Source organism: Streptomyces sp. NPDC093111, assembly GCF_040683955.1.
Taxonomy (GTDB): Bacteria; Actinomycetota; Actinomycetes; order Streptomycetales; family Streptomycetaceae; genus Streptomyces.
Map to the genome: position 1 here is coordinate 171,647 of NZ_JBFBNW010000009.1, position 55,997 is coordinate 227,643.

Consider the following 55,997-nt stretch of genomic DNA (forward strand, 5'->3'; position numbering starts at 1 on the left):
GACGAAGCCGAGGGTGAAGAGGTCGGTGTTGCCGGGCCGGTCCAGGTGGAAGACGGGAAGGGTCAGGAGCCCGATCGTCGCGGCGCCGAGCAGGGCGGTGGCCAACGGTCCGTAGGCCAGGACGGCCAGTGGGGGTACCGCGCCGAGCAGGAAGCCGATGTCCACGGGGACGGAGTCGGTGGCGGAGGCCACTCCGACCGCGACGAGCAGCAGTACGGGCAGGATCCGCACCCAACGGGGCGGCGGGGCCCCACGCAGCCAGCCCCGCCGGGACGCGCCGGCCGCCGCCTTCCTTGGCTTCACCACACCACCAGGCTCCTATGCCGGAGGGTGCCGCGCACGCCACGGGCGTGGGCGCCTCGTGTCCGTGGGATGCCCACGGTCTCTCGCGCCCACGGGGCTTCCGGAATTCTCGCGGTCAGACGGGTGGCATCAGGTCGCTCTCGCTGACGGTGTAGGTCAGCGGAGGGTAGACGAAGTCCGTTTCGTTGTTCTCGCGGCGCCTGAGTTCGTAGAATTCACGTCTCTGTTCGTCGTCGGCGGCCATGAGGCGCGGGCCGTGCGGGAGGTACGCCTGCCCGTCGCGGAACCTGACGCGTGTCCGTGACGTCCGAAACGTCACGCCCAGCCATTCGTTTTCCGCCCTCCGATCCGGTGCGTCCAGCACGATCCTGTGCTTGAGCCGCCGATTCGACTCCACCGAAAACGCGACGAATCCGTTGTGCGTCAACGGGATCTCGCACCTCTCTTCTCCCTCCCCCTTCGATTCGAAGATCAGCTTCCTCGGTGGGGTCGACTCCGGGCGCCGATAGCAGGAGAAGACGGCGATGAACGACTCGTCGGCCAGGTCGAGGGCCTGGTCGGAGTGGCTGCCCATCTTCTTGTAGTCGTCGGTGTACTTCTCGATGAGCGCGTTGTTGAAGCCGATCGGGAACGCCGCCCATTCCTGGATCCGCTGTGCCAGCCGTGCGTGCACGGCCCGGAAGCGTTGCGCCGGGTTCGCGTATCGAGTCGTCGTGCGTACGAGCGGCACGCCGTGCGTTTCGTCGACCTTGGAAAGGACGGCGCCTTTTCTGCCTTTCCCCACGTCTTCCCAGCGGGTCGCGGCGGACAGTTCCGCGAAGAGGTCCTCCTCCGTCGGCAACGCGTACGAGAGGACCTGTTCCGAGATTCTAGGGTCGCGGGGCAAGGTAGTCCCCCGTGTTCATGCTGAAGGTGAATCCGCTTCCGTAGTCGATGAAGGACGATGTTCTGTTCTCCTCGGCGTACAGCCTGCGCAGATCGTCCATGCCGGCCGACGTCGGCGGCTCAAGCCTCGTCAGACCTCCGGCCCCCTTGAGGTAGGTGGCACCGTCCTTGTGGACGGCTTCGGCGTTCGAGCAGCGCACCACGTACCCCAGGCGGGTGGGGAGCAGCTCGGCGTCCAGTGTCGAGGGCCGGATCTCGTGCGTGTACAGGCGGTTCGTGGACAGCGGCATGAAGAACACGGAGCCGGGATGGAGGGTCAGGGTGAAGTGGGGAGGGAGGGCGGCCGCGTCCTGGTCGCCGGTCGTCGGTTCCTTGAGGTGGAAGCGGAGCCGGGTCAGGCCGCTGGTGCGCTTCACGCCGTGATCGAAGGGGTCGTCCCTCAGGGGCCGCAGCTTGTCCAGCCCGTCGTAGAAGGTGCAGAAGGCCATGATCCCGTTGGTGGGCATGTCCTTGGTCTTGTCGGCGTGGGACGAGATCCTGGCCTTGGACTGCTTGCGCTCGGCTGTGGCACCGGTGTTGCGGTAGATCTGCGCCAGGACGTGGTTCAGCGGCGCCTGGTCCCGGAAGACGGCCGCTGCCTCACGGTTCAGTGCCTCGACGATGTGCGAGTCGGTCGGGCGGAAGCCCTCCGTGGGACCCGAGAGGTTCGTGGAGCAACGGAGCAGGCGGAAGTGCAGGTCGTCGCCTTCTCGCGTGACGGGCGTCAGGTAGATTCCGCTGCGATGGGCCGTTCCGGGCTTGGTGGACTCCGTCAGGGACTGGAACGCGTGCTCCGCGCGGATCCGCCCGAAGTAGTCGGCGTCGTCTCCGCAGTAGTCGGTGTCGTCTCCGAAGAAGCGCCGGTAGTACACGCCGACGCCGTGTACGCGGATCGGGACCCGCCCGACGCCGACCGTGGTCCACGGTTCGTCGCTGTTCTCGCGATGGCCGTGTGACCGTTCCCGGATCGCGAACACCCGTGCCGCCGCTCGCAGTCGGTGCCGGTCGATCGCGGACAGGTCGCCGCACAGGTAGACCGTCCTCCCCGCGAGGTCGAGTGGACCGGAAGCAAGGTCCTCCGGCGTGATCACGGACCCGAAGAAGTCCCTCACCAGGTCGTCATCCCGCGACAGTTGGGGCGCGACCAGGATGTTGCCCGCGTCCTCGACGCGGGCCTCCGTCGACTCCTTCGCGTGCGCCGAACGGCCGGAATCCGACATGCGCTGACCTCTCGATGTTCTCTCGTCCGCCCCACTCGGCGGGTCGGTGCCCCGGGGGCCGGGTACGCACCGAGAAGTGCGTACCCGGCCCCCGGGCTTCCTGCGGTCCGGTCGGTCAGGGGCTGTAGTAGCCCGCGACGTCGGCCAGCAGGTCGATGGTGCCGCCGCGGTTGTAGAACGTGACCTTGCCGTCCTTCACCGGCACCACCACCAGGTTCGGCACCGTCTGGCCCGCGACCACGTTCAGGTTCGACGCGCTCGTCCGGGTCGTCCCGTACGGGTAGACCGACACGAACGTCGACGCCGTCGCGTTGGTCGCCGTCACGTTCAGGACCACCGCCGTCACACCCTCGGCGGGCACACCGCCCTGACCTGTGACCGTCAGGGTGACCGTCTGGTCGGCGGCGACCTTCGCCTTGGGAACGCCGGTGCCGTTACGGGTGTCCATCAGCCGGGCCGGGGTCACCGGCTCGTAGAGGGAGCCCGTGGTGCCGCTGGTGAAGTAGCCGGCGACGTCGGCCAGCAGGTCGATGGTGCCGCCGCGGTTGTAGAAGGTGACCTTGCCGTCCTTCACCGGCACCACCACCAGGTTCGGCACCGTCTGGCCCGCCACCACGTTCAGGTTCGACGCACTCGTCCGGGTCGTCCCGTACGGGTAGACCGACACGAACGTCGACGCCGTCGCGTTGGTCGCCGTCACGTTCAGGACCACCGCCGTCACACCCTCGGCGGGCACACCGCCCTGACCCGCGACCGTCAGGGAGACCGTCTGGTCCGCGGCGACCTTCGCCTTCGGTACGCCGAGGCCCGAGCGGGTGTCCATCAGGCGCGTCGGCGTCACCGGCTCGTACAAGGAGCCCAGTTGCCCCTGCCAGTAGTAGCCGGCGACGTCGGCGAGGAGGTCGATGGTCCCGCCGCGGTTGTAGAACGTGACCTTGCCGTCCTTGACGGGAACCACGACGAGATTGGGAACCGTCTGGCCCGCCACCACGTTCAGGTTCGACGCACTGGTGCGGGTCGTCCCGTACGGGTAGACCGACACGAACGTCGACGCCGTCGCGTTGGTCGCCGTCACGTTCAGGGCCACGGCCGAGACGGCGCTCGACTCCGGGACTCCGCCGCGTCCGGTGACCTGGAGGGTGACCGTCCCGCCCGGGCCGATCTTCGCCTTGCCGACGCCGGTGCCGTTACGGGTGTCCATGACCCGAGCCGGGGTCACCGGCTGGTAGCGGCCGGAGGCCAGCGAGTTCAGGCGGGTCAGCGCCACTTCTCCGTACTGGTGGCTGGCCCAGCCGGAGACCTCGTACTCGGGCTCGGCGGTCAGCGTCCAGCGGTACAGGCCGTCGGGCATCGGCTGCCCGGCCGAGTCCGTGCCGTCCCAGTTCGCCTCCAGCGCGCCGCGGACCTGCTCCCAGCTCTGCAGGGTGCGCGTGTGGGCGCCCGATTCGTTCACGAAGGTGAGGCTCCAACGCCGTACGGGCTTGTTGAACCACCACTTCCCCGACCACTTCTGCGGCGTGTTCGCCTTGCGGTCCAGGAGCCCGGTGGGCTGCTCGGAGTCGAGGACGAGGAGGTCCGGCGTCCGGGTGCCGCTCGGGGTCACGTGCGTGCGCTGCAGCTCGTCCACCCAGGCCAGATGGCCGCCGAAGCGGTCCACGGCCCAGCCGAAGCCGGGCCGGGCGTCGGCCGGACGGCCGATGGTCCGGGTGGTCCTGTCCTCGCCCCGCAGCGGGGTCAGCGACAGGGTGCCGGCCTGGGCGTGGGCCACGTAACCGTCCCCGAGGACCGCGGTGTCGTGGCCGGGCAGGGCGATGGTGGTCTTCAGGCCGAGATCGGTGACACCGGAGGTGGTGTCGCACTTCCAGTACGCGGAGTCGCCCCGTACCTGAAGGTCCTTCAGGCGGCAGTCGGCCAGCTTCGCCGAGCGCACGAGCGTGCCGCTGCGGATGTCCACGGCTTCGACGGTGCCGAAGGTCGCGCCTTCGGACCAGAGGGTTCCGCCCTCCAGCGCGGTCGCCTGCCCGAGGAAGCCGGGGCGGGTGAGAACGATCTTGCCGGTGTCGAGGTCCAGGACCTTCTGCCGGCCGAGCAGCGAGCGGAACGAGACGTACCGGCCTGAGGCCTCGACGTCGCCGACGATGCCCTCCTCGGTGTCCAGGACGGTGGTTCCGGGCATCTTCTGGCCCGCGGCGAGGACGACCAGGTCCTCCCGGCGGTTCTGGTAGACGACCCGCCCGTCGCCCGTCGGAACGAGCGTGGAGCAGTCGGGCTCGCGCCCGCACAGGTCGCCCAGGTCGCTGCCGCCGCGGTCCTGTGCCGGCTCGGCCGTGAGGGGCTCGGATGTGGAGAGCCGGGTGCCCTTCAGGCGGGGCAGCTCCCACGGGACCTGGTCCACGGAGGTCAGTTCGCCCTGGGCGACCGAGACGCGGTGGCGGGCGGTGGGGACCTGGGGAATCTGGTGGACCGTGTCGACCCGGAGCGCTCCCCCGTTGATCTCGTTCCGCAGCGCGTGGACGGTACGGAGGTTCTCGGCACCGAAGCGGACGGCCAGCAGGCGCCCGTCCGGGGTGAGCCGGATGTCCCCGCGCACCTGGGCGAGGACCGCGCGCCCCAGCCCGCCGTCCGTGCCGTACGCGATCAGCGTGGCCTCGTCGGGGTCGTCGGCCGAGCGGGTGATGAGGTTGTTGCCGACCATGCCGACCGGGGGCAGGGCCTCCGGCCAGTCCAACTCGCGGAGGGGGCCCTGGCCGCCGAAGATGTCGGCACCCCAGACCTGGATCCGCTTCTCCGGAGTGATGACGAAGAGGTAGTCGCCCGCGGCGGTCACGCTCTGCGCGTTCTCCGGTGTCCACATGCCGAGGGATTCGGCCCGGACCCATGCCTTCCGCTTCGCCCCGTCCAGCTGGTACGTGAGGAAGAAGCCCTTGGGGTTGTCCCCGCTCATCACCTTGATGTCGGTGGTGCCGGGCCGGAAGCCCCAGACCGTGCGGTCCTTGGCGACTCCGCCGACGGCCGACAGCGCGTGGACGGCGACGACCGCGTCGTCCCGGTACTCCTGGGTGATGACCTCGTTCCCCATCACCGCCGCGAACCGCTGGCCCAAGGGGATGGTGACCGTCGTCGTGACCCCGCCCAGGACGTCGGTGAAGTCGACCCTGTCCTCCGCGGCGTTCAGGCGGGCGATCAGATCGCGCCCGGTGCCGAAGAGCCGGTCCCCGTCCGGGTTCGCGTACGGGACGGCCGTTCCGCCGTTGTACGGGACCCACTTGAGGCCCGTCTCGGAGCCGCCCCTGAGGAAGCCGGTGGCACCGGTCAGCACCAGGCTTCCGGCGTCCGGCGCCGCGTGACGCTCGGACGGGATCACCAGCTCCGCCGGAGCCGAGGGTGCCGCTGTCGCCGTGCCCGCGCCGAGCGGTGACACGGTGGCCAGCGCCGCGGTGAGCGCGACGGCGATCGCCGCGATCCGCGCGCGGTGGCGCGTTCTCATGTGTCGCAAGATGAAGAGTCCTCCCCGAACAAGTCCGTGCGGAGGTGGAGGCCGCGCCCACGCGGGGACCCCCCGGTCCATACCCCCACCTGCCTCAACTGCCCTGACAGTAACAGTGGTCCGGTCGCACGACGCAGGGTGTTTCCTCGCGGACGCGTCTGCGTCGGGCCGCGCGGAGTCCCGGCCGGACGGGCTCACGCGTTCCCTGACGGGCGGACATGTCCCCTGACGGGCGGACGCGTTCCCAGCGCAAGGGTGTGGCGGGGGCCGGGCAGCGCGCCCGGCCCCCGCCGCGACTCCCGGCTTCCCTACCCCGCCGCCAGCGCCAGCGTCGGCGACAGTCGGGACGCCCGTACGGCCGGGTAGAGACCCGCCACGGTGCCGATGGCCAGGGTCGCGGCGAAGCCGCCCGCCGCCGACCAGGGCGGCACCACCCACGGCAGCCCGCCGGCGGTGGCGTACGCGGCCACGGCCGCCGCTCCGAGGGCCACTCCGGCCAGGCCGCCGAGGCCCGAGAGCATCAGGGACTCGGTCACGAACTGGATCCTGATCTGGCCCCGGGTCGCGCCCAGCGAGCGGCGCAGGCCGATCTCGTGGCGCCGCTCCAGCACCGAGATGATCATGGTGTTGGCGACGCCGACGCCGCCGACGAGCAGCGCGATGCCGCCCAGGCCGAGCAGCAGCGTGGAGAAGGCGCCCTCCGTGGCGGCCTTCGCCTTGAGCGCCGAGGACGGGTCGCTCACCGCCACGTTCTGCGGGTTCCGGGGGTCGATCGTCGGGGCGAGCAGCCGCTGGACCTCGCGTACCGACGCGTCCGTGGAGCGCTCGTACACCGCCGTCGGATGCCCGTCGAAGCCGAGCAGCCGCTGGGCCGCGTCCCAGCCGACCAGCGCCGAGCGTTCGATCTCCGGGGCGAGCGGCAGCGGGTCGAGGATGCCGACGACGGTGAAGTAGCGGTCGTCGATCCAGACCTGACGGCCCGGCCGGTCGATGCCCAGGCGTTCGGCGGCGACGTGCCCCAGCACCACGGCCGGATAGCGGCCGTTCGCGGCGTTCAGCCAGGTGCCGGAGGCCGCCTTGCCGCGCAGTACGTCGAGCAGGCCCTCGGTGGCGGCCTTGACGGCGATGCCGCCGGTCTCGGCCTCCGGGATCTTCTCGGAACGGCGCACCGAACGCGCGAGCTCGCCGGTCGCGCCGGCCTTCTCGACGCCCTGGATGCGGGAGACGGTGCCCACCGCGTCCTTGGGCAGTTTGACCTCCTGCCCGCTGAACATGCCCTCGCCCGCCTTGGCGACCAGCATGTTCGTGCCGAGCGCGTCGAGCTGCCGCAGCAACTGGGCCTGGCTGGACGCCGAGATGCCCACCACCGCGATCATCGTCGCGATGCCGATGGCGATCCCGAGCGCGGACAGCACCACGCGGACGGGGCGGCTGCGGAGCCCGGCCGAGCCGACGTGCAGGACGTCGCGCGGACCGAGCCGGGCGGCCTTCAGGGCGGTGCGGCGGACGGTGGCGACGGCGGTTCTGGGGTGGGGTGCGCGCCTCATCCGACGACGACCTTTCCCTGTGCCGTGTCCGCGACGACCCGGCCGTCCCGGATCCGGACCTGCCGCGGCAGCCGTCCCGCGATCTCGGTGTCATGGGTGATGACGGCGATCGTGGCGCCTTCCGCGTTCAGCGTGCGCAGCAGTTCCATCACCGCCTCGCCGGACGCCGAGTCCAGCGCGCCGGTCGGCTCGTCCGCGAGCAGCAGCGCCGGTTCCCCGACGACCGCGCGGGCGATGGCCACGCGTTGCTTCTGCCCGCCGGACAGCTCGTGCGGGCGGTGTCGCATGCGGTCGGCGAGCCCCACCCTGGCCAGCGCGTCCGCGGCCATCCGGCGGCGGCGGGCGCGGGGCAGGCCGGAGTAGAGCAGCCCTTCGGCGACGTTCTCCAGGGCGGCGACGCCCGGCACCAGGTGGAAGGCCTGGAAGACGAAGCCGATGTGGCGGGCGCGCAGCGCGGAGACCTTCCGGTCGGTGAGCGCGGCGACGTCGTGTCCGGCGATCGCCACGGTCCCGGCGGTGGGCCGGTCGAGGGTCCCGACGATGTGCAGCAGGGTCGACTTGCCGGAGCCCGAGGGGCCGACGATGCCGACCAACTCGCCTTCGTCGACGCCGAGATCGACCCCGTCGAGGGCGCGGACCCCGCCCGCGTACTCCTTGACGACGCCCTTGAGGTCCACGACACGCTTCACCGGGTCGGGCCGGACGCCGCCGGCGGCGGCCGCGGCGGTGCGAGGGGCGTCGGTGTCGCCGCTCCCGGCGTCGTACGTCTCACCGGTCATCTCGCCGGTCATCTCACTGGTCATCTCGCCGCTCACGCGCTCGGCACCCCGACCTTCATGCCCTCGCGCAGTCCCCCGCCGGTGACCTCGACCCGGCCCTGGCCGAACAGGCCGAGCTCGACCCGGACGTCGCGCGTCGCGCCCTGCTCCACGACCTGGACGCCGAAGCCGCCGTCGGGGAGCGCGAGCAGCGCGTTGACGGGGACGGACAGCACGTCCTGGCGGGTGCGGCCGGTGAGTTCGACCGTGACCGGGGACTGGTCGACGCCCTTCACCTTGGCCGGCTCGTCGAAGGAGACGGTGATCTCGATCTTCGGGCTCTTGTCCTGCGGGTCGTCGCCCGCCGACGCGGTCCTGCCCACCGCGGACACCTTGCCCGGCAGTTCGGTGCCGTCCGGCAGCCGGACCTTCACACGGGTGCCGGTCTTCACCGACTCGGCTTCGGCGACGGGCAGTTCGAAGACGACCACCCGCTCGGACCCCGTCACGGTGAGCACCGGGCTCCCGGGGGTGATCCGGTCGCCGGGCGCGAGCCGGCCCTCGCCGGAGCCGCCTCCGCTCCCGGAACCGCCGCCCGAACCGGCGCCGGCGTCCTTGACGCGTATCGCGCTGCCCGCGAAGGCGATCCGGTCGGGACCGACCGTGCCGGTCTGCTTCATGTCGTGCGACTTCTGCCAGCGTGCGACGGCGGCGGCGGTCTTCGCCGTGAACTCCTCGTCGACGTCGAAGCCGGTGAAGCCGAGCGCGGCCAGGTTCTCCTCCAGCTGCCGTACGTCCTTGCCCTTGTCGCCGGTCTTGAGCGTGCGGTACATGGGCTCGTCCCCGTACATCAGCCGGACCGGCTCGCCGTCCACCTCGTAGAGCCGTCCGTCCCGCTCGACGACCGAGCCGGTCGGGGCGATCCAGGTGAGGGTGCCGCCGGCGCCGGCCGCGTTGATCTTCCGCTCGCCGAGGTGCCCGAGGGTGCCGTCCTGCTGTGAGCTGTCGCTCAGGTCCCCCCGGGTGACCGTGGCGGTCGCGGGCGGCACCCCGCGCGAGCCGGCGGCCCCGGCCCGCGGATCCTGGTCCCGGTCCGCGCTCAGGGCGGTGACGGCGGCTCCGGCGCCCGCGACGGCGACGATCGCCCCGAGGGCGACGAGCATCCGGCGCCGGCCGAGCGGGCGCTCGCCTTCGCGGCGTTCGCCGTGCTCGCCTTCGCGAACGTTCTTGCGCTCGCCTTCGCGGCGTTCGCTCCGCCCGCTCATCGGGCCACGCCTTCGCACGCCTTGGCGGCCTTCTCGAACTTCTGCATCTCCGCCCCCTTCGGGATGGGCACCGCCTTCTGGGCACCCCCGTCGAACTTCGGGTCCGGCATGTTGAAGCCGTTCTCCCGCATGCAGCGCGCGTAGGCGAGGGCCTTGTCCTTGTCGGCCTGTGTCGGCTCCTTGCCGAAGCCGGCGCCGCCCGCCTTGCCCTGGCAGGCCTTGAACGCCGCCTCCATCTTCTCCTTGGACATGCCGTCACCGCCGATGGTGATCCCGGCGCCGTTCTCGCCCGGCTTGGGCTCGGGCACGTCGAGGCCGTTCTCGCGCAGGCACTTGCGGTGCTCGAAGGCCTGGTCGGCCTTCTTGCCCTCCTCGCTCGCGCCGCTGTCCTTCCCTCCGCTCCCGGCGGAGCCCGAGCAGGCGGCGGTGAGCAGGGCGAAGGCCGTGGCCAGGGAACCGGCGGCGGCCACACGGGTCATACGTCGAATCGTCATGGCCCTGACGGTGCCGCGAAGGGATGTTTCGCTTCTCTCAGCGGTTTCGTTTACACCGGCGAAAGGTCCCTTTCGGATACACAGGGGGCATGCGTGTACTACTGGTGGAGGACGAGGCGTTTCTCGCCGAGATGATCGCCGAAGGGCTGCGCCGCGACGCGCTCGCCGTGGACGTCGCGGCCGACGGCCTCGAAGCGCTGCGGAAACTCCAGCTCGGGGAGTACGACGTCCTCGTCCTGGACCGTGACCTGCCCGGGATGCACGGCGACGACGTGTGCCGACGGGTGGTCGAGCAGCGTCTGATGACCCGGGTGCTGATGCTGACGGCGGCGGGCACGGTACGGGACCGGGTCGAGGGCCTCGGCCTGGGCGCCGACGACTACCTGACCAAGCCCTTCGCGTACGACGAGCTCCTCGCCCGCGTGCTGGCGCTGGGCCGGCGGGCCAGGCCGGCGCTGCCGCCCGTCCTGGAGCGGCGCGGGATCGTCCTGGACACCGCCCGCCGCCAGGCCAGCCGGGACGGCAGGCACCTGTACCTGTCGCGCAAGGAGTTCGGCGTCCTGGAGGCGCTGCTGCGGGCGGAGGGTGCGGTGGTCAGCGGCGAGGACCTGATCGAGCAGGTCTGGGAGGAGCACACCAGCTACCGGACCAATGCGGTACGGGTCACCCTGAGCAAGCTGCGGGCCAAGCTGGGCGAGCCCCCCGTGGTGGAGACGGTGCCGGGGTCCGGCTACCGGATCACGTCGTGAGCGGGCGTCGTTTCGCGCGCGTCGCGCTCGGCGGGGAACGCGCGCGGCTCACCGCCCTGTACGCCTGCCTCCTCATGCTGGCCGGTGCCCTGCTCACCGGGGTCGTGTACTGGCTCGTGCGGGAGGGCCTGTACTCGTCGATCAACAGGGCGGTCATCACCGCCGTGCCGGCCCAGCGGATGCAGCAGCTGCCGGACGCCTCGCAGAGCCTCCTGACCGCCACCGCGCTCCCGACCGCGGCCCTCACGAGCCCCGGCCCGAGCACGGGCCCGGACGGGATGCCGTCCCAAGGGATCGCGATCACCCGGACGGTCAGCGACGCCGCCGAGTCCGCCGCCCTGGACCGCCTCCTCACCGTGTCCGTGATCGTCCTGGCCTGTTACGCGGTCCTCTCGGTCGCGCTCGCCTGGTGGGCGGCCGGGCGGGTGCTCCGGCCGATCGCCGTGATCACCGACACGGCCCGCCGGCTGTCCGCCGCCAACCTGCACAAGCGGATCGCCCTCGACGCGCCGCCCGGGGAACTCAAGCGGCTCGCCGACACCTTCGACGGCATGCTGGGGCGGATGGAGCAGCTGGTCTCCGCCCAGCAGCGGTTCGCCGCGAACGCCGCCCACGAGCTGCGCACCCCGCTCGCCGTGCAGCGGGCGGCGGCGGAGATCGGGCTCGCCGGGGATCCCTCGCCGGAGCGGGTGGACCGGATCCGCTCCAAGCTCATCGAGGTCGCCGACGGCAGCGAGCGGATCATCGAGGGGCTGCTCCTGCTCGCCGCCTCCGACCAGGGGCTCCAGGAACGGCGTCGGGTCGCCCTGGACGAGGTCGCGCGGGAGACGGCGGCGGCCCTCGCGAGCGAGGCGGCCGAGCGCGGGGTGGCCGTCGTCGTGCGGTCCGGGCCGCTGACCGTCGAGGGGGACCCGGTGCTCCTGGAGCGCCTCCTCCACAACCTGGTCGCGAACGCGGTGCGCCACAACCTCCCCGAGGGCGGCCGGGTGGAGGTCCGGACCGGCCCGGACGGCGTCATGGTGACGAACACCGGCCCCGCCGTGCCGCCCGAGACCGTGCCGCTCCTCTTCGAACCGTTCCGCCGCTCGGCCGCCCGTACCCACGCGCCCGACGAGGGCGTCGGCCTCGGTCTGTCGATCGTCGACTCGATCGCCCGGGCCCACGGGGCGAGGGCGACGGCGACGGCGAACACCCGGGGTGGCGGGCTGACCGTCCGGGTCCGCTTCGACGGAGGCGTTTCCGGCCCCGCGTCCGGCTGACCTCGGCAGCGGCGGGTCCCGCTTCCCGGCCGGGCGGGGTGTCGTCCTGGCTCGCTGGACCAATCCGGCCGCTTGCAGGCATCGCTCCAGGAAGGGCCCGCACCGGCTGGATGTACCACGCAACGAACCGCGAAATTGGTCTAGTCCAAGTTTGGTCCAGGCCATTGACGTGCCCATGGCTACGGGGTTACTCCCTATCTCAACAGTCGTGCGTGACAAGGACGTTGACGCACTCCCCGCCTCCCCCACAGTCATTGGATCGCCATGAGACGACGTTCGCTCCGCTCGGCCCTCACCGCCGCCGTGACCGCCGTGGCCGCCTTCGGCCTGGCCACCCTCTCCTCCGCGCCCGCCCAGGCGGCGACCCCTCTCCCCGCCCGGGTCTTCGCCCCGTACTTCGAGTCCTGGACCGGCGAGAGCCCCGCCGCGCTCAGCGCGCAGTCGGGTGCCAAGCACCTGACCATGGCGTTCCTCCAGACCGCGACCAAGGGTTCCTGCACCGCGTACTGGAACGGGGACACGGGGCTGCCGATCGCCCCGTCCTCGTTCGGCGCCGACATCAAGACGATGCAGTCCCGCGGCGGCGACGTCATCCCGTCCTTCGGCGGCTACACCGCCGACACCACCGGCACCGAGATCGCCGACAGCTGCACCGACGTCAACCAGATCGCCGCCGTGTACGAGAAGGTCATCACGACCTACGACATCACCCGGCTCGACATGGACATCGAGGTCGACGCCCTCGACAACACCGCCGGCATCGACCGCCGCAACAAGGCGATCAAGCTGGTCCAGGACTGGGCCGCCGCCAACGGGCGTCAGATCCAGATCTCGTACACCCTGCCGACGACCACCCACGGCCTCGCCGCGAGCGGACTCGCGGTCCTCAAGAACGCCGTGACCAACGGCGCGCGCGTCGACGTCGTCAACCTGATGACCTTCGACTACTACGACAACGCCGCCCACGACATGGCCGCGGACACCAAGACCGCCGCCCAGGGCCTCTACGACCAGCTCGCCAAGCTCTACCCGACGAAGACGGCCGCACAGCTGTGGGGCATGGTCGGCATCATCGAGATGATCGGCGTCGACGACTTCGGCCCGGCCGAGACCTTCACCCTCGCCAACGCCCGTACGGTCTACGACTGGGCCGTCGCCAAGGGCATCAACACCCTCTCGTTCTGGGCGCTCCAGCGGGACAACGGCAGCTGCCCCGGCGGTGCGGCGGCCGACGGCTGCTCCGGCATCCAGCAGAACACCTGGGACTTCTCCCACATCTTCGCCCCCTTCACCAGCGGGACGACCAGCCCGTCCGACGACTTCTCGGTGACCACCACCCCGGCCGCCGCCACCGTCACCGCCGGCGCGTCCACCTCCACCACGGTGAAGACGGCTGTCACCGCCGGTACGGCGCAGACGGTGGACCTCACGGTCAGCGGCCTGCCCGCCGGCGTCAGCGCCACGCTCAGCCCCACCTCGGTGACGGCCGGTGGCTCCTCGACCCTCACCGTGAACACCACGGCGGCCGCGGTCTCCGGCACCTACCAGATCGTGGTCAACGGGGCGAGCCCCTCGGCCGGCCACGCCGCGGTCTTCTCCCTGACCGTCACGGGCGGTGCCACGCAGTGCACGGCCGCCCCGTGGGTCTCGTCCAGCGTGTACACCGGCGGCCAGCAGGTCTCGCACAAGGGCCACACCTGGAAGGCCAAGTGGTGGACGACCGGCGAGGAGCCGGGCACCACGGGCCAGTGGGGCGTCTGGCAGGACCTCGGCGCCTGCTGATCCCCGCCTCTGAACGGACTGGGGCCCGCCGGGAGGCGGGCCCCAGGGCCGTACCCGATCGCACCGACGGCACCCGCGTGCACCGCGCGGCAGTCGGCTACCTGGCGGCGGGGATGGGGGCGGGGGCGAGCGCGTCGAGGGACTCGGGCACGGTCTGGCCCCCGTCGACGGTGAGTGTCTGGCCGGTGATGAACGCCGCCTCGTCCGAGGCGAGGAAGCCCACGGCGTGGGCGATGTCCGAGGTCTCTCCCAGCCTGCCCAGGGGGATCGACGCCGCCATCCTGTTCAGGTAGTTCTCGCCCAGCTCCTCCAAGCCCTCGGTACGGACGTTGCCGGGCAGGACGGCGTTGACGGTGATGCCCGACGGGGCCAGTTCCAACGCGGCGCCGCGCAGGAAACCGAGCTGCCCGGCCTTGCTCGCCCCGTAGTGCGACCAGCCCGTGTAGCCGGTCGTGGGGCCGGTGATGGACGAGGTGAGGACGACACGGCCGCGGCCGGCGCGTTCCATGGCGGGCAGGCAGGCCCGGACACTGAGGATGCAGCCGCGCAGGTTGACCGCCAGGACCTCGTCGATGTCGGCCGCCGTCATCTCCCGCAGCGGCTTCTCGGGGAAGATCCCGGCGTTCGCGCACAGGACGTCGACGTGTCCGTGACGCCGTTCGGCCTCGGCCGCCATCGCCTCGACGGCGTCCGCGTCGCGCAGGTCCACGCCCGCTCCGGCGACGCGCCCGCCGGTGGCCCGGGAGAGTCGGTCGGCGACGTCACGGGCCACCCGCTCGTCCCGGCCGGTCAGCAGCACCGCCGCGCCGCGCCGGGCGAAGTACTCGGCGATGCCCAGCCCGATACCGCGCGTTCCGCCCGTCACCACGACGGACCTCTCCTGCCAGGGGGTGCTGGTCGACACGACCGTCCTCGTCTCTCGTGATCGTCGGAGGTCGGCGGGGCGCGCCTTCCGCTGGGAACCTAGTCCGCGAGCGGCCATGGCGTACGTCCCTCTGCCGACGGACCACCTGATGAGGTGAACGGGTCTGTACGCCCGTGGCGCCCGAGGCCGCCGGCCGTCTCCGACGAGACGGGTCCCAGCTCCTCCGGCCCCTGCTCAGAGGTGGCTGTCGAGGAGCTCCCGCAGCTCGGCGGAGGTCAGCGGTCCGGTTCCGTGCGCCACCGCTTCTCCTCCCTTCACCAGGACGTAGGAAGCGGCCGTGGTGATCCCGTATCGCTGGGTCGCGGCGGGGCAGCGCGTGATGTCGGTACGGACGGCCGTCAGGCGGCCGGTGTACTCGGCGGCGATGCCGGCCACGACGTCGTCCATCGCCCGGCAGGGCTCGATCGCCTTGGGCCACGTCCCCGTGAAGTACGCGAGGACCGGAACCTCGCTCATCCTGAGGATGAAATCGAACTCCGCGTCCTCACGGGGTTGGTGAACCCGCTTCGCCATGGATACTCCTGACCTCGCATTCCGTCACTTCACCCCCATCATCCCCCGCGCCGCGTGTCGCTCGCCCTGCCGGGCCCGCGGGGGTCGGCAGGGCGAGGTGTCCGGGGAAGCCGTCAGCTGTCGGAGCGGAAGGCTCCGTGGACGCGCAGGTCTCCTTGGACGGAGATCTGTCCGTCGTTGGTGTGCATGATCCAGGTGTCGTCGTTGCGGACGGACAGGTGCCCGTTGGCGTTCACCTTGCCCCGGAACCTCGACTCGCCGAAGACGCGGAGCATGCTCTTGGTGGTGAGGTCGCCGGCGACGACGGCCTCTCCGCCGGCCAGCACGTCGCCTTCGGCGTCGAGACGGCCGTGGACGATCAGCCGGGGCGGGCCGTCCTGCGTCTCCAGTACGTCGTCGACGGTCAGACCGCCCTCCAGGTTGAGCCGCTCCTTGACCCTGGCCCGGTGGGTGACCAGGTCGTTGAGGTCCGCGGTGCCGGCCGCGACGGTGCCCCACTGCCGGTCGCCGGCCCCCTGGAAGACGTTCAGCCCTGCGGCGGGGAACTCGATCCAGCCGTCCCCGGTCGTGCGGCCCTGCACCCATGAGGTGTTGATGCCGGTCAGGTCCGCCTTGTCGGCGGCGAGGGTGCCCCAGTCCTGGGTTCCGTCCTTGCGGACGTTCACCCCCGACTGCGGGAACTCGATCCAGCCCTTGCCGCCGTCGACGTCTCCCACCCAGGTGGTGTTCACACCGTTCACCCGGATCCGGTCCGCCGTGACGACGCCCAGGTCGCTGCCGGAGCCGTGGCCGACCGTGATCCCGTCGGCGGGGAAGCGAATCCACCCCGCGCCACCGTCACGCCCCCGTACCGACGGGGTGGAGACCCCGGCCGTCGCGGTGACGCCCTCGAACTCGGGGCTGCGCACGTGCACCGTGGTGGTGAGGTAGTACCCGGGCTGTTGCGGGCTCTTGGGGCTGGCGATCAGGATGTACGTGGCGTCCCTCTTGGGCTCCTCGCCCTGCTTCGGCGACCAGTGCCAGGGCCCGGAGGTCTGCTGGACGGGCTGCGGCCCGCCTTCGGGGCCTTGGATCGTGTACTGGAGGTCGTCGGGGCCGTCCCACCGCAGGGTGACCTGATCCGTCGCCCCCAGCAGGGTCTGGTCCGCACGGAAGTTGCGCGGGACGCGGGAGGCTCGTTTCAGCAGGCTCAGCGTGACGAGGTGGTCGTTCCTGGCGCCGCGGCCATGAGAGTCCTCCGCCATGGACAGGCGTACCAGCCCCTCCTCGGAGGAGACGGGAAAGCCGGTCAGCTCGATGACCAGGACCTCGCCCTTCCTCAGGCGCACCCCGGAGAGCGCCTCCAACCGGTAGATCCCGGTCGTGCTCTTCCAGTCCTCCGTGAGGCCGACCGAGGAGCTCAGGGTGCTCCCGGTGAGGTGGGCCTTGATCCTGTCGGGGTGCGCGGTGAGATGGGTGCTGCCGCTGCCGAAGGGAACGGTCAGTTCGAGTTCGTAGAGGGTGACGGACCAGGCGTTCGGATTCGAGACGATGATGTGCACCGCCCCCGGGGACTCCTCGTCCTTGCCGCTGCCGGACACCTGAAGCTGCCCGGGGTCGGTGAGTATCTCGTAGTGCAGGTTGGCCATGGCCACTTCCCCCTCGTCCACTGCGCGGGCGCTCCCCACGGGCGCGGTCCCCGCCGCCCCAGCCCTGTCCCGCGCAATAGGTCGAGAACCCCTGATCTTTCATGAACGTCCGAAACCGTGCAGCATTGACCGATTCATGACGAGAAAGCACATATCATCCTCGAAAGGATGATCGAACAGGGCAGCGGGGGCCGAGGGATCGGTCAGGCCCCGATGCCTACGGACGAGACGTAGCTGTACGCGTTGTAGTCGGAGTCGAGGTCGCTGATGACGTCGTCCCAGATCTCGTCCACGGTGGCCTGGTCCTGGGCGGCCCAGGCGTCGACGAGGTCGCCCCAGACGTAGCGGACCGTGATGGAACGCTGGGAGAGGCCGGGGCGCAGGCGTTCGGCGGGTACGTGGCTCTGGTCGACGGGGTAGATCTCCATCCGGCGGCCACGGCCGCCGTTGTCCAGGTGACGCTTGAGCCAGCCGGAGCGGATGAGGTTCTCTCGTCGGCGGAACCAGTAGGCGGAATCGATCCGCTCGCGGTTCGCCGCGGTAGGGGTGACCTTCCCCTTCGCCTTCATCCACGACCGGACCGTGCGCGCGGACACGCCCTGCCCCGCGAGCGCGGCGCGGCCCGCCGGGCTGTCGAGGTAGCGCAGGCGGGCGACGAGTCCACGTTTCGAGGTGATCGGCGAGGAGATTCCGGACGAGTAGACGATCCGGTTGAGCTCCAGGATCAGGGCTTCGCCGCCCTTCATTCCCTGCGCATTGAATTTGCGGAATTCGCCCCAGCGGGACCACAGGTCCGGAGATCCGACCATCAGCGCTTACCCCCGAGAATGTAGGTCTGCTTTTCCTTGACCTGATTCAGCTCCCGGCCTTCCGGGAACACCGCGTGCCAGTCGCCCGTGACGTGAAGTTCGTCCGTTCCGGAGATTTCCACGATCTGGAGTCCGGCCTTGTGGGCCTTGTGCGCCTTCATCCAGAGATTCGCGAACGCCTTCGAGCGGATAATGTGCATCCAGTCCGGGCGGCGGATTTCTCGGTTCGCGCTGGATTCGCCGATCGTCGACACGAACTTAGAGTACATGGCCTTCACGTAGGCCACGGCCAGTTCATCGCCATTCGCCAGGGCCGTTTTCCGGCTTTCTGCGAGAGCGCGGCGCATTTTCTCCAACAGCGCTTCCGAGGCTCCTGAGACGAGGGACCGGTGGATGACCGGGGCGTCGGTGAGGCCCTGGCGGGCGCAGTCGAGCAGGAGGCGGAGCGTGGACTCGGTGACCCACAGCTCGCCCGGTTCCATCCGGGCGCCGAGCGGGCTGGGCAGGTCGTCGTGCTGCCAGTCGGCCGGGGTGACGAGGTGGACGCCGGCCCTCTTCGGGTCGTGCACGCCGCTGGTGTCCTCGCGGAGCTGGCCGATCGGCAGCCAGCACTTGAGCGCCGAGAGGTAGGCCGCGTTCATGTCCAGCGCGGTCACCTCGATCCGCTCACCCTTCTTCGCCGCGGCGAAGAGCTGGGGGTTGCGCCACTTCGGGCGGCCTTCCCAGATGTCGTCCGCGCCCTTCTGCGACTTCTTCCGCAGGATCTCGGCGGTCGGCGGGAACTCCGAGTGCTCGTACCGGCCGCCGACCCGCGAGGCCTTCAGCAGCGTCATGACGTCCGGGATCGCCGCCTTGATCAGCTCCGCCTGCGCCATGTCGACATCACCGGAGCATGCGGCCAGGACCTCGTGTACCCGGTCCGTGATCTGCTCCACCAGGGTGCCTGAGGCGTACCCCGGAGTGTTGCGCTGCGGGCGCGCCTGGGCCCGCTCCGGCCCCGGCGGCCCGTCCGCCGGGGCGGGCTCGGGCATAGGGGTGGGGGTGGGAGTGGGGACGGGGACGGTCGCAGGGGCCGGCTCGGGCTCGGGGGCGGGAGCCGGCTCGGGCGCGGGGGCGGACTCGACTCCTGCGGCGCCGGCGACTGCCGCCGCGCATTCCTCCGCGGTCAGGTGCTGGGGGAAACCATCCAGTTCGAGGGAGGCCGGCTGCCCGCACAGGACGCACGGCTGCCCTGGCGCGTCGGGGGCGGGCGACTCGACGGCCGGGGGCTCGGGAGCGGGAGGCTCGGGAACGGCGGGCTCGGCAACTGGGGATTCGGGAGCGGGCGGCTCCGTGTCCGGCTGTTCCGAGGCCCCCGGCTCACCCGTCGGCGGCCCGCCGGTGAGCAGCTCCTTGGCCGGAGCCTCGGCGGGCTGCACCCGGGTCGGCGGCGGTGCCACGGCGAGTGCTTGCGCACCCGTCTGGAGGCTCGGCGTGGCGCCGTGCAGCACGCCCACCGCGTGTGTGGGACCGGCCAGCAGGTCGAGGGGGTGCAGCCCGTAGTGCGCGGCGAGCAGGTCCACGTCCTCCAAGGACCAGTGGGACTTGCCGCCCTGCTTGCGCGAGACCTGGGCCTGCGACTGCCCGAGGCCGGTGGCCAGGTCGCCTTGCCGTTGGCCGGTGCGCGTCATCAGCGCGGAGACCGTGAGCCTGAGGACGTCTTCCGTACCCATCATGGCGTGACACTAACAAAACCCGTATGCGACTTCCGCATTCAGGATCTGAAACACGCATCACTCCAGGGCAGCCTCCCCGCTCCCTGTGTCAGGAGACGAGTCGGGTCTCCACTTCGGTCAGTTTGACGGTGGACAGTCCGCCGCGTTCGGTCGTCACGTCCGTGACCTCCAGCTGGGTGCCGGGGGCGAGGATGTACTCCTCCTCCCCGGTGAACGCGGAGAAGCTGCGGATCCCCACCGCGCGGGCGGGGGTCACCTCGAACAGGGTGCGCTTGCCGCGGCTGCCGAGGAAGGCCCGGGCGACGCTCAGCTCCGAGGTGCAGGACGAGACGCCCCACCAGGTCACGGTCTCGCCGACCGGGTACTGCCGCCGCAGGTCCAGGCCGACGCCGCGCCACAGCGGGCGGTCGTGGGCGGGGAGCTCCGAGACCGCGGAGAACAGCAGGCGCAGATACGGCAGGTAGGGCAGGACGCGGCTGCGGTCCGGGGAGCGCAGGACCGCGTTGATGTTCCGGTAGAAGCCCGACTCGCAGGTGTAGAGGTAGAGCGCGGCGATGGTGTCGGCCGACAGGCCGGCCCCCGTCTGCTCGTCCGCCCGACGCTTGCCGAAGTCGCGCGAGCGGTCGATGTGCCGGGCGAGCCCGGACAGTACGCCGGTGACGGGGGCGACGGCGTCCTCGAAGGGCATCAGCGGGGTGTCGAACACTCCGGTGACCGGTGGCAGGACGTGGCCCTCGTCCTGGACGCTGGTGAGCCGCTCCAGGTACAGCTGGTGGAGCTCCATCGTCGAGGCGATGAAGGCGCCCATGCGCGCGGCCACTCCGGTGTCCGCCGCTCCCCCGCCCGCGCCGGCGGCGGCTGGGCCGGTCGGCTGCCGGTCCCAGCCCTTGCTCGGCAGCCAGTCGATCGCCTCGGCACCGAGCGACCGAAGTGCGTCGTTGACCGTGGTGAAGTGGTCGCCCTCGCAGAACAGGTCACCCTGTGCGGCCGGGTTGGCGTGGTCGATGTGCCGGACCTCGACGCCCGGATACTTCTTCTGGAGGCGCAGGACGGTCCGCTTCAGGCTGCGGGCGTGGGCGCCCCACCAGGCGAAGACGACGCCGCGGTCCTCCTCGTCCACGGCCTCCTGCTTGGCCCTGAGGATCTCCTCGACGATCCGCTCGGCCACCGGGCGCCAGAATCCGGTGTGCTGGTCGGTGCCCATGGCGCCGTCGGCGCTGGCGGTCAGCGAGGCGTTCAGCAGCAGTACGCCCTGCGTGAGCATCGCCTGGAACCACTCGGGCGGCTGGACCGTGTCCCGTTCCTTCAGCAGGGCGCGGACGTCGCCGACGGGGGTCTTCTTGGGGATGCCGTACTTCCACATGGCCGCTGCCTTGATGAGGCAGCGGATGCTGACGACCCGTCCGAACTGGCTGTCCTTCCAGTCGTTGAAGGTGTTGTCGAACATCGCGATGCCGGTGGCGCTCTCCGGCCGCGGGTAGGGGTTCTGTCCGAAGGCGACGACCTTCCACTTGTGCGGCGGATGCGGCTTGAGCGCCTGGAAGGTGAGCTCCCGTACGGGCACGACCTGGGAGCTGCGGCCCGGGCCGATGAACGTGGCGGCGTCCTGCCGTGCCTCGATGACCGGCTTGAGGACCGGGAGCCAGGGCTCTCCGCCGCCGGTGAACAGGCCGGTCAGGCCGAGCGGGTCGTTCGCGTCCGGCTCCGGCGCGGCGGGAGACGTGGCGGGCGTGGGCGGGGTGGCGTCGCTCATGGCGGAGGAACTCCCGGGGGTCGTCGGGTCTGCGAGGGGAGGCGGGCCCGCGGTCGGCGCGGCGGGCCCGGCGTCAGCGGCGAAAGGAATGCCCTTTGGGCGGCGTGATCCGCACCCTCGTCGTGGCCGGGGCCTGCTCGATGCCGGCGAGCTGGGCGGTGATGGTGGCGCGCAACTCGTCGTCGTCCTCGAACCAGTGGTCGTGGAAGAGGGTGTAGCCGGTCCACATCAGATTCGCGCAGACCCGGGCCGGCACGCCGCCGGTCCGCGCTCCCATCCCGACCAGCGCGACCGAGCGGATGCTGCCCGGCTCGCGCCGGTTCTGCCGGTGCACGGCCTGGAAGGCAGCCGCGCAGGCCATCGCCACGTTCAGGGTCTCGCTCACGTTCTGCGAGGAGGCCACCATCGTCGGCGTCGAGATCACGAAGTGCGGGACGGCCGCCCCCGACGGGACGCACACGGCGCTGCCCACCGGCATGCCCCCGGCGAACCGCTCCTTGATCGCCCGCTGTACCCGCAGCTGGATGCCCGCCCCGAGATGCCGCTTGATCACGGCGTCGACCCCGCCGTCCATCCTGCCCGCCGCGTTCGTCGGCGTGACCCACGCGTCCACGTGCTCGTCGAGGATCGAACCCCGGCGGATCTCGATGCCCGGCGTGTCGGCGAACGCCGCCCGCCACGCCTTCACCACGCCCTCGTTGACGTCCGTCAGAACCACCCTGAGCGTCGTCTGCGCGCAGCCCTCAGCCATCACTTATCCCCCTGTCAGGAACAGCTTCTTCCAACACCTCCGACGCTAGTGGGCACCACTGACAACGCCCCCGAGCCGAGGCGGAGCTGACCGGCCCTCACCCCTCTCGGGTCTCTCGGGGCGGTGGGATCCCGGAATCCGGGTACGCCGAAGGGCGCCCGGCACCGGCTTTCGCCGGGCCGGGCGCCCTCGGTCCCGCTCGGTCACCGCGCGTCGTCGCGACGCGTCCGGCTCAGCAGGTGACGGTGCCCTTGCGGATCGCGTGGCCGCCGGTGTTGCCGTCGTCGGCCCAGTAGACCGGCTTGACGCCGCCCACGCACTCGTCGGCGCCGGCGAGCGCGAAGCCCTCGTTGTTCAGGTCGGCCATGCCGCTCGGGCGGTTGTGGACGCCGGTCAGGGCGAAGCTGCCGGAGGCGCCGATCTTCATCGTCCGGTGCTGACCGGAGCACGTGTCGTCGCAGACCAGCCACAGGCGTGCGGCCTGCGGCTCCCACTGGAGCTCCATCACACCGGCCATGCCGCCGGCGATCGTGGCGACGCGGGTGGCGGTGCCGCCGTCCTCCAGAACGTACCCGTAGACCGATCCGGTGCCCTCGACACCGACGAAGAACACTCCGCCCGTGTGGGCGCCGAAGCGGCTGGGGTCGTAGGCCGCGCCCGTCGACTCGTCCTTGAAGCCCGCGGCGGTGAGGGTGGCGTCGGGGATCCAGGTGATGGCCTCGAAGCCCGCGTTGGAGCCCACGGACGGCAGGCCGGCGGTCAGGTTCCACTCCTTGGTGGCGGTGAGGCCGCTGCCGCTGCCGGTGGCGACGTCGTAGCGCAGCACGGAGAGGCGGCTGGTGCCGGACGCGTCGCCGTTCCGCTCGCTCGCGACGTACGCGCCGCCCGTGGCGCCCGCGCCGGTCAGGGTGACGGCCTCGCTGTCGGGCGTGCCGGAGCCGCCGGGGAACCGCAGGCTCTTGCCGGAGGTCCAGCCGTTCGCGGTGTCCGGGCGCCAGCCGCCGGAGCCGTCACGGACCAGGCGCCACAGCTTGCCCGAGTTCTGGGCGCCCCACAGCACGGAGCCCTCCTCGTACAGGCCGCTGAGGTCCGAACCGAACACGTTGGAGCCGTCGGCGGTCGCCACCGTGCTGCCACCGGGCCAGGCCTGGGGCCCCGTACCGCCGCCGGAACCGCAGTTGTTCGGCGCGCCGAGCGTCAGGGACGCCTGGCCGAAGGCGCCGGTGCCGTCCGGGCAGCGCGACCAGGACGGCGCGGAGTGGCTGCTCCAGGTGAAACTGTCGACCAGGGTGCTGCCACCCGGCAGGTACAGGCGGGCCTTGTCGCTGGAGCCGAGGCCGAACGACGCGGAGACGTCGAAGGCGCGGACCGCACCGGCCGCGAGCGTCGTACCGGACGGCACGGTGAACTTCGAGCTGTTGTTGTCGTCCTTGAGGATCCAGCCGGAGACGTCCACGGCGGCCGTGCCCTTGTTGAACAGCTCGATCGAGTCGTTGACGCTGCCGGTCGTCACCACCTCGTTGATGCGGATGTCGTCCGCCGGGGCAGCCTGGGCCGTGGGCGCCGTCATCGCCACGGCGGCGGCCATGACGGCGCCTGCGACGGCCAGACGCGACCGGACGCGCCGGATGGGAGCGGGGCGACGACGCCCGCCGGGAGCACGCACTTCGAGCACGATGTCCGTCCTGGTGGAAGGGGAGCGGTAGGAGGTCGAGCGAGACGAGGGTCCCGGCCGATGCCGAACTCCGGCCGGCATCGGCCCGCTCACCGTGTGAACGCGTGCCGAACGGAAGGACTGCGGGCGCCGGACATCCGGCCTTGAGAGGAAGCGGCTGACCGCCGTGCCGCCCGTTCAGAAGTCGACGGCGTCGCGGATCAGCGGGCAGGTCATGCAGTGGCCGCCGCCGCGCCCGCGGCCGAGTTCGGCGCCGACGATCGTGATGACCTCGACGCCCGCCTTGCGGAGCAGCGTGTTCGTCTGGGTGTTGCGGTCGTACGTGAAGACGACGCCCGGCTCCAGGGCGACGGCGTTGTTCCCGCTGTCCCATTGCTGCCGCTCGGAGGCGTACACGTCGCCGCCCGTCTCGATCACGCGGAGTCGTGGCAGGCCGAGGGACTCGGCGACGACGTCGACGAAGCGGGCGTCGCCCTCGTCGGTGATCTCGACGCCGGGCGCCTTGTCGCCGGGACGGAGCGAGAAGGTGTGGACGGCGTCCATGATCGTCGGGTAGAGGGTGACGATGTCGCGGTCGGCGAAGGTGAAGACGGTGTCCAGGTGCATGGCCGAGCGGAGCTTCGGCATGCCGGCCACGACGACCCGCTCGGCGGTCCCGTTCTCGAAGAGCGCGCGGGCGACCTGGGTGATGGCCTGGCGGGACGTGCGTTCGCTCATTCCCATGAGGACGACGCCGTTTCCGACGGGCATGATGTCGCCGCCCTCGAACGTCGCCTGGCCCCAGTCCCGCTCCGGGTCGCCCCACCAGACGGTCGAGCTCCGGTAGTCCGGGTGGAAGGTGTAGACGGCCTTCATCAGGAGGGTCTCGCCGTGCCGGGCTGGCCAGAACAGCGGGTTCAGCGTGAGCCCCCCGTACAGCCAGCAGGTGGTGTCGCGGGTGTACAGGGTGTTGGGCAGCGGCGGCATCAGGTACTCGCGGCCTCCGATGCCCTCCCGGGCGAGTGCCACGTACCCCGAGCGGAAGTCCTCCGGCAGGTCCGCGGTGGACAGTCCGCCGATGAGGAACTCGGCGAGGGCACGGGGTGCGAGGGAGTCGAGGTAGGCGCGGGTGTCGTCGACGAGCCCGAGGCCCACCTCGTTGGGCACGATCTTCCGGTCGAGGAGCCATGACCGGGCTTCGGGGATGGCCATGGTCTCGGCGAGGAGGTTGTGCAGTTCGACGACCTCGACGCCCCGCTGGGTGAGTTTGTTGACGAAGTCGGCATGGTCGCGCTGGGCGTTCTCCACCCACATCACGTCGTCGAAGAGGAGGTCGTCGGAGTTGGTCGGGGTGAGCCGGCGGTGGGCGAGTCCCGGGGAGCAGACCAGCACCTTGCGGAGCCGTCCGACCTCGGAGTGGACGCCGAGCGGGGCCTTGCCTGTGCCGGTCGCGGGGGTGGTCATGGGGAGCCTTTCCGGTGGAGTGGCGGCCGCGTGGCCGGACGGGTCAGAGTTCGATCCAGTCGGCGGCGAGGGCGACGACCCCGAGGACGGCCCCGACGACGGAGACGGCGCAGATGACGGCCTCCTTGGGCGAGAACAGCCGCCGGTTCTGCTCGCGGCGGGCCTTGACGAACAGGAACGTGGCGGGGGCGTAGATGATGAAGGAGACGAGGACGAACTTGAGCCCCGCGGCGTAGAGGAGGAAGGCCGTGTAGAGGGTGGCGACGGCAGCGACGACGAGTTCCCGGCGGGTGGTCCGCCCCTTCACCTTCTCCCGTTCCGGTCTCAGTGCGATCTTCACGGCGAACGCGGCGGCCAGCAGGAAGGGGATCAGGCTGAGTGCGCTGGTCAGGTCGAGGGCGAAGTTGAACGCGTCGTCCGAGAAGGCCGTGACGACGAGGACGATCTGGCTGAGGGCCGTGGTGAACAGCAGGGCGGGGACGGGCACGTCGTCACCGCTGGAGCGCCCGAGGAAGCGCGGCATGTCCTCGTCCTTGGCCGCCACGAACAGCACCTCCGCCGCCATCAGCGTCCAGGCCAGATAGGCGCCGAGGACGGAGATGATCAGGCCGACGCTGACGAACGCCTTCCCCCACGTGCCGACCGCCGCCTCCAGGACGCCGGCCATGGAGGGCTGCCGGAGCTGGGCAATCTCGCTCATCGGGAGGATGCCGTACGACACGATGGTGACGGAGGCGAAGATCGCAAAGACGCTCAGGAACCCCAGCACGGTCGCCCGCCCGACGTCCTCTCGGCGCTTGGCGTGGCGGGAATAGACACTGGCGCCCTCCACTCCGAGGAAGACGAAGACGGTCGCGAGCATGGTTCCGCGCACCTGGTTGAACAGGGACCCCGCGTAGTCCGCGCCGCCGAAGTTGTCGGCGAACACGGACGGTTCGAAGAAGACGAGCGCCAGGATGACGAAGACGATGATCGGCACCAGCTTGGCGACGGTCACGATCCGGTTGATCGCCGTCGCCTCCTTCACGCCGCGGCGGATGAGGAGGAAGAAACCCCACAGGCCGACGGAGGACAGGATGATCGCCAGGGCCGTGTCACCGTCGCCGAGGGCGGGTGCGATCGCGCCGATCGTGGACATGATCAGCACCCAGTACGTCACGTTGCCCACACAGGCGCTCGCCCAGTAGCCGAAGGCCGAGAAGAAGCCCAGGTACTCGCCGAAGCCGGCCTTGGCGTACGCGTAGACGCCGGCGTCCAGGTCCGGTCGCCGCACCGCGAGGGTCTGGAAGACGAAGGCGAGCATCAGCATGCCAACGCCCGCCACCGCCCAGGCGATCAGGGCGCCGGCGACGCCCGTCTCCTGGGCGAACCGGCGGGGAAGGGAGAAGACGCCGGCGCCCACCATGGATCCGACGACCATCGCCGTGAGCGTCAGCAGCGTGAGCTTGGCGGTCGGTGGGGACTCGCCCGGGACGGCGTCGGCATGCTGGTCGGCATGGGTCATGGCGCACCTCGTGGCGCCGCGGGGGCCGCAGCGGGTCCGCCGTCGGCCTTGCGCCCACGGCGGACCGACCGCCCTCATCACGCCCGTGTTCGAAGCTGACGGCAGGCGCCGGACCGGCCGCCTGCCCAATGGATCAAAAATCTATGCCGATGCACACCTTTTGTCCTGCCGAGTACTCCGTCTGACGGTCCCGGCGGCCCCTGCGCGTCACCGGTCCTCACGACCGGCGGCGGCCGCCAGGTGGTCGCGGAACCAGCGGTGCGCGGGGTCGGTCGCGTTGCGGGGGTGCCAGGCCATGGCGAGGTCGAGGGGCGGCAGGTCGAACGGGAGCGGGAACGTGCGCAGGCCCAGCGCCTCGGTGGTGCGGGGCAGCCAGTCGGCCAGGGTGAGCGCGACGAGGTCGGTGTCCCTGGCGAGCATCATCGCGCTGGTGTGGCTCGGTACGACCACGGCGACCCTGCGCCGCAGCCCTTGTTCCGCCAGGGCGTTGTCGATGGGGCCGTGGCGTTTGCCGAGCCGGGAGATGCCGATGTGGCCGACGGCCGCGAAGCGGTGGGCGTCGATCTTCCCGTCGAAGAGGGGGTGGCCGCTGCGGGCGATGCCGACCAGGGGGGTACGGGAGAGGGGGCGGGTCTGGATCTCGGGGTCCAGGTGGCCGAGGACGCCCAGTTCGACGTCGACCGCGCCTTGCCGGAGCGCGGGCCCGCCCTCCAGCGCCTCGGGCAGGAAGACCACGTCCACGTGAGGCGCTTCGGCGTGGATCCGGTCGCTCAGGGTGCCGGCCAGCCCCGCGAGGAGCAGGTCGGCGGCCTGGACGGTGAAGGTGCGCTGGAGGTGGACGGCGTCGAAGCCGGCGCCCGGGCGGAGGAGGCGGTCGCAGCCGCGCAGCAACACGGCAACCTCCTCGCGGAGTTCGAGGGCGCGCGGGGTCGGGACCATCTGCTGCCCGGCGCGTACGAGCAGGGGGTCGCCGACGGCGCGGCGGAGCCGGGCCAGGGTGCGGCTGGCCGCCGCGGGGGACGTGCCGAGCCGCTCGGCGGCGCGCGTCACGCTGTTCTCCTGGAGCAGGGCATCCAGGGCGCGCAGCAGGTTGAGATCCACGTGTCCACACTCCTGAGCCGCATTCTTGCGTTTGCGGCAATGATGGGATGCCGATCTTTGCATGGCCGTGGAGGGGGCTCCGGGCCGAGAGTGAGGGGGCATCCTTCCCCCCTTCCCTTCCTCCCTTCCTCACAGGAGTCCTCCATGCTGCAGTCCCCCCGCGCCGGCCGGGACGGCGATGTCCTGGCCGTGGTCAGCCAGAGCGGCCCGACCGTGTCGTTCTTCGACGCCGCCTCCGACCGCTTCCTCGGGGCGGTGGAAGTCCCCGCCGAACCGCACGAGTTGTGTTTCGACCCGACGGAGCGCCTGCTGTGGTGCACGACGGCGTACCGGTCGGGCTACTACCACGCCAACAGCGGCCGGCGCACGGAACTGACGGTCATCGACCCCGATGCGCGCCGGGTCGTCGAGGTCATCGACCTCGCCCCCGAACACGGCCCGCACGGCCTGGCCGTGGACACGTCTCGGCGCCGCCTCTACGTCAGCGTGGAGGGTTCGGCGGACCGGCCCGGCGGTGTGGTCGTGATCGACACGGCGACCCGCCGCCCCCTCGGCCGGATCGACACGGACGCGCCCGGCCCGCACTGGTTCGCCATCGATCCGGCGGGGACGACGGGCTACGCCACCAACAAGGAGGCGCCGTTCGTCTCGGTCGTCGACCTCGAACGGGGCGTCCTGACCGGGAAGGTCGAGGTGCCGGGCAGCGAGGGGCTCGCCGTCGCGGCCGACGGCGCTGAGGTCTTCGTCGCCGCGCCCTACGCCGGCTCCTTCTCCGCCGCCGAGGAGCGGCCGGCGGCGGGCATCCGGGTGATCGACGCCGAGGCGGCATCGGTCGTCGACGTCCTGCCGACGGAGAACGTCGTCCTGCCGGTGCATCTGACCTCGACGGGCAAGCTGCTCGCGGGAGAACTGCGCATGGAACCCGACCCCGCGTCTCCACTCGGGCGCCACGCGCCGGGACGCCTCACGGTGTTCCGCGCCGACACCCGCGAGCGGCTGGGTCAGGTCGAGGTGGGGCACTTCCCGCTGACGGTCACCTCGTCGCCCGACGGCCGGATCGCCTATGTGGCCTGCGTCGTCTCGTCCACCGTCGACGTCGTCGACCTGGAGACGCTGCGGCCCCTGGCCCGGCTGGACATCGCCAGGCTGGCGGAACCCGGCGCCCACGGCCTCGCCTACATCCCGGGCCCGGTCCCCCACTCGGCGTCAATAACTGTCAGGAAGCTTTACTAACGACTGCCGGCTCGGGCAGTATGGCGCGCGTCATCGACATCAGCCCCAACTCCCCCTCTGGAGGCGGTACATGACACGCCGACGCGCGTTCCCCGTAGCGATCGCGACCCTGGCGGCCCTCGCCCTGTCCCTGCTCGGCCTGCTCTCCCCGCTGTCCACCGCCCAGGCGGCGGCCTCCTGGACGCTCAGGTGGTCGCCGGACGCCGCCACCGACGGGCTCGGCGCGTTCGAGACCGTCGAGGACGACCGCGCGGGCTCCCATCCCGGCGGCGCGCCGCACATCAAGGTCGCCGGGGACGCGTACCGGTTCGACATGCACACCGTCGACCGCGACTCGTACGACGACCGGCAACGCCAGGAGGTCACCGGCAACCGCACCTCGCCCTCCGGTTTCCTGGAGTGGCGCCCGGGCGAGACCTGGCGGGTGACGTACTCGATGTACATCCCCAGCTCGCTCATGGCCACGACGACCTTCACCCACATCATGCAGACGAAGCAGCCCGGCAGCGGCACCTCGCCGATCACGGTGACCTCGCTGCGCCGGGTCAACGGGGTGCAGACCATCGAGCACAAGATCTTCGACGGCGACATCCTGGTCGGCCGGACCAACCTGGAGCCGCTGCAGAACAAGTGGATCGACATCGAGTACGAGATGAAGATCGGCGACGGCACGGCCGGTTCGGTGCGCTGGGTGGTCAAGAGCGGCGGCACCACCGTCGTGGACGCCACCAAGACGGGCGTCGACACCTTCCTCGCCGACCGGGTCCGGCCCAAGTGGGGCATCTACCGCTCGCTCGGCGACACGTCCGGCTCGCTGCGCGACACGTATCTGCTCCTGAAGAACCTGAAGGCCTACCAGCTCACCGGCAGCGGCGGCGGCACCGAGAGCCTGCTGTCCCAGGGCCGCCCCGCCACGGCCTCGTCCACCGAGGCCGCCGGCTTCGAACCGGGCAAGGCCGTCGACGGGGCGGGCACCACCCGATGGGCGTCCGTCGAAGGCGTCGACCCGCAGTGGCTCCGCGTCGACCTCGGCGCCCCGGCCGCCCTGTCCCGCGTCCGGCTCGAATGGGAGGCCGCCCACGCGAGCGCCTACCGCGTCCAGGGCTCCCTGGACGGCACCACCTGGACCGACCTCCACACGACCACGACGGGCGACGGCGGCACCGACGACCTGACGGTCTCCGGCACCGCCCGCTACGTCCGGGTGTACGCCACCAAGCGGGCCACGGCGTACGGCTACTCCCTCTGGGAGTTCAAGGTGTACGGCACCCCAGCGGCGTGAGCCGCCGGTGAACGGGCCGCGCCGGGCCCCGGCCCTGACCCCCGTGCGGCGCGGGGGTCAGGGCCGGCAGCCGTACGCCGCGGCCACCTCCGCCAGTCCCTCCAGACCGCCGTCCGCGCCCGGGCCCTCGTCCACCCGGGCGAGCAGGAGCACCCTGGCGGGTACGCCGGCGGCCGCGTACGCGGTGAGCCGGTGGTGCCCGTCCAGGACGGCGCCGACGAGCCAGCGCTCCTCGCCCCCGCCCTCCGGAGACCGGTCGTCGATCCAGCCGAGGGCGACGGCGGCGGGCCGCTCACCCGCCGCTACGGCGGCCGTGTGCCGGGCGACGGTCACCGGGTCGAGCGCCTCCGGCGGCTGCGAGGGCAGGAGCGCCCCGTACGTGCTCGGCACCCGGCCGCCCGGGACGGGTGCCGTGAGCTGGAAGTGCGCGACGCCCGGCCAGGAGCCCTCGGGAGGCACGCCGTACGCGGGGTCGTCGGCGTCCTCCGGTTCGCGGTCCGCCGCGCGGCGATGCCACCAGGACCGGTCCGGCTCGGTGACCCGCTCCAGCGGGAGGTCGAGCAGGAGGGCGCGGTAGTGACCGGTCCTCAGCTCGCCGAGTACGGGACTCCACTCGTCGAACAGGGCGGCGTCGAGCCGGTCCAGGCCGGCCAGCCGCTCGCGCATCCGGGCCGCGACCCGGTGCGCCCGATCGTCCGGCCAGTCCAGCAGGGTCAGGCCCAGCTCGCAGGTGTCACAGATCGAGCCGACCCGGTACAGCGGCTTCCGGTCGAACGTCAGGGAGCGGTCCCAGCGCGGCCAGGAGGATCCGGGCGTCGGCGGGTCGTAGGCGACCTGGATCCGGCCCGCGCCGTCGTCCACGGAGAAGCGGGCCCAGGCGCCGGACTCCACGACGACGTCCCCCACCACCGCCGGCGCGCGCTCGGTACGACCGTCGGCCCAGGCGGCGCGCACGGCCGCCGCGTAGGCCGCCCCGCGCGCCCGCTCGGGCAGCAGCGGGTCGCGTTCGGTGAGCCGTACGAGGGCGTGGTGGACGTCGAACACCCGCTCTTCGCCGCTGTCGGCCAGCCATCGCAGCAGGTGCGGCACGGCGGCCGGATCGCCCATGAGCTCCAGCGCGACCGCGAACGCGCTGTGGTCGAGCCGGTTCGCCTCGGGCAGTCGCTGGGCGATCGGCACCGTCCACTCGCGCGCGCCGAGTCGGCCCAGGGCGAGGGCGACGCGGCCGTGCGGGGCGTCGGGGTCGTCGAGGAGGGCGCCGAGACGGGGCGCCAGGGAAAGGTCCCCGGAGAGCCCCATGGCATCGACGAGTTCGGGCGGGACCGAGCCGCCCGTGCGCGCCTCGTCCCCACGTCCGGCGCCGTCCGCGCGGTCGCCGTCGTCACCGCCGCCCCCGTCGTCGCCGTCGGACTGTGGCACGGTCTCGGCGTCGGCGAACGCGTGCAGGAGGGCCGCCGGCAGCCGCAGCCCGCGCGACACGGCGGTCCCCAGCAGGTCCCGGCGGTCGGCGGCGGTGAAGGACGGCTCGGCGAGCAGGCGCAGCAGTACCGCCCCGCCGGGTTCGCCGAGGATCCGGAGGAGCCAGGTCAGGTGGCGGCGGACGTTCCCCGGCTCCAGGTCCGACCGGTACAGCTCCTCGACCGCCTCGGCGAGACCGTCGGGACGGTCGGCGCCCAGCGCCTCCAGCGCGGTCCACGGGTCGGTGGCGCGCACCGCGGCGCGGAGGCGTGTCCGGACGGTCTCGTGCTCGATCATGCGGGCAGTATCGACCACCGCCCGACGGCACGGCGGCGGCGGGGTGACCGCCGTGCGCCGCCGCGTTCACCCCGCGTCGGGGCCGGCCAGCTGCTCCGCGAGCTCCTTCTCGTTGTCCTCGGAGAGCGAGGTCTTGAGGACGGTGCCGCCGAAGGGCGCCATCGCCGCCGCGAACCTGTCCTCCGTGACCTTGGAGGCCATGATGACCACGGCCGAGGAGCCGGGGTGGAGGATCTCCTGGACCTTGCCCCGGAACTTGCTGTCGACGCCCATCTGGTTCAGCTTGCCGATGAGGCCGCCGACCGCGGCACCCACCACGCCCATGGCCGGGGTGAGGATGACCATGCCGAAGACCATGCCCCACAGGGCGCCGGCGGTGGCCGACAGGGCCACTTCCTCGCTCCTCTTCGGCGTGTCGACGTGGGTCGTGCCGTCCTCGTCCACCGTGACGACGGCCAGACCGGTCAGGTCGACGACGTGCCCGTCCTTCAGTTTCTGCACCTCCGCGAACGCCTTGTCGGCGACCGCGCGTTCCTCGTAGCCGAGGATGATGAGCTCGGACATGTCTCTCCTTCGGAGGGGACGGCGCTACGACGCCGGGGGCGGTGCTCCGTTTCAGTACCGGAGCACTCCCGCGATGCGTCCCCGGCCGTTCAGGGCGTCGTCGGGCACGAAGCGGACCTCGGCCCCTGTCTCCAGGGCCTGTTCGACGATCTCGTCGACCATGTCGTCCCTGGCTCCCGCCTCCGCGGCGGCCGCGGGCTCCAGGTGGCCGCCCTCGTCCCGTACGACGGTCCGGTAGTTCTCCTCGACGGCGAGGAGACGCATCCGGCCGTCCTTCACGGCCTGCCACACCTCGTCGATGCCGCCGGCGTACGCGTGCCGGCCCCGCGCGGCGTCCAGTTCGGCGACGACGGTGGCCGTCGCGGCGGCTTCGCGCGCGGTACGGACCGGGTCGACGGCGTCCCGGACGGCGGCGGCCGGACCCGCGGCGAGTCCGCCGTGCTCGATCGTCAGGGTGTCGGGGCCCAGGGAGCCGAGCTCCCCGAGCAGCGCGAGCGCGGCGGACGAGCCGAGCACGTAGAGCGGCCGGGGTTCGGAGGCCAGCAGGACGCGCAGCTTCTCGTGCGCCTCGCGCAGGAACTGGCGGGTGGCCTCGTCCTGGAAGGTGCTGGGCAGGTCGCCGATGCGTTCCTTGCGCTCCGCGTCCGGGTCCTCCAGGCTGCGGGAGAGCGGGAAACCGTCCCCGGTGTGCTCGGCGGCGCGCTCGGCCCCGCCGTCCCACAGCGAGACCCGGTCGGCGGCGACGGCCAGCGCCCAGTACGGCTGCTCGGCGGCCTGCGCGGCGACCAGGTTCCGGGTGAGGAAGGTGTCGCTCAGGACGACGCGCTCGGGAACCTCACGGGCCACCGACCACACGTGGTGCTCCCCCGGTGCGACGAAGACCACGAGTCCGTCCTCGGCGTGCACCAGGTCGATCTCGGCCTCGGCCCTCCGCAGCTGGTCGAGCACGTCCGCCCGCCGCTCGCGCGACACGTCCGGGTCCTGCTGGACCGCCTTCTCCGCCTCGGCGATGAGGTTGCGCAGCCGGACGGGGTCCTGGGTGTTGTCGGGTTCGCGCCGGTGCGTCGGCATCACGAGGGAGAGCGCCGGGTACGGCCGGGGCTGCCGCAGCTTCGAGAGCGTGACCGGGGTCAGCACGGGATCCATGGGATGGCCTTCCTGGCGGGTCGGGCGGCTCGGGCCCTCCTGGTCGGGCGGCTCCGCCACGACACCGAAGCCACACGGAACGCGCGCCCCCACAGGGGCCCACAAGATCCCATCCTGCCCCTCCGCCCCCTTTCCCGCGACCGGGGAGGGGGCGGCGGGTGGCGGCGGCGTCGTCGTCTCAGACCGCGACCTGGCCCGGACCTACCGTCGGCGCCCCAGGGGCCGCGACGGCCGAACGAGGCACCAGGTGCACTCCACGGCCCGCCGCGAACCGGGTGAGGTCCCAGTCGACGCGCCAGCCCAACGGATCGGCCAGGGCCTCCACACCCCCGAGGCCGATGTCCCGGGAGGCGGAGGGAGCAGGACGACGGGTGACGGGTCCGCGGGGCTGTCGGTCGACCGCCCGACGCAGCACGGTGTCGGACCGCCTCGGCAGCGGCCCGTCTCCCCCCTAGCGCTTCACCGGGCCCACGGTCCCCACCACTTCGGCGGCAGCGGATCCGCCGGGGCCGAGGTCGGCTGGTCGGGGTGCAGTCCGAGCCGGCGGAGGGCGTCGGCACGGAAGCGGACGGCTATCGTGCCGTGCCAGTGTCCGTCGGAACGCACACCGCACATCAGGTCGATCCTCATCTCCTCGTCGGCGAACGGGTGCCAGTCGATGCCCCGGTCCCGCAGTCAAGCCACCATCAGATGGCCTGCCCGCGGGGCGCCGGCGACGTTCTCGTAGCGGAAGAGGGTCACCCATTCAAAAGTCTGGTCAGTCTGGTCGTCCATGCGGTCATCATGCCGCAACGCAGCGATCGGGCATACGGAGTTGTCGACGGTCTCAACGGAGGGTCGCCAGGACTCCACCCGCGTCCCGGCCGTCGGTGGCACCGTGATCCTCCGGGGCACGGCCTCCCCTACCGCGTGAGCGCGCCGCTCGCGCGCCTTCAGGCCACCATCGCCCTGGAGGGGCTGTTCGACCACTTCCCCGACCTGGACCTCGCCGTCCCCGAGTCCGAACCGGCCCATCAGCGCAGATTCAGCGGCACCAGCGTCGAGACATTGCCGGTCCGCCCGGCGCGCCCGACCCTGCGCTGAGGCCGACTCCGGCGGGAAATGGGTCACCGCGTGGCGCGTGCTCGCCAACTTTCCCTTGTTCCACCCGGTTCGGCGCACGCCGGCCCTAGGTTTCCTCAGGGGCGGCGGTGAGCGCCGCTCCGTCTGCCTGGACTTCCTCCGCGTCGGCTCCCGCCGACGGGCGGCGCGGAGGTCTCGCGGTCCGTCCGTGTGACGGACGGTGGCCGCGAGGTGGCCCTTCGGCCGGCGGGGTTCGCCGGCCGAAGGGCTCCGAAGGTGGCGTCAGACCATCAGCAGGAGCCTCGTCTGCGCGACCAGCTTCCGGTTCACGCTGGTGCTCTGGACGAAGATGGTGAACTCGTCGTTGTGGTCGGGCTTCACCCGTACCTCCTCGTTCGGCAGGCCGAGCAGGGCGCGCGCCTGCGGGCCCGTGTACACGCGGTCCGTCTTCTTCTCCAGGACCGCGATCTGCTTGCGCGCCTGGATCCGCTCGGCCTTGCTCAGCTGGTAGTACGCGCCGCCGGTCCGGTAGGTGTGCCCGCTCTCGACCACCCACTCGCGGATCCCCGCGTCGCGGGCCACCGGGATCAGCTCGAAGCTGGACGGGTCCGCCGCGGTGAGGCCGGCCGCCTCGATGGTCTGCTTGCTGACCGCCGCGCCGCCCGCGGCGAAGACGGACCGGGATCCCCGGATGCCCTTCGTGCGGCCCACCATGAACTTCTCGGTGGCCTCCTGGATGACCTGTCCGGCCTCTTCCAGGCCCTGCGTGCTCGTGGCGTCCCAGATGGCGATGTTGTCCGTCGGGAAGCCGCACTGCGTGGCCTCGCGCTTGCCCATCTGGTCGGGGACGAGGACCGCGAGCGTCCAGTTGTCCTGCTGCGTCTCGATCATCTTGGCCACGGCCCCGACGAGCGCGCGGGGGTCCTTCGTCGGCGCGTCCGGGGAGCGGTGGCTCGCGTTCTCCTGGCCGTCCGTCAGGACGAAGGTCAGGAAGCTGTGGTCGCCGTACAGCTGCGCCGTCTGGGCCAGCTCCCGCTGCGACTTCAGCGCCGCCGCGAGCAGCGCGGTCATCCCGCCGACCCGGTACAGCTGCTTCAGCGACGGCATCCGCAGCACGTCCTTGTCGTAGATGACGCACTCCACCTTGTCGGCGAAGACGTACACCGTGACCCGGGTCTCCTGGTCCAGCTCCCTCGACCGCCGCGCGAGGTACGCGATCTGCTGGTCGGCGACCTCGATGACCTTGTTCCGCAGGCGGGACATGGACGAGCTGGCGTCCAGCACGAGTGCCACGTGGTTGATGTAGTTCTGGGTCCCGGACATGACGTATCCCCCTCGTTCGGATCCCTCGTTCGGATCGATGTACCTACCGTCTCACCCACCACTGACAATCGATCAGTTGCACGAAGTGGGCTGGTGGGAGCAGGTTCCGGGGCCGGATGGCGAGGCACTCTTCGACGTCCTGGGCGGTACGAATCCGGAGAGCATCGAGCCGAAGGGCGGCTTCGCCGACTAGGGCAGATCCTTCTCCGTGGCGCCCTGCGTCCGGAGGTAGGCGGGCACGGAACCGTGGTGGCTGCGGATCCACAGGAGCGCGCGGTGGAGGTGTCCGGCCGCGACCGGCAGGGTGTTGTGCCCCCGGGAGGCCGACGGCTGTGCCGCGGACAGCCCCAGTTCGGTGTTGGACCGTACGAAGTCCGCCTCCATATCCGCCTCGGACGCCCCGAACAGCGCCTGGACGAGGGCGACGACGACGCCGGTCCGGTCCTTCCCCGAGGCGCAGTGCACGAGCACCGCTCCCCCGGCGTCGGCCGGCAACTGCCGCAGCACCGCCAGCACGGCACGGCCCGCCTGCTCCGCCATGGCCGGATAGAGCTCCATCTGCTCCCGCGGCCACCGCTGCTCGGCGAACACCGGAACGTGCAGGTGCCGGATGCCCGTACCGTGCAGGACGTCCGGCCGGTCGGCGACCTCGGGCCGGCTGCGCAGGTCGACGACCGCGCGCACCCCCAGCGCCTCCAGCCCGCGCGCGCCCTCCCCTGACATCGCGTGCAACGCGCCGGACCGGTAGAGGACACCACGCGGAAGCGCCCCCACTCCGCCGGCATCCCGGAAGTTCCGCACCCCGTCGATGCGGACCGATGCCGCCGCGCCCACCCCGTTGATCACCATCGGCTCACTGTACGTTCCCACGTTCGACGCGCTGTTCCGGGGATGCCGGGCAGCGGGACGGACGCAGCCCGGGCATGCCTGGTGCTTGTCCAGGCTGCGCGTCGCGGCGGGGGCGGCGTGCCGCGCTCGCGGGTCAGGCGGAGAACGCCTGGTGGAGGGCGTCGAGGCCGTTGCGGTAGATGCCGGTGAACAGTTCCTCGACCTCGGCGTCGGCGACGTTGTCGGGGGTGAAGCGGCCGGACCACTGGACCTCGGCGACGTCGTCCCGGCCGTCGACCGTGTGGACGCGGAGGGTGGAGATGTAGTCCGTGACCGGGAACGGCGCTTCGAGGATGGCGTAGCTGTAGTGGCGCTCGGCCTCGTTGAAGGAGAGCAGGCGCTCGATGATGACGTCGCCGTCGGGGTTGGTGAGGCGGCGGACCCTGCCGCCTTCGAGAGCGGTGCATTCGGGGATGTACGGGAGCCAGTCCGGGAGGGCGTCGAAGCCTCCGATGAGGTTCCAGACCTGCTGGGGCGAGGCGGGGACGATGCGGGAGACGGACGTGGAGGCCATGGTCGATTCTCCTGGGTCTGTGGGGTGGGGAACGAGAGTGTCAGGCGCCGTACGGGAGGGGGGCGGACGGGCTGACCAGGGCGGCGGCGCGCAGATCCGTCCAGAACGCGGCGGGGACGGGCTCGTTCAGGGCGGCGGTGTCCTCGGCGATCCGGCTGGGGCGGGTGGCGCCGGGGATGACCGCGGCGGCGGCCGGGTGGGCGAGGGAGAACTGGAGCGCGGCTGCCTTGATGCTCACGCCGTGCTTCTCGGCGAGCGCCTTCAGCCTGCCGACGCGCTCGACGATCTCGGCCGGGGCCTGCTGGTACTCGAAGTGGGTGCCGCCGGCGAGGATGCCGGAGCTGTACGGGCCGCCGACGACCATGTCGACGCCCTGCTCCTGCGCCATGGGGAGCAGGCGCTGGAGGGCGTGCTCGTGGTCGAGGAGGGTGTAGCGGCCGGCGAGGAGGAAGCCGTCGGGGCGCGGTTCGTCGAGGGAGAGGGTCAGCTCGATCGGCTCGGTGCGGTTGACGCCGAGGCCCCATGCCTTGATCACGCCTTCGTCGCGCAGCCGGGACAGGACGCGGAAGGAGCCGGTCCGGGCCTCCTCGTACTTCTTCAGCCACAGGTCGCCGTGGAAGTCCTGGGCGATGTCGTGGACCCAGACGATGTCGAGCCGGTCGGTGCCGAGGCGCTTGAGGCTGTCCTCGATGGAGCGCTCGGTGGCCTCGGCGGTCCACTCGTGGACCATCTTGTTGGGGTTGCCGTGCTCGAACAGCCCGCCCTTCTCGCCCAGTTCGCGGGCGGCGGTCTCGTGCTCGTCGAGGACGACCCGGCCGACCTTGGTGGACAGGACGTAGGCGTCCCGCGGCTTGGCGGCCAGGACCTCGCCGAGGCGGGTCTCGGCCAGTCCGGCGCCGTAGAAGGGGGCCGTGTCGTAGACGCGGATGCCGTGCTCCCAGGCGGCCTCGACGGTGGCGCGGGCCTCCTCGTCGGGGATCGCGCGGAACATGTTGCCGAGCGGGGCGGTGCCGAAGCCGAGACGGCCGGGGAGGATTTCCTTGAGCGACATGACGGTGCCTTCGTGTGGATGCGTGGGGGTGGCGTGAGGCGGGAAGGGTGCCGGTGCATGGCTCGCGCCCGCGATCACATGTAAATGCGAACGCGCCTTACATGCGTTAACAATAATTGCACACGCGGGTTAATGCAAGAGGGTGCGTCCTCCGCGAGTTCGTGCAGCAGCTCGTCGGCGCCTTCCAGGAACGGGCGAGGGGCTCCGTACCGGTCGATCGGTGAGGATCGGCCTGGCACGGAGCCCCTCGGGGGTGGGGGGAGCTGCGGGTCAGTTGAGCTCGTCCGGGTGCGGGCCCGTGCGGAGGTCGCGGTCGAGCGCGGTCATGGCCCGCATCTCCTCGGCCGTGAGCGCGAAGTCGAAGACCTCGAAGTTCTCGCGGATCCTGGCCGGGGTGACCGACTTGGGGATGACGACGTTGCCGAGCTGCAGGTGCCAGCGCAGGACGACCTGGGCCGGGGACTTGCCGTACCGGGCCGCCAGCTCGGCGACCACGGCGTCCTTCAGGACGGCGCCCTGGGCGAGCGGGCTCCACGCCTCGGTGGCGATGCCGTGCTCGGCGTGGAAGGCGCGCAGCTCCGCCTGCTGCAGGCCGGGGTGCAGCTCGATCTGGTTGACGGCCGGGGTCAGCTTCGCGCCGTCCATCAGGCGGGCGAGGTGGTCCGGCTGGAAGTTGGAGACGCCGGCCGCTCGGACGCGCCCTTCCTCGGCCAGGCGCTCCAGGGCGCGCCAGGAGTCGCGGTACAGGTCGCGGGCGGGAGTGGGCCAGTGGATGAGGTAGAGGTCGACGTGGTCGAGGCCCAGCTTCGCGAGGCTCGCGTCGAACGCGCGGAGTGTGGCGTCGTACCCTTGGTCGGCGTTCCACAGCTTGGTGGTGACGAACAGTTCCTCACGGGGCAGGCCGGAGGCGGCCAGCGCGCGGCCGACGCCGGCCTCGTTCCCGTAGATGGCAGCGGTGTCTATGCTGCGGTAGCCGGTCTCCAGAGCGGTGGTGACGGCGGCGGCGGTCTCGTCGTCAGGAACCTGGAAGACGCCGAAGCCGAGCTGAGGGATCTCGACGCCGTTGTTCAGCGTGACGGTGGGGACGGCGGGGGCGGTGGAGGGTGCCATGGTGCGGGGATCTTCCTTCACTTGGTGCGCGGGGTGAGGGTGTAGCGGACGGTCTGGGCACTGATGAGCCCGTCCCTGAAGACGAAGGTGTCGACGCCGTCGAGGACCTCGTGGGCGGTGCCGGTGGCGGTCCACTGGAGGAACAGGACGTCTCCGGCGAACCGCGGGGTCAGCCGCCATGCGGCGTCCGGCAGGTCGGCCAGCAGCCGCCCGATGCCTTCGCGTACGCCCGAGCGGCCGGTGAGGGCGCCTTCGGGGGTGACGAAAACGGCGTCCTCGGTGTAGTTGCGGCTGATCAGGTCGAGGTCACCGGTGCCGAGGCGCTCGCCGTGGTCGGCGAAGACCTCCTGCGGAGTACGGGTCATCGGGAGAGCTCCTGAAGTGCGGCGGTGGCGAAGCCGTGGTCCTGCTCGGGCGCGCCGCCACCGACGCCGATCGCGCCGATCAGGCGTCCGTCGCGGTGGACGGGGACGCCGCCGGCGATGAAGAGCAGCGGACGGTCCAGCGCGGTGGGCAGCGAGTGGAACGGCCCCTCCGGCTTGACGAGGTCGACCAGGTCGGCCGTGGGGGCGTCGAGCTGGAGGGCGGTGTACGCCTTGCGGGTGCTGGTCTCGCCCGAGATCAGCACCGCCCGGTCGTCCCGGCGGAAGGCGAGCAGGTGCCCGCCGGCGTCCAGGACCGTGACGCTGACGGTGACCCCGGCCGCCTCGGCGGCCCGGCGGGCGGCGGTGATCAGCGCCTCCGCTTCGGTGGTGGTCAGCGGGGTGACGGTGGTGGGAGCGGTAGCGGGGGCGGCAGTGGCGGTGGTGCTCATGGCGCTTCTCCTGGGGGCATGTGCGGATGGCGGGGAGGGGTGGGAGAGGGAGGGAAGAGGAGGAGGGAGAGAGGGAGGTCAGTGGTGAGCGGCCGTCCGGGCGGGGATTCCGGCGCTCTCGCCCGCCCCCGTCACGGCCGTCCCGGTCCCGCCCGCCCCCGTCCCTGCCGACGCGGTCTCGGCCGACGCCGTGGCGCGGCTACGGCGCTCCAGTGCGGCGGACCAGACGGCGAGGCCGAGGGCCGCGGCGGCGAGGACGGCGCCGACCCAGTTCGGGGCCGTGTAGCCGAAGCCGGCGGCGATGACGATGCCGCCGAGCCAGGCGGCGAGCGCGTTCCCGAGGTTGAAGGCGCCGATGTTGACGGCGGAGGCCAGGGTCGGCGCGCCGTGGGCCTGGTCGAGGACGCGCTTCTGCAGCGGCGGCACCGTGGCGAAGCCGAGCGCTCCCACTAGGAGGATGGCGACGGCGGCCAGGATCTTGTTGTGGGCGAGGACGGTGAACAACGCCAGCACGATCGCGAGCCCGCCGAGGGTGGTGTACAGCAGCGGCATCAGCGCACGGTCGGCGAACCGGCCGCCGAGCAGGTTGCCGCCGAACATGCCGATGCCGAAGAGGACGAGCAGCCAGGTGACCGCGCCTTCGGAGTAGCCGGCGACCTCGGTCATCATCGGCGCGATGTAGGTGATCGCGGCGAAGACGCCGCCGAAGCCCAGCACGGTCATCGCCATGGCGAGCAGGACCTGCGGGTTGCGGAACGCGGTCAGTTCCCGGCGCAGGTGGGCGCCCTCGGGGCGGGGCATGGCCGGCACCAGTTTGGCGATGCCGAGCAGGCCGACGACGCCGAGCGCGGAGACGATCGCGAAGGTGACGCGCCAGCCGACGGCCTGCCCGATGAAGGTGCCGAGCGGCACGCCGACGATGTTGGCGACGGTCAGGCCGGTGAACATGGTCGCGATGGCGCCGGCCTTCTTGTGCGGGGCGACCAGCTCCGCCGCGACCACGGATCCGATGCCGAAGAACGAACCGTGCGCGAGGGAGGCGATCACGCGGCCGGTGAGCATCAGCCCGAAGTTCGGGGCGAGCGCGGAGACCGCGTTCCCGATCACGAACAGGCCCATGAGCAACATGAGCATCCGCTTGCGGCTGACCTTGTTACCGAGGACGGTCAGCACCGGCGCGCCGATGACGACACCCAGCGCGTATCCGGTGACCAGCAGGCCGGCGGTGGGGATGGAGACACCGAAGTCGCCGGCGACCTGGGGCAGCACCCCCATGATCACGAACTCGGTGGTGCCGATGCCGAAGGCCCCGATGGCCAGGGCGAGGAGTGCGAGGGGCATGGGGTCGACCTTCTACGATTACTTGAGCAAGCTCCTTAGATGCTTAGACAATACTTGCAGACGCGCTATATCCGCAAGCGCCGTCAGCCCTCGCGCGACACCCTCACCCCATCCCTCAATGATTGCAACAGCCTCCTATAGGCCCTAGCCGGTAATTTCTTTCGCGCGTATCCTGGGTCCCGTTCCCCCGGAAGGAGACACCGAGCCATGACCGCCACGGACCCCGCCCTCACCGCCCTCGCCAGCGGATGGGGTGCGCTCTCCCTCCTGCACGGCAAGATCGAGACGCGGATCGAGCGCGCGCTCCAGAGCGGGCACGACCTGAGCGTGCGCGAGTACTCGCTCCTCGACGTGCTCAGCCGCCAGCACGACGGCGAGGGCGGCCACCTGCAGATGAAGCAGGTCGCCGACGCCGTCGTGCTCAGCCAGAGCGCCACCACCCGCCTGGTCTCCCGCCTGGAGGACCGCGGCCTGCTCTCCCGCTACCTGTGCCCCACCGACCGCCGCGGCATCTACACCGATGTCACCGAGTCCGGCCTGGCCCTCCTCGCCGAGGCCCGCCCCACCAACGACGCGGCCCTTCGCGAGGCACTCGGCGAAGCCGCGCGGAACCCGGAGCTCACCTCGCTGGTCGCGGCGGTGGAGGCCGTCGAGGCCCCGGCCGCGCCGGCCCCCGTCCACTGACCGACTGACGGACTGGCGGCCGAGCCCGCACGCGGATGCTTCCACCCGCCCGCCGGCGCGGCCGGAGGGAGGCCCGGGACCCCCACGCCTCCCTCCGGCCGGTCGACGCTACTTACCGCAGGTGACGTCCGCCCGTGGCAGTCGCCCGGTGCCCAGGTACGCGTTCACGTTCTCGTCCACGCAGGCGTTGCCGTAGAACCCGTACAGGCCATGGCTGTTGACGCCTTCGAGCGTCACCAGGCGCGAACTGGGGAGCAGTCCGCGCAGGGCGACGGCGCCGGGGTACGGGGTGCGGGGGTCGCCCGTCGCCGAGACGATCAGGGCGGGGACGTCGTGGCGGACCTCGGTGCGGCGCTCGCGCGGGCGCTCCCAGAACGCGCACGGGTTCAGGTTGTTCAGGGCGGGCCCGAAGACGGGGTGCTCGGCGCGGCTCGCCTCGATGGCCCGCCAGTACACCTCGGGGTCGCGCGGCGCGGCACCGTCCGCGCAGAGGATCGCCATCTGGGCGCTCGCCGACGCCGAGTCCACGTCGGTGAAGGAGTGCCGCAGCAGCCCGGCGAGGTCCGCCGACAGCGGCCCGGTCGGCCGCCCGGCCGCCGCGGTCCTGAGCAGGTTCACCGTGTCGGCCAGGAAGCCGCGGTTCTCGTCGCCGTCGTCCATGAGGGGCCCGAACAGCAGGAACGGCACCTGGGTGTCGTCCAGCCGGAAGGTGTCGGCGCCCTCCCCCAGCGTCAGCGGCGCCCGCCCGGCCGCCCCGGCGACCTCGCGGACGACTGCCAGCACCTGCGCCGCGGTCCCGCCGAGCCCGTACGTGGCGTCGCGGGCCGCCGTCCAGTCCGCCCAGTCGCCCAGGGCGTGCTCGCTCGGCCCGATCAGCGACGGCAGCATCGTCGGCCCGTACGCGCGCGGGTCGAGCGCGCCGTCGAGCACCATCCGGCCGGTGCGGCCGGGGAACAGCTGGCCGTAGACCGTACCGAGGTACGTGCCGTAGGAGACGCCCAGGTAGTTGAGCTTCCGCTCCCCCAGCGCGCCCCGGATCACGTCCATGTCCCGCGCGGTGTTCCGGGTGCTCGCGTGCGGGAGGAGGTCACCGGCGTTCGCCCGGCACTTGGCGGCCAGGTCCTTGTGCAGCGCCACCTGCCGGTCGAAGGCGGCCCGGCTGTTCCCCGCCGAGGTGAGCCCGCTGCTCACCGGCCACGCGCAGTCCAGCGGATCGCTCCGTCCGACGAACCTCGGGTCCATGCCGATGATGTCGTACCGCGCGGCGACGTCCTTGAGGGCGGCGCGCACACGCGGCGGCGCGCCGATCGTCGGCCCGCCCGGTCCCCCGTCGTTCAGCAGCAGCGCCCCGATCCGGTGCGCGCGGTCCGTGGCCTTGATCCGGGAGATGGCGACGGTGAGCGTACGCCCCTGAGGCCGCCGGTAGTCGAGCGGTACGGGGACGCCCGCGCACTCGGCCCCGGCGGCGGCGAGTTCCTGGCCCTCACGGTCGTCGGGCCCCAGGACACAGCTGCCCCAGCGGAGTTGCGGTACCGGCGGCGGAGCGGATGCGGCCGCCGCCCCCGTCGCGGTGACGCCGGAGATCGTGAAGGCCAGGGCCAACCCGGCGCCCAGTAAGGCGATATGAGGTCGTTTCATACGGAAGACGCTAGGTGTGGCCGGCGGGCCGGCACACGGGTGCCGGCCCCCGGGACGGAGGTGGGGCTAGCTCCCCACCCCGCTGGGCGCGGTGGCCGGCGTGAGGCTGCGGCGGAGGGCGCTGGGGGTGTGGCCGGTCCAGCGGGTGACGGCGCGGCGGAGGGCCCGGGCGTCGGCGTAGCCCGTGCGGCCGGCTATCGCGTCGGTGGTCTGGTCCGTGGTGGCGAGGAGACGAGTGACGCGCTCGCGCCGAGCGGTCTCGAGTTCGGCCCGCCAGGTCGTGCCGTGTTCTTCGAGGCGCCGTTGGAGGGTGCGGCCGCTGAGCCGCAGGCGTGCCGCGGCCGTGGCGAGGGTGATGTCGTGGCAGTCCCCGTCGACGGCGCTCTTGAGGACGGTACGGAAGAGATCGAGCCAGTCGTGCAGGGGCACGGCGTCGGCCAGGCCGAGTTCGGTGTTGTGGCGGAGGAGCGCCGACAGGCCCGGCTGGGCGTAAGGGCTCGGCGCGGTCAGGTCGGCGGTGCGGAACGTGAGCGAGCTGACCCGCTGCTCGAAGTCGACGGTCCGGGTACCGAAAAGCTCGGTCAGGGTGTCGTGGCGCCGCGGGGCCTGGGCGGCCAGGGCGACCCGGACCGGGGCGATCGACAGCCGGCGCGCCTCGCACAGGCGGCGCCAGACCACGCCGAGTATGTACGCCCGGACCGCGTTGGCGGCTTCGTAGGACAGGTCCGCGGCGTTCACGTGGCTGATGGTGACCTCCCGCCCGTCGTCCTCGACGAGGAGGCTGTGGCTGCGGACGTCACCGGCGGCGGCCAGGTAGTGGGCGGCGTCCCGGATCCCTTCGAGTGGCGTCACGGCGGAGGTGATGAGGTAGTCCCACGACCCCAGTCGCCCGAGCGCCGACTCCCGCGCCATGACCGCGGCGACCTCGGCCCACGGGGCCCGGGTCGTCATCAGCTCCCAGATCCGCCCGTTCGTGGCCGACGGCGTGCGGTACCGGTCACCGTGCAGATGCTCCGGCGCCAGCCCCAGCAGATCGACCCCCGCGCGCTCCTGGATGCCCAGGAGCGAGGCGCTGTGCAGCATGAGCCGGGTGAAGAACGCGGGCTTCGTGCCGGGATGGGTGTGCGATGCCGGGAGCGGCGCGGGAAGGCGGGGACCGGAGGGCGTCATCGGGTCGCTCACGCGGTCCGCCGCCGGTGCGCACGGGGCGGGCACGGGAGGTGGGCGGTGCGCCACATCGGCGCGCCATGCCCCCTCGTCGACGGGTTCGAGTCTCGGCTGTGTCGCGTGCACCTCAAAAGCGTCATCCTTGTTCTCGTGCCGAGCGTCCGGTGATCTTCCTGGTCACGGAGGCTACCGCGCGGGCGCGTCCCGATGGGGCGACCCCGCCTCTTCCACGCCCTTGCCCCACCAGGTATCTTGCATTGCATGGAACCAGGTGATTCGACCAAGCAGGCCCGGGCTGCCGCCCAGCTGCGCAAGGGCGTCTTGGAGTACTGCGTACTCGCCCTGATGCGGGACCGTCCCCGCTACGGCGTCGAGCTCCTGCGCGCCCTGGAGGAGTCGGGGGCGCTCGCCACCGGCCAGGGCACGGTCTATCCGCTGCTCTCCCGACTCCGCCGCGACGACCTGGTCAGCACGACCTGGCAGGAGTCCGAGTCCGGGCCGCCCCGCCGCTACTACGCGCTCACCGACAGCGGCCGGGCCGCGCTCGACGAGTTCACCCGCGTCTGGCCCGGCTTCCGCGACGCCGTCGACGCCTTCCTCAGCACCCCGCACGACCTCAACGGAGACCCCGCATGAAGATCTCTGCCGACCCCGTACGCGACTACCTCGCCGCAGTCGAGCGCGAGGCCTCCACGCTCCCCGCCGACCGGCGCCAGGAACTCCTCGCCGACCTCGCCGAGCACATCGAGGTGACGCGCGCCGAGCGCCCCGACGCCGCGATCGGCGAAGTCCTGGCGGCGCTCGGGGACCCCCGTACGATCGCGGCGACGGCACTGTCCGAGGCGGGCGGCAGGGCCGCCGGGGCCCCGTCGGGAAGCGGCGCGGCGACGACGCCCGCGCGGCGCGGCAAGGTGCACCCCCTGGTGCCGCTCGCCCTGCTCACCTTCTCCCTGCCCTTCATCATGGTCTTCCCCGACCTTCCCGGACCGCTGTTCGGCGTCCTGTTCCGGATCGTCGGCGCCGTGCTGCTGTGCACGTCGGTGCACTGGACCGGCGTCCAGAAGACCACCGGCGTCCTGCTCACCGCTGTCGGGCCGAGCGTCGTCATCGCCACCTCGAACCTGTCCGACGGCGGCCCGGCGGCCGGCATCCCGGCCTTCCTCTTCAACCTCGGCATGCTCGCCGTGGTGGCCGGCTCCGCGGCCTGGCTCTGGCGCGCCCGTCGCGTCTGACATCTGACACGGCTCCGCGGCTCGGAGGAGGGGACCGCTTCAGGCGGTGGGCTCGCTGCGGGCCGCGCCCCTGTACGTGCGGATCTCGACCGGGACGACGGAGGTGCGGGATCCCCGCTTCACCGACGGCGCGTCGAGGCGTTCCACGAGCATGCGGGCCGCCCTGCGGCCCACCTCCTCCGCGTCGTACGCCGCGACGGTGAGCGGGGCGTCCAGGAGGTCCGCGGTGTCGACGTCGTCGAAGCCCGCGACCGCCACGCGGGCGCCGGATGCCTGCGCGGCGCGCAGGACGGCGAGGGTGTTGCGGTTGTTGGCGGTGACCACGGCGGTGGGCCCGGCCGTCAGAAGGTCGCGGGCGGCCCGCAGCGCCTGGACCGGGTCCGTTCCGCACTGCCGGACGAGTGCGGGATCGTGCGGCACGGCCGCCTCGTCGTGGGCGGCCAGGAAGCCGCGAAGGCGTTCCGAACTGGTGTAGACGGCCTCCGCGTTCCCGAGGAAGGCGATGCGGCGGTGCCCTTCGGCGATGAGCCGGTGGGCCAGGGACCGGCCGCCGCCGAAGTCGTCGACGAGGACGCAGTCGGCCTCGTGGCCGACGGGGGGCCGGGCCACCAGGACCGCCGGAGTGCCCGCGGTGTGCTCGGGGCGCAGATGCGCGTGGTCCTCACCTGCGGGCACGACGATCAGCCCTTCCACGCGGCGCCCGACGAAGTCGGCGGTCAGCGCGCGCTCCTTCGCCTCCTTGTCGGCCGTGTTGGCGACGACGGTGAGGAGTCCGTGCCGCTCCAGCTCCGATTCGAGGCCGAGGGCGAGGCGGGAGTAGAAGGGGTTGGCGAGGTTGGTGACCATCAGCGCCACCAGGCGGGTGCCTTGGCCCAGGCGTAGCGCCCGCGCGTTCTCGTTGAGCCGGTAGCCGAGCGCGGAGACGGCGGAGAGCACCTTCCCGCGGGCGGACTCGCTGATACGGGGGTCGTCCCGGAGCACGCGCGAGACGGTCATGCTCGACACCCCCGCGCGTGCCGCGACGTCACGCATGGTGGGCTTGCTCGGCTTGCCGCCGGGCTCGTCGCCGGCCTTGGCGCTTCCCGCGCCGGAGTCTCTGCTCGTCGTGGGCTCGTCGGGCTCGTCGATCCCGTCGCGCTTGCCGGTCCCGTCGCGCCTGCCGGGCCCGTCCCGCTCGTCGGTCCCGTCGCGCTCGTCGCGCTCACTGCTCGTGTCCCGCGGTGGCATCGTGCTGCCCTGCTTCCGTCCGGTGCTGCCGTACCCAGTATCGGCGGCCGGAGCCCACGGGAGTCGTTCCGCAGACGCAGAAGGGCCGATCGGCCGCCGGAGAAAGGTCTTTCGCCCACCCTTCCGGCCTCTCCCAGCCACCTATGTTATCGATAACTCGCAATGAGGCGAGGCTGAGGAATCGAGACCCGAATGCCTTCTCCCCACACGCCCCGACCCGGCCGGACACCCTCCGGCCCGGATCGGGAGGCGACCGCCGAGACGCCCGCCGAGACGCCTGGCGCGGCGACTGGCGCGGCGCCCGCGCTCCGGCTCGTAGCGATCACCGCGTGCCCCACGGGCATCGCCCACACCTACATGGCGGCCGAGAAGCTCCAGCAGGCCGCCGACGCGGCCGGGCACTCCATCAAGGTCGAGACGCAGGGTTCGATCGGCGCCGAGAACGTCCTGACGGCGGCGGACGTCGCCGCGGCCGACGGTGTGGTCATCGCCGCCGACAAGGACATCGACCTGGGCAGGTTCGGCGGCAAGCGCATCGTCGTCGCCTCGGTCGCCGACGGCATCCACCGCCCCCTGGAGTTGATGGAGCGGACCAGGACGGCCCCGGTGTCCGGCACGACGGGACCGTCCGCGGCCCCGGCGGGTGGCGGACGGGAACGCGGCGTGGTCTACAAGGCCCTGATGAACGGCGTCAGTTACATGATTCCGTTCGTCGTCGTGGGCGGTCTGCTGATCGCCATCGCACTCGCCCTCGGAGGCACCCCGCAGGCCGAAGGCGGTCTGGTCATCCCCGACGGCTCGCCCTGGAAGCACGTCTTCGACATCGGCGTCATCGGCTTCCAGCTGATGGTGCCCATCCTCTCCGGATACATCGCGTACGCCATCGGGGACCGGCCCGCGCTCGTGCCCGGCATGATCGGCGGCTGGATCGCCAACACCGGTGCCCTGTACGGATCCGAGTCCGGCGCGGGCTTCATCGGCGCGATCGTCACCGGCTTCCTCGCCGGCTACCTGGTGCTGGGGATCAAGAAGGTCCCGGTGCCGAAGTTCGCGCAGCCGATCATGCCGATCATCGTGATCCCGATCGTCGCGACCACGACCCTCGGCATGTTCTTCATCTACGCGCTCGGCAAACCGATCGCGGGGGTCTTCGGCGCCCTCACCTCCTTCCTGTCCGGCCTGACCGGCGGCAGCGCCGCGCTCCTCGGCGTGGTCATCGGGCTGATGCTCGCCTTCGACATGGGCGGCCCGGTGAACAAGACCGCCTTCCTCTTCGCCACCGGACTGATCGCCGAGGGCAACCTGCAGGTGATGGGCATGTTCGCCGCCGGCGCCTGCGTCCCGGCCTGCGGCATGGGCCTGGCGACGCTGATCCGCCGCCGGCTCTTCGACGAGCAGCAGCGGGAGGCCGGGCTCGCCGCCCTGTTCATGGGCTTCTTCGGGATCGCCGAAGGAGCGATCCCCTTCGCCGCCGCCCGCCCCGCCCAGGTCATCCCGGCCAACATGCTCGGCAGCGCGGTCGCCTGCGGCCTCGGCGGCGCCTTCGCCGTCACCGGCGCGGTGCCGCACGGCGGCCCGATCGTCGCCCTCATGGGCGCCATCGGCGGGGTCCCCCTCTTCTTCCTCGCCGCCGGCATCGGCACCGTCGTCACCGCGGTCACCGCGGTCGGGCTGCTGGAGCTCAGCGACCGGCGGGCCGCCGGGCGTACGACGGCCCGTGCGACGGGCCGTCCGACGGGCCTCACGGCGGGCCTTACCGAGGACTCTTCCTTCCTCCTCTCCCCCGTGCCCGCGCCCGCGTTCGCCGCCGCCTCCGTCTCCGCCTCCGCCCCCATGGCTGCCGCTGCGGCTGCGCCGCAGGCCACGCTCCCCGCCCAGGTGTTCGCCGAGGCGGCCGTGGAGCCCTCGACCCGCTCCGCCCTCGGCGGCGCGCTGACCCGCGACACCGTCACGACCTCCCTCGCCGCCCACGACAAGCCGGCCGCGCTGCGCGAACTCGCCGATCTCCTGGGCCGCTCCGGGTGCGTCACCGATCCGGGCGCCCTGGTCCGGGCCGCCGAGCGGCGCGAGGAGTTGAGCACCACGGCGCTCGGCGACGGCATCGCGATCCCGCACGCCAAGACCGACGCCGTCGAGCGGCCCGTCGTGGGCTACGCCCGCAGTGAGACGGGCATCGACTGGGGTGCGCCCGACGACATACCCGTCCGCGACCTCTTCATGATCGCCGTCCCGGAACGGATGGCCGGGGACGAGCACTTGCGCCTGCTGGCCGCGCTCGCCCGCAAGCTGGCCGATCCCGGCTTCCGGGCCCGCCTGAGCGCCGCGACGACGACGGACCGGACCCTGACCGTCCTTGAGGACGTGGCATGACCCACCTGACTGCCCTGGAGGACGTGGCATGACCCCCGCTTCCCGCCCCGACGCCGAAAGCCCTCTCCCGAACCCCGCCGGCAACACCGACAGCACCGCCCCCACCCCCGCCCCCACCTCCACGCCCACCCCCACCCCGATCCGGAGCGTCACCATGACCACCCGCACCCCCGAGCTCACCTACGACCGCGAACCCCGCTACCGCCCGGTGGGCGGCACCGTCGGCACCGGTTGGGACGGCCTCGTCGAGTCGCTGCCGACCCGTGGCGTGACGGTCGCCGTCGACGGGCCGGCGGTCCTGGACTGGGACCTGTTCTCCAAGGAGGTCCAGCGCGCCCTTTCCGTACGGGGAGCGGCTGTCCGCGCGGTCGACGTGCGGCGCCTGTACGCGCCGTGGGAGAAGATCGTCGAGCGCACCGCGGCCGGGCCCCTCGCCGACGACCCGTTCTACCTTCCGCTCGCTCGGAACCCGCTGTCCGACCTGTTCGACAGCGTTCTGGCCGTCGAGGGCGGCGGCGACTGGGTCACGCTCGTGTTCGGGCCCGGCGCCGCCGAGGCGCGGCACGACGTCCTCTGGTACGCCGACCTGCCCAAGCGCTACGCCGAGCAGGCGCACACCGAGCACCGGGGCACCCTCCTCGGTCGGGCGGACGTGGTGGGGCGCGACCTCCGGCGCCTGTTCTACGTCGACTGGCCCATGATCGACCGGCAGCGGGACGCCCTCGCCCCGCGCGTGGACCGGTGGATCGACACCCAGTCGCCCGACGGCCCCGCGTGGCTCGACGGCGCCGCGCTGCGGGACACGCTGCGCGAGCTGGCTGGCTCGCCGGTCCGCACCCGGCCCTACTTCAACTCGACGCCGTGGGGCGGCACATGGGCCCAGCGTGAGCTCGGCTTCACGCCGCCGGCGGGGAACACCGCGCTCGGGTACGAGCTGATGGCGCCCGAGAGCGGGGTGCTCGTCGGCGAGGATGCCGCCGCCCAGGTCGAGCTCCCCTTCCAGCTGCTGCCCGTGCTGTACCCGGAGCAGTTCCTCGGCAGCGACGTGCACCGCTGGTTCGGGACCTCGTTCCCGATCCGCTTCGACTACCTCGACACCGCGGACGGCGGGAACCTCTCCCTCCACCTGCACCCCAAGGACGCCTACATGCGGGAGCACTTCGGCTACCCGTACACCCAGCACGAGACCTACTACATGACCGCCGTGAGCGGCACGTCGCAGGTCTACCTCGGGCTGCGCGAGGACGCGGACCCGGACGCGTTCCGGGCCGCGGTCGAGGCGTCGACGCGGGGGGCGGAGATGGACGTCGCCGCGCACGTCAACACGTTCACCGCCGAGCAGGGCCAGCTGTTCACGATCCCGGCCGGCACGCCCCACGCGAGCGGCGCGGGCAACGTCGTCCTGGAGGTCAGCGCCACGCCGTACCTCTACTCCCTGCGCTTCTACGACTGGCAGCGCCTGGACGCCGAGGGCAACCCCCGCCCCCTCGCCCACGAGCACGCGTTCGCCAACCTGGACACCGTCCGCACCGGCGCCTCCGTAGCCCGCGACCTGGTGCGGCGGCCGGCCGTCCTGCGCACCGGGGAGGGGTGGCGCGAAGTGGTCGTGGGTGCGCTCGATGAGATGTTCTACGAGGTCCGGCGCGTGGAGCTCGACGCCGGCGCCCTCGCGGAGGACGACACCGCGGACACCTTCCACATCCTCAACGTCGTCGAGGGCGACGGTGTCCTGGTCGAGACCGAGCAGGGCTCGCATCCCCTGGCCCGGTTCGAGACCCTGACCGTTCCGGCCGCGGCCGGGGCCTACCGGCTGCGCGCCGTCGGCACCGAGCCGGTCAAGGTCGTCAAGTCCCTCGTGGTGCGGGCGCCCGAGAGCCACCGCGAGAGCCCCACCGCCGGGGACTGAGCACGGAGAGGCCGGTCCCGCTCGCCCACCCACCCGTGGGGCTCCGGAGAACGTTCCGGAGCCCCACGGGCCTGGACGTGGACGTGGACGGGGACGGGGAGGGGGACAGGGACGGGGACGGGGACGGGGACGGGGACGGGGACGGGGACGGGGACGGGGACGGGGACGGGGACGGGGAGGGGGGAACGAGGACCGTGAGGGGGACGAGGACGGGGGTGACCGACCGCTGAGCCCAGGGACGCCCCCCCCAGGACCTCCTACGGCGAGGGACGTCCGGGCCAGGCGGCCTCACGGAGCAGGCGCAGGCCGTTGAGGCCGACGAGGACCGTGGAGCCTTCGTGCCCGGCGACGCCGAGGGGCAGCGGGAGCGTGCCGAGGAGGTCCCAGGCGACGAGGACGGTGAGGAAGGTCCCCGCGACGGCCAGGTTCTGGATCACCAGTCGGCGCGCGGTGCGGGAGAGGCGGACGGCGGCGGGGACGGTGGCGAGTTCGTCGCGGACGACGATGGCGTCGGCGGTCCGCAGCGCGAGGTCGGAGCCCGCCTTGCCCATCGCGATGCCGCAGTGGGCGGCGGCCAGCGCGGGGGCGTCGTTGACGCCGTCGCCGACGACGAGCACCCGGCGCCCCTCCGCCTCCCACTCCTTGACGGCCGCGGCCTTGTCCTGGGGCAGGAGCCCGGCGCGTACCTCGGTGATGCCGAGCTCGGCGGCGAGGTGCCGTGCGGCACGCTCGTTGTCGCCGGTGAGGAGGACGGGGGTGCGGCCGGTCAGCTCGGTGAGCGCGGCGACGGCGGCCCGGGCGTCGGGCCGTGGCCGGTCGGCGATGCCCAGCACGCCCACCACGGCGCCGTCCCGTACGACGGCCACGGCGGTCCGTCCGGAGTCCTCCAGTTCGGCCACCACCTGTGCGTGGGGGTGTTCGGCGGGCTCGGCGCCGGGCAGGAGCCGGGTGGGCGAGCCGACCCGGACGGTGTGCCCGTCGACGGTGGCCGTGACGCCTTCGCCGGGGACCGAGGCGAAGTCCGAGGCGTCGGACAGGGGCAGGCCGCGCTCGCGGGCGGCGTCGACGACGGCGTGGGCCAGCGGGTGTTCGCTGGGGTGCTCGGCGGACGCGGCCAGGGAGAGGAGGGCGGCCTCGTCGACGGCGGTGCCGGGCAGGGGGCGGATGTCGGTGACCCGCGGGGTGCCTTCCGTCAGGGTGCCGGTCTTGTCGAGGGCGACCGTGTCGATCTCGCCGAGGCGTTCCATGACGACGGCCGACTTGGCCAGCACGCCCCGGCGCCCGGCGTTGGCGATCGCGGAGAGCAGCGGCGGCATGGTGGAGAGCACCACCGCGCACGGCGAGGCGACGATCATGAAGGTCATGGCCCGCAGCAGCGCCGGCCGGAGGTCGTCGCCGAAGGCGAGGGGGATCGCGAAGACGGCGAGGGTCGCGAGGACCATGCCGATCGAGTACCGCTGTTCGACCTTCTCGATGAACAGCTGTGTGGGCGCCTTGGTCTCGGACGCCTCCTCGACCATTTTCACGATGCGGGCGATCACCGAGTCCGAGGGGTCCCGCTCCACCCGTACGCGCAGGGCGCCCGTGCCGTTCACGGTGCCGGCGAACACCTCGTCGCCCACCCGCTTGGCCACGGGCAGCGGTTCGCCGGTGACGGTCGCCTGGTCGACCTCGCTGGTGCCGCCGGTCACCCGCCCGTCGGCGCCGACCCGGTCCCCGGGCCGTACGAGGACGGTGTCCCCGACGGCGAGGAGCCGGGCGTCGACAGTCTCCTCCGCGCCGTCGGGCAGCAGGCGGGTCGCGGTCGCCGGTGCCAGGTCGAGCAGGCCGCGCACGGAGTCGGCGGTGCGTGCGGTGGCGAGGGCCTCCAGGGCGCCGGAGGTGGCGAAGATGACGACCAGCAGGGCGCCGTCGAGGACCTGGCCGATCGCGGCGGCACCGAGCGCCGCGACGACCATGAGCAGGTCCACGTCCAGGGTCTTGTCCTTGAGGGCCTTCAGGCCCTCCCACCCCGGCTCCCAGCCGCCCGTGACGTACGTGGCGGCGAACAGCGGTCCCCACAGCCAGGCCGGACCGTCGAGCAGGTGCAGGGGCAGGGCGAGGAGGAACAGCACCAGGGCCGCGAACGCCCAGCGTGCCTCCGGGAGCGCCGGCAGGCGCGTCCGGCGCCGGGGCGCCGCCGTCGGGGGCCGGGACGCGGACGGCGAAGGCCGCTGATCCAGAGCGGAAGACATGACAGAGGGACCCTTCACGGGTGGCTGGGGCGAGGGTTCCACCATACAGGAACACTTGAATAGGTCTTCATATGTCATCCGTATGATGGGGTCATGGGCCACGGAACGGACAGCCGCAGCAACGCCACCACTCGCGAACGCCTCGACGCCGTCGGCGCGTCCGACGTCGCCGCCACCCTCCAAGCCCTGGCCACGCCCTCGCGGCTGCACATCCTGGCCCGCCTCCAGGAAGGCCCCTGCTCCGTCGGCGACCTCGCCGACGCCGTCGGCATGGAGGCATCCGCCTGCTCCCACCAGCTGCGCCTGCTGCGCAACCTGGGCCTCGTCACCGGCGAGCGGCGCGGCCGGTCGATCATCTACGCGCTCTACGACAACCACGTCGCCGAACTCCTCGACCAGGCCCTCTACCACGTCGAGCACCTGCGCCTCGGCGTCCGCGACGTCCCGGCCGGGGCCGCCCTCGAAGGATCCGCTTCAAGGGCTTGATGTCCGTTCATCCACCTCGCCGTGGGCCTGGGCGCCGGCCGGCGGGCGCCGGCGCGGGTCGGCCGAAGCCGGTCACCCCACCGGGGTGATGTCCGCCCACAGGGCGGTGGCGTCGGGCGACAGCGGGCGCGGCGCGGGACCGGGCCCGTCCCACCACACGCCCTGGCCGGGCGCGAGGACGCCCCCACCCTCGTCAGCGCCGGTCCGCCATTGCCCCCGCAGGACGTACAGCAGGCCCGCGTGCCCCGGGTTCGGCGGGACCGGACCGGAGACCCGCTCCACCCTGGCCTCCCAACGGCCCCTCCGCACCATGATGTTGAGAACGCGGCAGGGCCCGCCCGGCAGCTCGGCGTCCAGCGCGAGATCCCCCGAGAAGGCGAACGGCTCCCCCGCCCGCGTCAGCAGGCGGTCGAACTCCCCCGGGCAGACCAGGCGCACGCCGTCGCCCGCCAGCAGCGTCAGCGTCCGGTCGACACCAGGAAACGCCGAGAAGGGGCCGTCCGCGTCGATGTCCGCGACGCTCGCCCGCCACCCGAACTCCTCCGTGTCCGAGGGACGCACGACGATCTCCCTCGTCGCACCGCCCCCGTTGCGCCATCGACCGGCGGCCAGGGTCTCGACATCGAAGAAGGAGTCGATCTGGCCGGAGGGGGCGGTGTGCGCGGTGTGTGCCGTGCGAGCGGTGTGGTCCGTGGGGTCCATCGGGTGGCTCCTGGCCTGCTGGCGGTACGGGGCGGATCACCGACGAAGTCTAGGCGGGCCGCCGCGGGGCCCCGTCGCGTCCGGTGCTTCCGGCCCGTGGTCCCGGCCCGTGGTCCCGGCCGGCGACGTGCCACGCCCGGCGTGGGCGTGGCACGTCGCCGGCGGCGTGGGGCCTCGCTAGCAGCTCGTCGCCCAGACGTGGGACCTGAGGACCACCCCGGCGGTCGGGCCGGTGTTGCCCTTGAAGCCCTGGCCCGCGCACGCGTAGTGCTTGTCGTAGCCGGCGTTGAAGTAGAACTGCACGTGACGGTAGGTGCCGGCGCCGCCCGTGCCCCGGTTCCAGATCGACTTCACCGTCTTGTCGCAGTACGGGGACCCCGACCGCCAGTCGTTGTCGTCGCCGTACCAGACACAGGGGGTGCCGCCGCCGTTGAGCTCCGGGTAGACGCAGATCTGCCCGGACTGGCAGCCCTGCCACGTCGCCGTCGTTCCCGCGCTCGCCGTCCCCGCGCCCGTCCCCAGGGTGGCGACCGTCGCCAGCGCGCCCGTCGCAACCGCAAGGGCCAGCCTGTTCCGCTTCATGGTGAACTCCCGTCCTTCGTCCATGGGTTCCTCGATACCTCCGCCACAGGGCGGTGGGACCAGATTCGGCGGGCCGGAGAT

Annotated in this window: 48 protein-coding genes and 2 pseudogenes (1 of these 50 cut by a window edge); 13 read left to right on the forward strand and 37 right to left on the reverse strand. The window is 72.1% G+C overall.

Annotation, left to right across the window (positions count from 1 at the left end; translation table 11 throughout):
• The 8 genes from AB0Q96_RS17655 to AB0Q96_RS17690 form a co-directional block, all read right to left on the reverse strand.
• Nucleotides 1–306, reverse strand: the beginning of a protein-coding gene (locus tag AB0Q96_RS17655) for a PP2C family protein-serine/threonine phosphatase (RefSeq protein WP_365326334.1). Its footprint begins 798 nt before the window's first position; the window shows 306 of its 1,104 coding nt (coding positions 1–306); it begins with the start codon at nt 304–306; its stop codon lies off the left edge, out of view.
• A 112-nt stretch (nt 307–418) separates the two neighbouring features.
• Nucleotides 419–1,189 (reverse strand): hypothetical protein, encoded by a 771-nt coding sequence (locus AB0Q96_RS17660; RefSeq protein WP_365326336.1) that lies wholly within the window; start codon nt 1,187–1,189, stop codon nt 419–421.
• Entirely contained in the window at nt 1,173–2,447 is a 1,275-nt protein-coding gene (locus AB0Q96_RS17665; RefSeq protein WP_365326338.1) for a hypothetical protein, read from the reverse strand. Before AB0Q96_RS17665 ends, AB0Q96_RS17660 begins: the two co-directional genes overlap by 17 nt.
• 115 nt (nt 2,448–2,562) lie before the next feature.
• Nucleotides 2,563–5,934, reverse strand: a complete 3,372-nt coding sequence (locus tag AB0Q96_RS17670) for a FlgD immunoglobulin-like domain containing protein (protein WP_365326340.1) — start codon at nt 5,932–5,934, stop codon at nt 2,563–2,565.
• A 308-nt stretch (nt 5,935–6,242) separates the two neighbouring features.
• Nucleotides 6,243–7,481, reverse strand: coding sequence for an ABC transporter permease (locus AB0Q96_RS17675; protein WP_365326342.1), 1,239 nt, complete (start codon nt 7,479–7,481; stop codon nt 6,243–6,245).
• On the reverse strand, nt 7,478–8,296 hold the full coding sequence (locus AB0Q96_RS17680; protein ID WP_365326344.1) for an ABC transporter ATP-binding protein: 819 nt from the start codon (nt 8,294–8,296) through the stop codon (nt 7,478–7,480). Before AB0Q96_RS17680 ends, AB0Q96_RS17675 begins: the two co-directional genes overlap by 4 nt.
• A complete protein-coding gene (locus AB0Q96_RS17685; protein WP_365326346.1) occupies nt 8,293–9,504 on the reverse strand; it encodes a peptidoglycan-binding protein in 1,212 nt (403 codons plus the stop codon). Before AB0Q96_RS17685 ends, AB0Q96_RS17680 begins: the two co-directional genes overlap by 4 nt.
• Entirely contained in the window at nt 9,501–9,998 is a 498-nt protein-coding gene (locus AB0Q96_RS17690) for a hypothetical protein (RefSeq protein WP_365326348.1), read from the reverse strand. The genes AB0Q96_RS17685 and AB0Q96_RS17690 overlap by 4 nt, the downstream gene beginning before the upstream one ends.
• Before the next feature lie 89 nt (nt 9,999–10,087).
• On the opposite strand from AB0Q96_RS17690, the gene AB0Q96_RS17695 reads away from it, so the two are divergent.
• The 3 genes from AB0Q96_RS17695 to AB0Q96_RS17705 all read left to right on the forward strand — a co-directional run bounded on the left by AB0Q96_RS17695 (nt 10,088) and on the right by AB0Q96_RS17705 (nt 13,788).
• Nucleotides 10,088–10,747, forward strand: a complete 660-nt coding sequence (locus tag AB0Q96_RS17695) for a response regulator transcription factor (RefSeq protein WP_365326351.1) — start codon at nt 10,088–10,090, stop codon at nt 10,745–10,747.
• Nucleotides 10,748–10,821: 74 nt separating this feature from the next.
• On the forward strand, nt 10,822–12,006 hold the full coding sequence (locus AB0Q96_RS17700) for an ATP-binding protein (protein WP_365326692.1): 1,185 nt from the start codon (nt 10,822–10,824) through the stop codon (nt 12,004–12,006).
• Nucleotides 12,007–12,270: 264 nt separating this feature from the next.
• Nucleotides 12,271–13,788, forward strand: a complete 1,518-nt coding sequence (locus AB0Q96_RS17705; RefSeq protein WP_365326353.1) for a glycosyl hydrolase family 18 protein — start codon at nt 12,271–12,273, stop codon at nt 13,786–13,788.
• Between the two features lie 97 nt (nt 13,789–13,885).
• Here AB0Q96_RS17705 and fabG read toward each other — a convergent pair whose 3' ends face one another.
• The 11 genes from fabG to AB0Q96_RS17760 form a co-directional block, all read right to left on the reverse strand.
• Nucleotides 13,886–14,692: a 3-oxoacyl-ACP reductase FabG gene (gene fabG, locus AB0Q96_RS17710; protein ID WP_365326355.1), complete on the reverse strand. Its 807-nt coding sequence runs from the start codon at nt 14,690–14,692 to the stop codon at nt 13,886–13,888.
• 195 nt (nt 14,693–14,887) lie between these two features.
• On the reverse strand, nt 14,888–15,226 hold the full coding sequence (locus tag AB0Q96_RS17715) for a thioredoxin family protein (protein ID WP_365326356.1): 339 nt from the start codon (nt 15,224–15,226) through the stop codon (nt 14,888–14,890).
• A 113-nt stretch (nt 15,227–15,339) separates the two neighbouring features.
• A complete protein-coding gene (locus AB0Q96_RS17720; protein WP_365326358.1) occupies nt 15,340–16,854 on the reverse strand; it encodes a hypothetical protein in 1,515 nt (504 codons plus the stop codon).
• A gap of 203 nt (nt 16,855–17,057) precedes the next feature.
• Nucleotides 17,058–17,663, reverse strand: a complete 606-nt coding sequence (locus AB0Q96_RS17725) for a hypothetical protein (protein WP_365326360.1) — start codon at nt 17,661–17,663, stop codon at nt 17,058–17,060.
• Nucleotides 17,663–19,378, reverse strand: coding sequence for an acyltransferase (locus AB0Q96_RS17730; RefSeq protein WP_365326362.1), 1,716 nt, complete (start codon nt 19,376–19,378; stop codon nt 17,663–17,665). The genes AB0Q96_RS17725 and AB0Q96_RS17730 overlap by 1 nt, the downstream gene beginning before the upstream one ends.
• Nucleotides 19,379–19,466: 88 nt before the next feature.
• Complete coding sequence (locus AB0Q96_RS17735) at nt 19,467–21,131, reverse strand: ADP-ribosyltransferase domain-containing protein (protein ID WP_365326363.1); 1,665 nt, start codon at nt 21,129–21,131, stop codon at nt 19,467–19,469.
• Between the two features lie 73 nt (nt 21,132–21,204).
• Nucleotides 21,205–21,882 (reverse strand): macro domain-containing protein, encoded by a 678-nt coding sequence (locus tag AB0Q96_RS17740; RefSeq protein WP_365326365.1) that lies wholly within the window; start codon nt 21,880–21,882, stop codon nt 21,205–21,207.
• A gap of 232 nt (nt 21,883–22,114) precedes the next feature.
• The gene (locus tag AB0Q96_RS17745; protein WP_365326367.1) at nt 22,115–23,470 is read right to left on the reverse strand and encodes a lamin tail domain-containing protein; all 1,356 of its coding nucleotides are present in this window, start codon (nt 23,468–23,470) and stop codon (nt 22,115–22,117) included.
• A gap of 264 nt (nt 23,471–23,734) precedes the next feature.
• On the reverse strand, nt 23,735–25,000 hold the full coding sequence (locus AB0Q96_RS17750) for an arginine deiminase (protein ID WP_365326369.1): 1,266 nt from the start codon (nt 24,998–25,000) through the stop codon (nt 23,735–23,737).
• Between the two features lie 43 nt (nt 25,001–25,043).
• Nucleotides 25,044–26,504 (reverse strand): basic amino acid/polyamine antiporter, encoded by a 1,461-nt coding sequence (locus tag AB0Q96_RS17755; RefSeq protein ID WP_365326371.1) that lies wholly within the window; start codon nt 26,502–26,504, stop codon nt 25,044–25,046.
• A gap of 207 nt (nt 26,505–26,711) precedes the next feature.
• Complete coding sequence (locus tag AB0Q96_RS17760) at nt 26,712–27,605, reverse strand: LysR family transcriptional regulator (RefSeq protein WP_365326373.1); 894 nt, start codon at nt 27,603–27,605, stop codon at nt 26,712–26,714.
• A 144-nt stretch (nt 27,606–27,749) separates the two neighbouring features.
• On the opposite strand from AB0Q96_RS17760, the gene AB0Q96_RS17765 reads away from it, so the two are divergent.
• The 3 genes and pseudogenes from AB0Q96_RS17765 (at nt 27,750) to AB0Q96_RS17775 (ending at nt 30,120) form a co-directional block, all read left to right on the forward strand.
• Nucleotides 27,750–28,838 carry a YncE family protein gene (locus AB0Q96_RS17765; protein WP_365326375.1) on the forward strand — a complete coding sequence of 363 codons (1,089 nt, stop codon included), beginning with the start codon at nt 27,750–27,752 and terminating at the stop codon, nt 28,836–28,838.
• A 70-nt stretch (nt 28,839–28,908) separates the two neighbouring features.
• A pseudogene (locus tag AB0Q96_RS17770) lies at nt 28,909–29,700 on the forward strand (Tat pathway signal sequence domain protein); the annotation flags it as partial.
• 30 nt (nt 29,701–29,730) lie between these two features.
• Complete coding sequence (locus AB0Q96_RS17775) at nt 29,731–30,120, forward strand: discoidin domain-containing protein (protein ID WP_365326694.1); 390 nt, start codon at nt 29,731–29,733, stop codon at nt 30,118–30,120.
• A gap of 57 nt (nt 30,121–30,177) precedes the next feature.
• On the opposite strand, the gene AB0Q96_RS17780 is transcribed toward AB0Q96_RS17775, so the two are convergent.
• The 4 genes from AB0Q96_RS17780 to AB0Q96_RS17795 all read right to left on the reverse strand — a co-directional run bounded on the left by AB0Q96_RS17780 (nt 30,178) and on the right by AB0Q96_RS17795 (nt 34,215).
• Nucleotides 30,178–31,875, reverse strand: coding sequence for a hypothetical protein (locus AB0Q96_RS17780; protein ID WP_365326377.1), 1,698 nt, complete (start codon nt 31,873–31,875; stop codon nt 30,178–30,180).
• A gap of 66 nt (nt 31,876–31,941) precedes the next feature.
• Nucleotides 31,942–32,439, reverse strand: coding sequence for a DUF1269 domain-containing protein (locus AB0Q96_RS17785; protein WP_365326380.1), 498 nt, complete (start codon nt 32,437–32,439; stop codon nt 31,942–31,944).
• A 51-nt stretch (nt 32,440–32,490) separates the two neighbouring features.
• Nucleotides 32,491–33,585, reverse strand: coding sequence for a chemotaxis protein (locus AB0Q96_RS17790; protein WP_365326382.1), 1,095 nt, complete (start codon nt 33,583–33,585; stop codon nt 32,491–32,493).
• A gap of 459 nt (nt 33,586–34,044) precedes the next feature.
• Complete coding sequence (locus AB0Q96_RS17795; protein WP_365326384.1) at nt 34,045–34,215, reverse strand: hypothetical protein; 171 nt, start codon at nt 34,213–34,215, stop codon at nt 34,045–34,047.
• A 258-nt stretch (nt 34,216–34,473) separates the two neighbouring features.
• Between AB0Q96_RS17795 and AB0Q96_RS17800 the strand changes: the two are divergent.
• Nucleotides 34,474–34,668: pseudogene (locus AB0Q96_RS17800) on the forward strand (cytochrome P450); the annotation flags it as partial.
• Nucleotides 34,669–34,929: 261 nt separating this feature from the next.
• Here the strand turns inward: AB0Q96_RS17800 and AB0Q96_RS17805 are convergent.
• The 8 genes from AB0Q96_RS17805 to AB0Q96_RS17840 all read right to left on the reverse strand — a co-directional run bounded on the left by AB0Q96_RS17805 (nt 34,930) and on the right by AB0Q96_RS17840 (nt 41,688).
• Nucleotides 34,930–35,970 carry a vWA domain-containing protein gene (locus tag AB0Q96_RS17805; RefSeq protein WP_365326386.1) on the reverse strand — a complete coding sequence of 347 codons (1,041 nt, stop codon included), beginning with the start codon at nt 35,968–35,970 and terminating at the stop codon, nt 34,930–34,932.
• A 189-nt stretch (nt 35,971–36,159) separates the two neighbouring features.
• Complete coding sequence (locus AB0Q96_RS17810; protein ID WP_365326388.1) at nt 36,160–36,819, reverse strand: tyrosine-protein phosphatase; 660 nt, start codon at nt 36,817–36,819, stop codon at nt 36,160–36,162.
• Nucleotides 36,820–36,952: 133 nt separating this feature from the next.
• A complete protein-coding gene (locus AB0Q96_RS17815) occupies nt 36,953–37,372 on the reverse strand; it encodes an SRPBCC family protein (protein WP_365326389.1) in 420 nt (139 codons plus the stop codon).
• A gap of 40 nt (nt 37,373–37,412) precedes the next feature.
• Nucleotides 37,413–38,423 (reverse strand): aldo/keto reductase, encoded by a 1,011-nt coding sequence (locus AB0Q96_RS17820; RefSeq protein WP_365326391.1) that lies wholly within the window; start codon nt 38,421–38,423, stop codon nt 37,413–37,415.
• Between the two features lie 270 nt (nt 38,424–38,693).
• Entirely contained in the window at nt 38,694–39,533 is an 840-nt protein-coding gene (locus AB0Q96_RS17825) for an aldo/keto reductase (RefSeq protein ID WP_365326393.1), read from the reverse strand.
• 17 nt (nt 39,534–39,550) lie between these two features.
• Nucleotides 39,551–39,898 carry a nuclear transport factor 2 family protein gene (locus AB0Q96_RS17830; RefSeq protein ID WP_365326395.1) on the reverse strand — a complete coding sequence of 116 codons (348 nt, stop codon included), beginning with the start codon at nt 39,896–39,898 and terminating at the stop codon, nt 39,551–39,553.
• Nucleotides 39,895–40,347, reverse strand: a complete 453-nt coding sequence (locus tag AB0Q96_RS17835) for a heme-binding protein (RefSeq protein ID WP_365326397.1) — start codon at nt 40,345–40,347, stop codon at nt 39,895–39,897. The genes AB0Q96_RS17830 and AB0Q96_RS17835 overlap by 4 nt, the downstream gene beginning before the upstream one ends.
• 78 nt (nt 40,348–40,425) lie before the next feature.
• On the reverse strand, nt 40,426–41,688 hold the full coding sequence (locus AB0Q96_RS17840) for an MFS transporter (RefSeq protein WP_365326399.1): 1,263 nt from the start codon (nt 41,686–41,688) through the stop codon (nt 40,426–40,428).
• A gap of 207 nt (nt 41,689–41,895) precedes the next feature.
• Between AB0Q96_RS17840 and AB0Q96_RS17845 the strand changes: the two genes are divergently transcribed.
• Nucleotides 41,896–42,372 carry a MarR family transcriptional regulator gene (locus tag AB0Q96_RS17845; RefSeq protein ID WP_365326401.1) on the forward strand — a complete coding sequence of 159 codons (477 nt, stop codon included), beginning with the start codon at nt 41,896–41,898 and terminating at the stop codon, nt 42,370–42,372.
• A 108-nt stretch (nt 42,373–42,480) separates the two neighbouring features.
• On the opposite strand, the gene AB0Q96_RS17850 is transcribed toward AB0Q96_RS17845, so the two are convergent.
• Together AB0Q96_RS17850 and AB0Q96_RS17855 are read right to left on the reverse strand one after the other, a co-directional pair.
• A complete protein-coding gene (locus AB0Q96_RS17850; RefSeq protein WP_365326403.1) occupies nt 42,481–44,010 on the reverse strand; it encodes an alpha/beta hydrolase in 1,530 nt (509 codons plus the stop codon).
• A gap of 66 nt (nt 44,011–44,076) precedes the next feature.
• The gene (locus tag AB0Q96_RS17855; RefSeq protein WP_365326405.1) at nt 44,077–45,192 is read right to left on the reverse strand and encodes a helix-turn-helix domain-containing protein; all 1,116 of its coding nucleotides are present in this window, start codon (nt 45,190–45,192) and stop codon (nt 44,077–44,079) included.
• A gap of 246 nt (nt 45,193–45,438) precedes the next feature.
• Here AB0Q96_RS17855 and AB0Q96_RS17860 point away from each other — a divergent pair, with 246 nt between their 5' ends.
• Together AB0Q96_RS17860 and AB0Q96_RS17865 are read left to right on the forward strand one after the other, a co-directional pair.
• A complete protein-coding gene (locus AB0Q96_RS17860; RefSeq protein WP_365326407.1) occupies nt 45,439–45,813 on the forward strand; it encodes a PadR family transcriptional regulator in 375 nt (124 codons plus the stop codon).
• Nucleotides 45,810–46,409: a hypothetical protein gene (locus tag AB0Q96_RS17865; RefSeq protein WP_365326409.1), complete on the forward strand. Its 600-nt coding sequence runs from the start codon at nt 45,810–45,812 to the stop codon at nt 46,407–46,409. The genes AB0Q96_RS17860 and AB0Q96_RS17865 overlap by 4 nt, the downstream gene beginning before the upstream one ends.
• A gap of 39 nt (nt 46,410–46,448) precedes the next feature.
• On the opposite strand, the gene AB0Q96_RS17870 is transcribed toward AB0Q96_RS17865, so the two are convergent.
• Nucleotides 46,449–47,636 (reverse strand): LacI family DNA-binding transcriptional regulator, encoded by a 1,188-nt coding sequence (locus AB0Q96_RS17870; protein WP_365326411.1) that lies wholly within the window; start codon nt 47,634–47,636, stop codon nt 46,449–46,451.
• Nucleotides 47,637–47,828: 192 nt separating this feature from the next.
• Between AB0Q96_RS17870 and AB0Q96_RS17875 the strand changes: the two genes are divergently transcribed.
• A complete protein-coding gene (locus AB0Q96_RS17875) occupies nt 47,829–50,006 on the forward strand; it encodes a fructose-specific PTS transporter subunit EIIC (protein ID WP_365326413.1) in 2,178 nt (725 codons plus the stop codon).
• A gap of 28 nt (nt 50,007–50,034) precedes the next feature.
• A complete protein-coding gene (locus AB0Q96_RS17880; protein ID WP_365326415.1) occupies nt 50,035–51,912 on the forward strand; it encodes a class I mannose-6-phosphate isomerase in 1,878 nt (625 codons plus the stop codon).
• A 257-nt stretch (nt 51,913–52,169) separates the two neighbouring features.
• On the opposite strand, the gene AB0Q96_RS17885 is transcribed toward AB0Q96_RS17880, so the two are convergent.
• Complete coding sequence (locus AB0Q96_RS17885; RefSeq protein WP_365326417.1) at nt 52,170–54,146, reverse strand: heavy metal translocating P-type ATPase; 1,977 nt, start codon at nt 54,144–54,146, stop codon at nt 52,170–52,172.
• Nucleotides 54,147–54,239: 93 nt separating this feature from the next.
• On the opposite strand from AB0Q96_RS17885, the gene AB0Q96_RS17890 reads away from it, so the two are divergent.
• Nucleotides 54,240–54,632, forward strand: a complete 393-nt coding sequence (locus AB0Q96_RS17890) for a metalloregulator ArsR/SmtB family transcription factor (RefSeq protein WP_365326419.1) — start codon at nt 54,240–54,242, stop codon at nt 54,630–54,632.
• 72 nt (nt 54,633–54,704) lie between these two features.
• On the opposite strand, the gene AB0Q96_RS17895 is transcribed toward AB0Q96_RS17890, so the two are convergent.
• Both AB0Q96_RS17895 and AB0Q96_RS17900 read right to left on the reverse strand, forming a co-directional pair.
• Nucleotides 54,705–55,334 (reverse strand): HutD family protein, encoded by a 630-nt coding sequence (locus tag AB0Q96_RS17895; protein ID WP_365326421.1) that lies wholly within the window; start codon nt 55,332–55,334, stop codon nt 54,705–54,707.
• 177 nt (nt 55,335–55,511) lie between these two features.
• Nucleotides 55,512–55,940, reverse strand: a complete 429-nt coding sequence (locus tag AB0Q96_RS17900) for a peptidase inhibitor family I36 protein (RefSeq protein WP_365326423.1) — start codon at nt 55,938–55,940, stop codon at nt 55,512–55,514.
• Between the last annotated feature and the right edge of the window lie 57 nt (nt 55,941–55,997).

Bases quoted from the DNA above. Each gene is read 5' to 3' on its own strand.
- AB0Q96_RS17665 (WP_365326338.1), bottom strand. From the start codon at position 2,447: ATGTCGGATTCCGGCCGTTCGGCGCACGCGAAGGAGTCGACGGAGGCC.
- AB0Q96_RS17670 (WP_365326340.1), bottom strand. From the start codon at position 5,934: ATGAGAACGCGCCACCGCGCGCGGATCGCGGCGATCGCCGTCGCGCTC.
- AB0Q96_RS17675 (WP_365326342.1), bottom strand. From the start codon at position 7,481: ATGAGGCGCGCACCCCACCCCAGAACCGCCGTCGCCACCGTCCGCCGC.
- AB0Q96_RS17685 (WP_365326346.1), bottom strand. From the start codon at position 9,504: ATGAGCGGGCGGAGCGAACGCCGCGAAGGCGAGCGCAAGAACGTTCGC.
- AB0Q96_RS17690 (WP_365326348.1), bottom strand. From the start codon at position 9,998: ATGACGATTCGACGTATGACCCGTGTGGCCGCCGCCGGTTCCCTGGCC.
- AB0Q96_RS17695 (WP_365326351.1), top strand. From the start codon at position 10,088: ATGCGTGTACTACTGGTGGAGGACGAGGCGTTTCTCGCCGAGATGATC.
- AB0Q96_RS17700 (WP_365326692.1), top strand. From the start codon at position 10,822: ATGCTGGCCGGTGCCCTGCTCACCGGGGTCGTGTACTGGCTCGTGCGG.
- AB0Q96_RS17705 (WP_365326353.1), top strand. From the start codon at position 12,271: ATGAGACGACGTTCGCTCCGCTCGGCCCTCACCGCCGCCGTGACCGCC.
- AB0Q96_RS17715 (WP_365326356.1), bottom strand. From the start codon at position 15,226: ATGGCGAAGCGGGTTCACCAACCCCGTGAGGACGCGGAGTTCGATTTC.
- AB0Q96_RS17720 (WP_365326358.1), bottom strand. From the start codon at position 16,854: ATGGCCAACCTGCACTACGAGATACTCACCGACCCCGGGCAGCTTCAG.
- AB0Q96_RS17725 (WP_365326360.1), bottom strand. From the start codon at position 17,663: ATGGTCGGATCTCCGGACCTGTGGTCCCGCTGGGGCGAATTCCGCAAA.
- AB0Q96_RS17730 (WP_365326362.1), bottom strand. From the start codon at position 19,378: ATGATGGGTACGGAAGACGTCCTCAGGCTCACGGTCTCCGCGCTGATG.
- AB0Q96_RS17735 (WP_365326363.1), bottom strand. From the start codon at position 21,131: ATGAGCGACGCCACCCCGCCCACGCCCGCCACGTCTCCCGCCGCGCCG.
- AB0Q96_RS17740 (WP_365326365.1), bottom strand. From the start codon at position 21,882: ATGGCTGAGGGCTGCGCGCAGACGACGCTCAGGGTGGTTCTGACGGAC.
- AB0Q96_RS17745 (WP_365326367.1), bottom strand. From the start codon at position 23,470: ATGGCCGCCGCCGTGGCGATGACGGCGCCCACGGCCCAGGCTGCCCCG.
- AB0Q96_RS17750 (WP_365326369.1), bottom strand. From the start codon at position 25,000: ATGACCACCCCCGCGACCGGCACAGGCAAGGCCCCGCTCGGCGTCCAC.
- AB0Q96_RS17755 (WP_365326371.1), bottom strand. From the start codon at position 26,504: ATGACCCATGCCGACCAGCATGCCGACGCCGTCCCGGGCGAGTCCCCA.
- AB0Q96_RS17765 (WP_365326375.1), top strand. From the start codon at position 27,750: ATGCTGCAGTCCCCCCGCGCCGGCCGGGACGGCGATGTCCTGGCCGTG.
- AB0Q96_RS17780 (WP_365326377.1), bottom strand. From the start codon at position 31,875: ATGATCGAGCACGAGACCGTCCGGACACGCCTCCGCGCCGCGGTGCGC.
- AB0Q96_RS17785 (WP_365326380.1), bottom strand. From the start codon at position 32,439: ATGTCCGAGCTCATCATCCTCGGCTACGAGGAACGCGCGGTCGCCGAC.
- AB0Q96_RS17790 (WP_365326382.1), bottom strand. From the start codon at position 33,585: ATGGATCCCGTGCTGACCCCGGTCACGCTCTCGAAGCTGCGGCAGCCC.
- AB0Q96_RS17795 (WP_365326384.1), bottom strand. From the start codon at position 34,215: ATGAGGATCGACCTGATGTGCGGTGTGCGTTCCGACGGACACTGGCAC.
- AB0Q96_RS17805 (WP_365326386.1), bottom strand. From the start codon at position 35,970: ATGTCCGGGACCCAGAACTACATCAACCACGTGGCACTCGTGCTGGAC.
- AB0Q96_RS17810 (WP_365326388.1), bottom strand. From the start codon at position 36,819: ATGGTGATCAACGGGGTGGGCGCGGCGGCATCGGTCCGCATCGACGGG.
- AB0Q96_RS17815 (WP_365326389.1), bottom strand. From the start codon at position 37,372: ATGGCCTCCACGTCCGTCTCCCGCATCGTCCCCGCCTCGCCCCAGCAG.
- AB0Q96_RS17820 (WP_365326391.1), bottom strand. From the start codon at position 38,423: ATGTCGCTCAAGGAAATCCTCCCCGGCCGTCTCGGCTTCGGCACCGCC.
- AB0Q96_RS17825 (WP_365326393.1), bottom strand. From the start codon at position 39,533: ATGGCACCCTCCACCGCCCCCGCCGTCCCCACCGTCACGCTGAACAAC.
- AB0Q96_RS17830 (WP_365326395.1), bottom strand. From the start codon at position 39,898: ATGACCCGTACTCCGCAGGAGGTCTTCGCCGACCACGGCGAGCGCCTC.
- AB0Q96_RS17835 (WP_365326397.1), bottom strand. From the start codon at position 40,347: ATGAGCACCACCGCCACTGCCGCCCCCGCTACCGCTCCCACCACCGTC.
- AB0Q96_RS17840 (WP_365326399.1), bottom strand. From the start codon at position 41,688: ATGCCCCTCGCACTCCTCGCCCTGGCCATCGGGGCCTTCGGCATCGGC.
- AB0Q96_RS17845 (WP_365326401.1), top strand. From the start codon at position 41,896: ATGACCGCCACGGACCCCGCCCTCACCGCCCTCGCCAGCGGATGGGGT.
- AB0Q96_RS17850 (WP_365326403.1), bottom strand. From the start codon at position 44,010: ATGAAACGACCTCATATCGCCTTACTGGGCGCCGGGTTGGCCCTGGCC.
- AB0Q96_RS17860 (WP_365326407.1), top strand. From the start codon at position 45,439: ATGGAACCAGGTGATTCGACCAAGCAGGCCCGGGCTGCCGCCCAGCTG.
- AB0Q96_RS17865 (WP_365326409.1), top strand. From the start codon at position 45,810: ATGAAGATCTCTGCCGACCCCGTACGCGACTACCTCGCCGCAGTCGAG.
- AB0Q96_RS17870 (WP_365326411.1), bottom strand. From the start codon at position 47,636: ATGCCACCGCGGGACACGAGCAGTGAGCGCGACGAGCGCGACGGGACC.
- AB0Q96_RS17875 (WP_365326413.1), top strand. From the start codon at position 47,829: ATGCCTTCTCCCCACACGCCCCGACCCGGCCGGACACCCTCCGGCCCG.
- AB0Q96_RS17880 (WP_365326415.1), top strand. From the start codon at position 50,035: ATGACCCCCGCTTCCCGCCCCGACGCCGAAAGCCCTCTCCCGAACCCC.
- AB0Q96_RS17885 (WP_365326417.1), bottom strand. From the start codon at position 54,146: ATGTCTTCCGCTCTGGATCAGCGGCCTTCGCCGTCCGCGTCCCGGCCC.
- AB0Q96_RS17890 (WP_365326419.1), top strand. From the start codon at position 54,240: ATGGGCCACGGAACGGACAGCCGCAGCAACGCCACCACTCGCGAACGC.
- AB0Q96_RS17895 (WP_365326421.1), bottom strand. From the start codon at position 55,334: ATGGACCCCACGGACCACACCGCTCGCACGGCACACACCGCGCACACC.
- AB0Q96_RS17900 (WP_365326423.1), bottom strand. From the start codon at position 55,940: ATGGACGAAGGACGGGAGTTCACCATGAAGCGGAACAGGCTGGCCCTT.